The 48,011-nt window shown below is 71.0% G+C and carries 39 protein-coding genes; 16 read left to right on the top strand and 23 right to left on the bottom strand.

The genetic code is table 11. The features are described from left to right. Positions 1 to 68: 68 nt before the first annotated feature. From gcl to AB0M59_RS28045, 3 genes are read right to left on the bottom strand one after another with little or no spacing between them, the layout of a single operon-like run. Positions 69 to 1,766, bottom strand: coding sequence for a glyoxylate carboligase (gene gcl, locus AB0M59_RS28055; protein ID WP_364620610.1), 1,698 nt, complete (start codon positions 1,764 to 1,766; stop codon positions 69 to 71). A gap of 1 nt (position 1,767) precedes the next feature. Then, complete coding sequence (locus AB0M59_RS28050; RefSeq protein WP_364620607.1) at positions 1,768 to 2,655, bottom strand: 2-hydroxy-3-oxopropionate reductase; 888 nt, start codon at positions 2,653 to 2,655, stop codon at positions 1,768 to 1,770. Further along, entirely contained in the window at positions 2,652 to 3,464 is an 813-nt protein-coding gene (locus tag AB0M59_RS28045; RefSeq protein ID WP_364620605.1) for a TIM barrel protein, read from the bottom strand. The genes AB0M59_RS28050 and AB0M59_RS28045 overlap by 4 nt, the downstream gene beginning before the upstream one ends. A 203-nt stretch (positions 3,465 to 3,667) precedes the next feature. Here AB0M59_RS28045 and AB0M59_RS28040 point away from each other — a divergent pair, with 203 nt between their 5' ends. Beyond that, on the top strand, positions 3,668 to 7,948 hold the full coding sequence (locus AB0M59_RS28040) for a polymorphic toxin-type HINT domain-containing protein (RefSeq protein WP_364620602.1): 4,281 nt from the start codon (positions 3,668 to 3,670) through the stop codon (positions 7,946 to 7,948). A gap of 3 nt (positions 7,949 to 7,951) precedes the next feature. After that, entirely contained in the window at positions 7,952 to 8,242 is a 291-nt protein-coding gene (locus AB0M59_RS28035; RefSeq protein ID WP_364620599.1) for a barstar family protein, read from the top strand. A gap of 36 nt (positions 8,243 to 8,278) precedes the next feature. Here the strand turns inward: AB0M59_RS28035 and AB0M59_RS28030 are convergent, their stop codons facing one another. The 4 genes from AB0M59_RS28030 to AB0M59_RS28015 are packed head-to-tail and all read right to left on the bottom strand — an operon-like array spanning position 8,279 to position 13,846. Next, positions 8,279 to 9,136, bottom strand: a complete 858-nt coding sequence (locus AB0M59_RS28030; protein ID WP_364620597.1) for a 2Fe-2S iron-sulfur cluster-binding protein — start codon at positions 9,134 to 9,136, stop codon at positions 8,279 to 8,281. Between the two features lie 34 nt (positions 9,137 to 9,170). Then, complete coding sequence (locus AB0M59_RS28025) at positions 9,171 to 10,913, bottom strand: NAD(P)H-dependent oxidoreductase subunit E (RefSeq protein WP_364620594.1); 1,743 nt, start codon at positions 10,911 to 10,913, stop codon at positions 9,171 to 9,173. A gap of 1 nt (position 10,914) precedes the next feature. Further along, the gene (locus tag AB0M59_RS28020; protein ID WP_364620592.1) at positions 10,915 to 12,837 is read right to left on the bottom strand and encodes a molybdopterin-dependent oxidoreductase; all 1,923 of its coding nucleotides are present in this window, start codon (positions 12,835 to 12,837) and stop codon (positions 10,915 to 10,917) included. Between the two features lie 13 nt (positions 12,838 to 12,850). Further along, a complete protein-coding gene (locus AB0M59_RS28015) occupies positions 12,851 to 13,846 on the bottom strand; it encodes a 2-dehydropantoate 2-reductase (protein WP_364620589.1) in 996 nt (331 codons plus the stop codon). 185 nt (positions 13,847 to 14,031) lie between these two features. Between AB0M59_RS28015 and AB0M59_RS28010 the strand changes: the two genes are divergently transcribed. Continuing rightward, the gene (locus AB0M59_RS28010; RefSeq protein WP_364620586.1) at positions 14,032 to 14,829 is read left to right on the top strand and encodes a GntR family transcriptional regulator; all 798 of its coding nucleotides are present in this window, start codon (positions 14,032 to 14,034) and stop codon (positions 14,827 to 14,829) included. 13 nt (positions 14,830 to 14,842) lie between these two features. Here the strand turns inward: AB0M59_RS28010 and AB0M59_RS28005 are convergent, their stop codons facing one another. The 4 genes from AB0M59_RS28005 to AB0M59_RS27990 all read right to left on the bottom strand — a co-directional run bounded on the left by AB0M59_RS28005 (position 14,843) and on the right by AB0M59_RS27990 (position 21,429). Further along, positions 14,843 to 16,222 carry an OFA family MFS transporter gene (locus tag AB0M59_RS28005; RefSeq protein WP_364620583.1) on the bottom strand — a complete coding sequence of 460 codons (1,380 nt, stop codon included), beginning with the start codon at positions 16,220 to 16,222 and terminating at the stop codon, positions 14,843 to 14,845. Positions 16,223 to 16,324: 102 nt separating this feature from the next. Further along, positions 16,325 to 18,451, bottom strand: coding sequence for an acetate--CoA ligase family protein (locus AB0M59_RS28000; RefSeq protein WP_364620580.1), 2,127 nt, complete (start codon positions 18,449 to 18,451; stop codon positions 16,325 to 16,327). Then, positions 18,452 to 19,681: a formyl-CoA transferase gene (gene frc / locus AB0M59_RS27995; protein ID WP_364620577.1), complete on the bottom strand. Its 1,230-nt coding sequence runs from the start codon at positions 19,679 to 19,681 to the stop codon at positions 18,452 to 18,454. Between the two features lie 11 nt (positions 19,682 to 19,692). Then, positions 19,693 to 21,429: a thiamine pyrophosphate-binding protein gene (locus AB0M59_RS27990; protein WP_364620574.1), complete on the bottom strand. Its 1,737-nt coding sequence runs from the start codon at positions 21,427 to 21,429 to the stop codon at positions 19,693 to 19,695. Between the two features lie 285 nt (positions 21,430 to 21,714). Between AB0M59_RS27990 and sucC the strand changes: the two genes are divergently transcribed. From sucC to AB0M59_RS27970, 4 genes are read left to right on the top strand one after another with little or no spacing between them, the layout of a single operon-like run. Next, a complete protein-coding gene (sucC, locus tag AB0M59_RS27985; RefSeq protein WP_364620571.1) occupies positions 21,715 to 22,860 on the top strand; it encodes an ADP-forming succinate--CoA ligase subunit beta in 1,146 nt (381 codons plus the stop codon). 1 nt (position 22,861) lies between these two features. Further along, positions 22,862 to 23,743, top strand: a complete 882-nt coding sequence (gene sucD, locus AB0M59_RS27980) for a succinate--CoA ligase subunit alpha (RefSeq protein ID WP_364620568.1) — start codon at positions 22,862 to 22,864, stop codon at positions 23,741 to 23,743. Next, positions 23,743 to 24,168: a carbonic anhydrase gene (locus tag AB0M59_RS27975; protein WP_364620565.1), complete on the top strand. Its 426-nt coding sequence runs from the start codon at positions 23,743 to 23,745 to the stop codon at positions 24,166 to 24,168. The genes sucD and AB0M59_RS27975 overlap by 1 nt, the downstream gene beginning before the upstream one ends. Beyond that, a complete protein-coding gene (locus tag AB0M59_RS27970; RefSeq protein ID WP_364620562.1) occupies positions 24,168 to 25,265 on the top strand; it encodes a LysR family transcriptional regulator in 1,098 nt (365 codons plus the stop codon). Before AB0M59_RS27975 ends, AB0M59_RS27970 begins: the two co-directional genes overlap by 1 nt. On the opposite strand, the gene fdhD is transcribed toward AB0M59_RS27970, so the two are convergent. The 3 genes from fdhD to AB0M59_RS27955 all read right to left on the bottom strand — a co-directional run bounded on the left by fdhD (position 25,253) and on the right by AB0M59_RS27955 (position 28,633). Next, the gene (gene fdhD, locus AB0M59_RS27965) at positions 25,253 to 26,086 is read right to left on the bottom strand and encodes a formate dehydrogenase accessory sulfurtransferase FdhD (RefSeq protein WP_364620559.1); all 834 of its coding nucleotides are present in this window, start codon (positions 26,084 to 26,086) and stop codon (positions 25,253 to 25,255) included. The two genes, AB0M59_RS27970 and fdhD, sit on opposite strands and share 13 nt — an antisense overlap. Before the next feature lies 1 nt (position 26,087). Beyond that, the gene (locus AB0M59_RS27960; protein ID WP_364620557.1) at positions 26,088 to 27,401 is read right to left on the bottom strand and encodes an OFA family MFS transporter; all 1,314 of its coding nucleotides are present in this window, start codon (positions 27,399 to 27,401) and stop codon (positions 26,088 to 26,090) included. 821 nt (positions 27,402 to 28,222) lie between these two features. Continuing rightward, positions 28,223 to 28,633: an Lsr2 family protein gene (locus tag AB0M59_RS27955; protein WP_364620555.1), complete on the bottom strand. Its 411-nt coding sequence runs from the start codon at positions 28,631 to 28,633 to the stop codon at positions 28,223 to 28,225. Positions 28,634 to 28,851: 218 nt separating this feature from the next. Between AB0M59_RS27955 and AB0M59_RS27950 the strand changes: the two genes are divergently transcribed. Then, entirely contained in the window at positions 28,852 to 29,751 is a 900-nt protein-coding gene (locus tag AB0M59_RS27950) for a class I SAM-dependent methyltransferase (protein ID WP_364620552.1), read from the top strand. A gap of 14 nt (positions 29,752 to 29,765) precedes the next feature. On the opposite strand, the gene dinB is transcribed toward AB0M59_RS27950, so the two are convergent. Beyond that, complete coding sequence (dinB, locus tag AB0M59_RS27945; RefSeq protein ID WP_364620549.1) at positions 29,766 to 30,956, bottom strand: DNA polymerase IV; 1,191 nt, start codon at positions 30,954 to 30,956, stop codon at positions 29,766 to 29,768. A gap of 155 nt (positions 30,957 to 31,111) precedes the next feature. Between dinB and AB0M59_RS27940 the strand changes: the two genes are divergently transcribed. Both AB0M59_RS27940 and AB0M59_RS27935 read left to right on the top strand, forming a co-directional pair. Beyond that, entirely contained in the window at positions 31,112 to 31,531 is a 420-nt protein-coding gene (locus tag AB0M59_RS27940; protein WP_364620547.1) for a hypothetical protein, read from the top strand. Between the two features lie 16 nt (positions 31,532 to 31,547). After that, the gene (locus AB0M59_RS27935; protein ID WP_364620544.1) at positions 31,548 to 32,075 is read left to right on the top strand and encodes a 2'-5' RNA ligase family protein; all 528 of its coding nucleotides are present in this window, start codon (positions 31,548 to 31,550) and stop codon (positions 32,073 to 32,075) included. A 247-nt stretch (positions 32,076 to 32,322) separates the two neighbouring features. Here AB0M59_RS27935 and AB0M59_RS27930 read toward each other — a convergent pair whose 3' ends face one another. From AB0M59_RS27930 to AB0M59_RS27910, 5 genes are all read right to left on the bottom strand, one after another. Beyond that, positions 32,323 to 33,411 (bottom strand): hypothetical protein, encoded by a 1,089-nt coding sequence (locus tag AB0M59_RS27930; protein WP_364620541.1) that lies wholly within the window; start codon positions 33,409 to 33,411, stop codon positions 32,323 to 32,325. A 9-nt stretch (positions 33,412 to 33,420) separates the two neighbouring features. Then, complete coding sequence (locus AB0M59_RS27925; RefSeq protein WP_364620538.1) at positions 33,421 to 34,011, bottom strand: hypothetical protein; 591 nt, start codon at positions 34,009 to 34,011, stop codon at positions 33,421 to 33,423. A 19-nt stretch (positions 34,012 to 34,030) separates the two neighbouring features. Next, positions 34,031 to 34,462 (bottom strand): XRE family transcriptional regulator, encoded by a 432-nt coding sequence (locus AB0M59_RS27920; RefSeq protein ID WP_364620536.1) that lies wholly within the window; start codon positions 34,460 to 34,462, stop codon positions 34,031 to 34,033. A 216-nt stretch (positions 34,463 to 34,678) separates the two neighbouring features. Further along, positions 34,679 to 35,734 (bottom strand): hypothetical protein, encoded by a 1,056-nt coding sequence (locus tag AB0M59_RS27915; RefSeq protein WP_364620533.1) that lies wholly within the window; start codon positions 35,732 to 35,734, stop codon positions 34,679 to 34,681. A gap of 303 nt (positions 35,735 to 36,037) precedes the next feature. Further along, positions 36,038 to 36,877, bottom strand: a complete 840-nt coding sequence (locus tag AB0M59_RS27910; RefSeq protein WP_364620626.1) for a helix-turn-helix transcriptional regulator — start codon at positions 36,875 to 36,877, stop codon at positions 36,038 to 36,040. Between the two features lie 73 nt (positions 36,878 to 36,950). Between AB0M59_RS27910 and AB0M59_RS27905 the strand changes: the two genes are divergently transcribed. Next, a complete protein-coding gene (locus tag AB0M59_RS27905; protein WP_364620530.1) occupies positions 36,951 to 37,298 on the top strand; it encodes a VOC family protein in 348 nt (115 codons plus the stop codon). 1 nt (position 37,299) lies between these two features. Here AB0M59_RS27905 and AB0M59_RS27900 read toward each other — a convergent pair whose 3' ends face one another. Next, the gene (locus AB0M59_RS27900) at positions 37,300 to 39,432 is read right to left on the bottom strand and encodes a discoidin domain-containing protein (RefSeq protein ID WP_364620527.1); all 2,133 of its coding nucleotides are present in this window, start codon (positions 39,430 to 39,432) and stop codon (positions 37,300 to 37,302) included. Between the two features lie 214 nt (positions 39,433 to 39,646). Here AB0M59_RS27900 and AB0M59_RS27895 point away from each other — a divergent pair, with 214 nt between their 5' ends. Both AB0M59_RS27895 and AB0M59_RS27890 read left to right on the top strand, forming a co-directional pair. Then, positions 39,647 to 40,579 (top strand): DUF1996 domain-containing protein, encoded by a 933-nt coding sequence (locus tag AB0M59_RS27895; protein ID WP_364620525.1) that lies wholly within the window; start codon positions 39,647 to 39,649, stop codon positions 40,577 to 40,579. Further along, positions 40,576 to 41,112, top strand: coding sequence for a DUF305 domain-containing protein (locus tag AB0M59_RS27890; protein ID WP_364620522.1), 537 nt, complete (start codon positions 40,576 to 40,578; stop codon positions 41,110 to 41,112). Before AB0M59_RS27895 ends, AB0M59_RS27890 begins: the two co-directional genes overlap by 4 nt. Positions 41,113 to 41,337: 225 nt before the next feature. Here the strand turns inward: AB0M59_RS27890 and AB0M59_RS27885 are convergent, their stop codons facing one another. Both AB0M59_RS27885 and AB0M59_RS27880 read right to left on the bottom strand, forming a co-directional pair. Beyond that, positions 41,338 to 44,517 (bottom strand): TIM-barrel domain-containing protein, encoded by a 3,180-nt coding sequence (locus tag AB0M59_RS27885; protein ID WP_364620519.1) that lies wholly within the window; start codon positions 44,515 to 44,517, stop codon positions 41,338 to 41,340. A 199-nt stretch (positions 44,518 to 44,716) separates the two neighbouring features. Further along, a complete protein-coding gene (locus tag AB0M59_RS27880; RefSeq protein ID WP_364620516.1) occupies positions 44,717 to 45,760 on the bottom strand; it encodes a LacI family DNA-binding transcriptional regulator in 1,044 nt (347 codons plus the stop codon). A gap of 131 nt (positions 45,761 to 45,891) precedes the next feature. Between AB0M59_RS27880 and AB0M59_RS27875 the strand changes: the two genes are divergently transcribed. From AB0M59_RS27875 to AB0M59_RS27865, 3 genes are read left to right on the top strand one after another with little or no spacing between them, the layout of a single operon-like run. Beyond that, positions 45,892 to 46,284, top strand: coding sequence for a hypothetical protein (locus AB0M59_RS27875; RefSeq protein ID WP_364620514.1), 393 nt, complete (start codon positions 45,892 to 45,894; stop codon positions 46,282 to 46,284). Between the two features lie 10 nt (positions 46,285 to 46,294). Then, positions 46,295 to 47,371 carry a sensor histidine kinase gene (locus tag AB0M59_RS27870; RefSeq protein ID WP_364620511.1) on the top strand — a complete coding sequence of 359 codons (1,077 nt, stop codon included), beginning with the start codon at positions 46,295 to 46,297 and terminating at the stop codon, positions 47,369 to 47,371. Further along, complete coding sequence (locus tag AB0M59_RS27865; protein ID WP_364620508.1) at positions 47,368 to 47,976, top strand: response regulator transcription factor; 609 nt, start codon at positions 47,368 to 47,370, stop codon at positions 47,974 to 47,976. The genes AB0M59_RS27870 and AB0M59_RS27865 overlap by 4 nt, the downstream gene beginning before the upstream one ends. The last annotated feature ends 35 nt before the right edge of the window (positions 47,977 to 48,011 follow it).

Genomic DNA, 48,011 nt, shown 5'->3' with positions numbered 1-48,011 from the left:
AGTTCGTGAACAGCCTGAAGCTGTAGCCGGCGTCTTCGATCTCGTCGAAGTGCCGTGTTAGAACACTGTTACGCACTCACGACCGGTTCGAACTCGCGGACCGCGTCGAGGGCGGCACCCATAGCGGCGTTGCCCTCGCGTTCGATCATGATCTCCACCAGGACCGGCCGGCTGGTGCGTTCGGCCTCCTTGCGGGCCCACTCCAGCGACGTCCGGATCTCGGCCGGCTCGTGCACCCGGGTGCCCGAACAGCCGTAGGCCTCCATGATCTTCACGTTGTCCGTGCCGTTCGAGTCGTAGTGGATGTCGACCTCGAAGTTCATGTCGTACCCGGTCTCGGCCTGGCGGATCAGGCCGAGGTACTCGTTGTTGAGCATGATCAGGACGAACCCGACGTCGTACTGGGCCGCGACCGCCAGCTCCTCGACGAGGAACTGGAACGAGTAGTCGCCGACCACGCCGACGACTTCGGCTTCCGGACGTGCTTTCTTCACCCCGATCGCGGCGGGGATCTCCCAGCCGAGCGGGCCCGCCTGGCCACAGACCTGGTAGTGACGCGGCTTGTGCGCCTTCTGGAACTGGCCCGACCAGATCTGGTAGAGCCCGATCGCGGTGACGAAGTACGTGTCCTCACCGAAGGTTTCGTTGATCTCCTTGAAGACCCGGGGCGCCTTGATCGGCAGGGTGTCGAAGTCGTCGCGGCGGGGAAGCGCTTCCTTCAGCTCCGCGATCCGGCCGACCCACTCGCGGCGCGGCGCCACCTCGCGTGCATCCAACGCCGCCAGTAACGCGTCGAGGAACTCGCGCGTGTCCGAGACGATCCCGAGGTCGGGACCGAACACCTTGCCCAGCTGGGTGGGTTCGATGTCGACGTGGATGAACTTGCGGTCGCCCCGGTACACCGACAGCTCGCCGGTGTGCCGATCGCCGAACCGCGCGCCCAGCGCCAGCACCAGGTCAGACTCCAGGAAGGCGGCGTTCGCCCAGCGCTGCGACGTCTGGATGCCGGCCATCCCGGCGAACAGCTCGTGGTCCTCGGGGAAGCTGCCCTTGCCCATCAGCGTCACCTGGACCGGGACGTCGAGGCGTTCCGCGGCGGCGCGCAGCTGCTCGCCGGCCTCGCCGAGGATGACCCCGCCCCCGGCCAGGATGATCGGGCGTTCGGCGGCCAGCAGCAGGTCGAGAGCCCGCTCGACCCGCGCGGACGCGGGCTTCACGGCCGTGACCGGCAGCGGCGAGTCGATCGAGGAGTCCCATTCGATGTCCTGCTTCTGGACGTCGATCGGGAGGTCGATGAGGACCGGTCCGGGACGGCCCGAACGGGCGACCCGGAAGGCCTCGCGGAAGATCCACGGCAGCTGCGCGGCCTCCTTGACCTGCACCGCCCACTTCGTGACCGGCTTGGCGATCTCGACGATGTCGACGGCTTGGAAAGCTTCCTGGTGCAGCTTGGTCGTCGCTGCCTGGCCGGTGATGCAGATCATCGGGATCGAGTCCGCGTGCGCGGTGTAGAGCCCGGTGATCATGTTCGTCCCGGCCGGGCCGGACGTGCCGATCGCGACGCCGACGTTGCCGTTCGTCCGGGCCCAGCCGTCGGCCATGTGCGTCGCGCCCTCTTCGTGGCGGACGATCAGGTGCTCGATCGCCCGTCCTTGTAGGGCGTTATACAGCGGGAGGATGGCCGCGCCGGGGCAGCCGAAGACGGTGTCGACGCCTTCGCTCTCCAGGACGTCGACGACCGCTTGCATGGCGGGGATTCTGGGCATGTCACACCTCCGCCGGGACGCGGCCCGACAACTGTTCGACGACCTTCAGCAAGGCCGAGTGGTCCAGGGAGCCGTGGCCCATGGCGCGGCCGGCGGCGATGAGCTGGGCGACCAGCCCGGTGAGCGGGAGTGCGACGTCGGCCTGCCGGGCGGCGGCCAGCGCGATCCCCATGTCCTTGTGGTGCAGGTCGATCCGGAACCCGGGCGCGAACTGGCGCTCCACCATGGACTTGCGCTTGAGCTCGAGGATCCGGCTGCCCGCCAGGCCACCGGCGAGGACGTCGAGCCCCGTCAAAGCGTCCACTCCGGACGCTTCCAGGAGCACGATCGCCTCGGCGACCAGGCCGTAGATCCCGCCCACGACGAGCTGGTTCGCCGCCTTCACGACCTGGCCCGCGCCGTGCGGGCCGACGTGCACGACGGTCTTGCCGAGCGCGTCGAACACCGGCTTCGCCGCCTCGAAGTCTTCTTCGGATCCGCCGACCATGATCGACAGCGACGCCTGCTCGGCGCCGGCCTGACCGCCGGACACGGGCGCGTCGAGCACGCGGATCTTCTTGTCCCGCGCGGCTTCCGCGACCGCGATCGACGTCTCGGGCCGGATGGTGCTCATGTCGATCAGCAGCGTGCCGGGGTCGGCGGCCTCGAGGACTCCGCCCGCGGCCAGCACGACCTCCTCGACCTGCGGGTGGTTCGGCAGCATCGTGACCACGACGTCCGCCCCGGCCACGGCGTCCGCGACACCGGTTGCGGCCCGTCCGCCTGCGGCCTCGAGCTTCTCCCCCGCGGCGGGGGTGACGTCGTAGCCGCTGACCTCGTGCCCGGCCGCGACCAGGTGTGCGGCCATCGGGGCACCCATCACGCCCAGTCCGATGAATCCCAGTTTCATGCTCGTCCCCTTCGGGTTTTCGGCAGCCAGGCCAGCGACGTGAGCGTGTCGGGTTCCGGGACGTACTCGATCCCGACGAACCCGTCGTAACCCGCGTTCTGGAGCTTGGTGAGGTGGCCCTCGATGTCGAGGGACCCGGTGCCGGGCTGGTGGCGCCCGGGTGCGTCGGCGATCTGCACGTGCCCGATCCGGGAGATGTGCTGTGTCGCCAGTGCGTCCAGGTCGTCGCCGTTGACTGCCAGGTGGTACAGGTCGGCCAGCAGCCGCACGTTTTCGCGCCCGAGGTCGTCGAGCACGGCCACGGCGTCCGCGGCGGTCTTGAGCGGGTAGCGATCCGCACCGGAGAGCGGTTCGAGGACCAGCTGCGCGCCGATCTCCGCGGCGGCCTCCGCGGCCGTCGCGAGGTGGACCAGCGCCAGGTCGTCCTGCTTGGCCGGCTCTTCGCCGTCGAGCCGGTTGCCGTACAGCGCGTTGAAACTGCGGCAGCCGGTGCGTTCGGCGATGCCGAGCGCGACGACGAGGCTGTCGGCGAACTCTGCCTCGCGGCCGATCCACGACACCAGGCCCCGCTCCCCCGCGGCCATGTCACCGGCGAAGAAGTTCAGCCCGCGCAGCCGGACGCCGTCCAGGCTCCGCACGAAGGCGTCCACCTCCTCGCGCGCGGGGACCGCGGTGTCGAACGGCCACCAGTACTCGACGTCGGTGAACCCGGCCTCCCGCGCGGCGGCCGCGCGCTCGGGCAGCGGTACCTCCTTGAACAGGATCGACAGGTTGGCGGCGTACGGCAGGGAGTGCCCCTCTTCTGGCATCGCGACCTCAAATTTCACTATCCGGAATTTTTCTTTCGCATATCGAGAATAGCTGGCCGACCGGTCCGCGGTCAACGCCCTCGGTGGCGCCGTAGCCGCCAGGCCGACCGCCCGATACCGCCGAAAGGTCTGTACCTCTCGTGATCATCCCCACGGCCGCGAACCGGTAATACGGCCCGGAACCACGCGATATCCAGGCGGCGATGTCCGATTCCCGGACCGTGGCGAGTGGGGGGATTCCACTGAAGAGACAACGAAGACTGCTGCGTGGCGGCCTGATCCTGACGCTGGTGGCCGCACTGTCGATGCAGTCCGGGGTCGCATTGGCCGACCCCGATCCGGACGAGCCCACCGATGTGAGCCTGAGCCCGCGGGCGAAGGTGCTGATGATCTGGCGCAGCGCCGGGTCGCAGGTCAAGCTCGCCGCCGAACAGGCCTTGACCGGCACGGACGCCGACGTCGACGCCTTCCTCACGCAGAAGGTGAGCCGCCTGGCCGGGCTGGACGACCGGCTGGCGGTGAACCAGATCCTCGCCGCCGGCGGGCCGACCGTGCAGGCCGCCGCCCAGCGCGCGCTCGACGCGACCGACACCGGGTCGCTGCGGACGTTCCTCGACGGGGGCTGGATCTCCGCGTCGGACACCGACCTGCGGATCCGCGTCGACCAGATCATGGCCGCGGGCGGCCCGCAGGTCCGGCAGGCCGCGCAGAAGGCACTGGACGCCCAGACGCCGCAGGCGCTCAAGGACTTCCTCACCACCACGTCGGTGCGCGCTGAGGCGACCGACCTGCGGATGCGCGTCAACCAGATCATGGCCGCGGGCGGCCCCGAGGTGAGGACGGCCGCGCAGAACGCGCTCGACGCGGAGACCACCGAAGCGCTCCGGCTGTTCATCGCCCGCGAATGGGAGGTCGCCGAAGCCCGCGACCAGGAGACGTCGTCGGTCCAGCAGCTGGCCGACGCGGCCAAGATCGCCGGGCAGCAGGCCGCCGAAGAGACCCAGGCCGCCAAGGACTCCGCGGACACCGCGCTCAAGGAGGCCGACCTGGCGCGCCAGGCGAGCGAGCTCGCCGAGGCCGCCGCGGAAGCCGCCAAGGACAACGCCCAAGGTGCGGCGGACGCGGCCAACCGCGCCGCCGACGCCGCCAACCGCGCGGCGAGCGCCGCGGTGACGGCGATCGGCGCGGCCAACGCGGCGTCGTCGGCGGCGCGGGTCGCCGCGAGTGCCGCCACCCGGGCCGCCGCGGCCGCCGCCAAGGCGGGACGCGCGTCCAGCAGCGCGTGGGGCTTCGCCGCCGCGGCGCGTGTCGACCGCGGGAAGGCGGGCGACGCCGCGAAGGCCGCCATCGACGCGTCGACCGCGTCCAAGAGCGCGCAGGACGCCGTCACGGCCATCGACCTGGCCAAGACTTCGCTCGGCCACGCTCGGGACGCCATCAACGCGGCCGACTCGGCCGGCCAGAACGCCTCGAAGTCGGCGGACGCGGCCCAGCAGTCGGTGAACTGGGCCAAGGCCGCCGGTGTCGACGCGAGCAAGGCCGAAGCCGCCGCCGCGACGTCCCGGCGCCAGGCCAACCTCGCCAACCGCGCCGCCGCTTCGGCTCGCGCCTACGCCGACGAAGCCGCGGGCGCGGCCGACCAGGCCCGCTCGCTCGCGCAGCAGGCCGCGACCGACGCGGCGCTCGCCGCGGCGGCCGCGGACGACGCGGCCAAGCACGCGGTCGACTCCGCCCGGGCCGCCGAGCTCGCCACCCAGCACGCCAACTCGGCGAGCGCGGCGGCGAAGATCGCCGTCGATTCGGCGAACGCGGCGACCCGGATCTACACCGCCGCCCGCAAGGCCGACGCGGACCGCACGAGCCTGCAGGCCGACCAGGCCACCGAAGCGGCCCGTCAGGCCCTCGACGTCCAGGACCGGCTGGGCCTGACCCGCAAGTGGAACGCGGCGCAGGAAACCCAGCGCGACGCCGAGACCAACCGGCTGCTGGCCGAGGCGGCCGCCGCGGGGACCGACCCGGCACTCGCGGCCACCGACGGCCGCAAGGTCGCCCTGCGCCTGCTGACCACGGGCGGTCCGTGGACCCAGGCCGCCGCTCAGACCGCCCTCACCGGCGCCGATGCGGAAGCCCGTGAGTTCGCCAAGACCGGCGTCGTCCAAGCGGCCGCGCTGGACGACCGCGAGACCCTGCAGGAACAGATCGACAGCGCCGTCCCGGACAAGAAGGCCGCCGGCGAGCGGGCCTTGGCGGGCGGCGAGGCCGACGTCAAGCGGTTCCTGGCCTCCCCGGACTACCCGAGCGAGGGCAACGACCTGCGGCTGCAGGTCAACCAGGTCCAGGCCGCGGCCCGGACCTCGGGCGACGCGGTCGTCGCCGGCGACGCTCAGAAGGCCCTCGACGCGGGGACCGTGGCGGCGTACCGGCAGTTCCTCGACACCGGGCAGAACATCGCCCGGGAGAAGGACGACCGGATCGCGCTCGACCAGCTGATCGCCGCCCCGGCGACCGGGCCGGAAGCCCGGCTCCTCGCCCAGGCCGCGTTGGAGGGCTCGCCCGACATCATCCGGCAGTACCGGCAGAACGGGCAGTACGTCGCGGCCCGGCACGACCGGGAGTCGGCCGCGCACAACGCGGTCGTCGCCGGGATCGTCGCGCAGGCGACCTCGGTCGCGGCCAAGGCGTCGGAGAACGCGGCGACCGCGCAGTCCGTCGCGGCGACGGCCCGCAAGGCCGCGGCCGAAGCCGCCGACTACGCCAACCGCGCCAAGGGGTTCGCGACCGACGCGGGCACCTACGCGCAGCAGGCCAAGGACTCCGCGCAGCAGGCGCAGGACTCCGCCCGCGAAGCGGCCCACTCGGCCGACGTGGCGAAGCAGGCGGCGGCACGCGCGTCGCAGTCGGCGGTCCAGGCCACCCGATCCGCGACCGCGGCCCGGCACTCCGCCAACACGGCCAACGACTACGCGCAGAGCGCCATGGTCGCGGCGCACGAGGCGTACCAGGACGCCGTCGACGCCGGCAAGGACGCGCAGTCCGCCGTCGACGCCGCCAACAGCGCGCGGGACGCGGCGATCGCCAAGGCCAACCAGGAGATCGACGCCGCCAAGAAGAAGTTCTCCGACGACGTCAACAAGACCTGCGAGAGCGTGCCCGCCGGGCCGGACCACGACGACTGTGTCGCCCGGGCGCAGCGGATGGTCGCCGACCCGAAGGGCGAGTCCGAGCGCAACGTCGCGGTCTGCAACCAGCTCAAGCAGTACAGCGAGCAGGTCTTCAACGACTGCCTGAAGGGCGCCTACGACCCCAGCCTCACCTACAAGATCAATTCGGCGATCGCGGAGGCCAAGCAGAAGGCCGAGGACGAAGCCGACTCGGCACGCTGGTGGTCGATCGCGGGCACCATCGTGGCGGGCGCGGTGATCGTCGGCGCCGGCATCTTCTGCGCCGAGATTTGCACCGCTCCCCTGGTCGGCGCGCTCGTCGGCGCGGAGGCGGGGTTCCTCGCCGAAGCGGCCGGAGCGGGCATCGGGCTGACGATCGGCGCGGACTTCCTCGCCGGTGTCGCCGCGGACTCGTTCCTCGCGTCCCGGTTGGGCGCGCTGAGCGCCGAGGAGTTCCTGAGTTCGACGGCGATCCGCAACGGGCTCGCGAACCTGGAGCAGAAGGTCGCGAAGGAGCTGGCCGACTGCAACAGCTTCTTACCCGGCACCCAGGTCCTCATGGGCGACGGCTCGCGCCGGGCGATCGAGCACGTGGCCGTGGGCGAGACCGTCGTCGCGACCGACCCGGGCACCGGGACCACTCAGCCCGAGCCGGTGACCGACCTGATCTCCAGTGGCGGGATCAAGCACCTCGTCGACATCCGGGTACACGGGACGGTCCTGACCGCGACGGCGCACCACCCGTTCTGGGTCACCAACCGGCAGGCCTGGGTGAACGCCGACAACCTGGTCGACGGCGACCTGCTGCGGCAGCCGGACGGCGGCACGGTCACCGTGGACGGCACCTCGCAGCGCACCGAGCAGCAGCGGGTGCGCAACCTGACCGTCGACGAGCTGCACTCGTACTACGTCATCGTCGACGGCGTTCCGGTGCTGGTGCACAACTCCACGTGCATCGCGCTCGGCAGAGCCCTCGGTGTCGCCCAGCTGGCCAACCCGCTGATCGACAGCCTGCGGCTGACCGGGAAACTACCGCCGAACTACGTCACCAAGCAGGTCGCGAAGGACGCCGGCTGGGAACCGAACCGAGCGCTCGGCAACCACATCCCCGACGGCCAGATCGGTGGAGACATTTTCGAGAACCTCGACGGCCTGCTGCCGAACGCCACCGATCGGGTCTGGTACGAGGCGGATGTCGGCCTCATCAACACCATGCGGCGGTCGAAGCAGCCGGGCTACCGGCTCGTATGGTCCAACGACGGACTGGCCTATGTTACGTTCACCCACTACAAATCCTTCTACCAGCTGCCGAACTGGAAGTGAGCCGTGCGCGTCATCATCGACGGGAAGTCCGTCAAAACCCAGCAGGACGTGCACGACCAGCTCAAGGCCCAGCTCGATTTCGGGCCGTACTACGGGGACAACCTCAGCGCCCTGTGGGACCGGCTGTACCGCGATGTCGAACGCCCGGTGGAGCTGGTGTGGGAGGGCTCCGAGGCCAGCAAGGAAAATCTCGGCGCCGACCTCTACGGGAAGATCGCGAAGCTGCTGACGGATGTCATGGCGGATGACGCCGGAAATCCGCCGGAGCAGCAGTTCACCGTGCGGTTCGAGTGAAACGAGCCCCCGCCGACCGAGGTCGGCGGGGGCTCCTCACTTCTTCTCGACGTGCTGCCAGCCGAACCGGCCCTTGATGCACAGATTTCCATGCGTCACCGAGCTTTCGTGTGGCGAGGTCACCTTGACGATCTCGTTGTCCTGGACGTGCAGCGTCAGGTTGCAGCCGACCCCGCAGAACGTGCACACGGTCGTCGTCGCCGTCTGACGGGATTCGTCCCAGGAGCCGTCCGAACGCTTGTCGTACTCGCGCTTGAAGCTGAGCGCCCCGGTCGGGCAGACCTCGACGCAGTTGCCGCAGTACACGCACGCGCTGTCCGGCAACGGGTTCGAGAACTCCGTCGAGATCCGCGCGTCGAACCCGCGGCCGGCCACGCTGATGGCGAACGAGTTCTGCCACTGGTCGCCGCACGCGTCGACGCACTTGTAGCAGAGGATGCACTTCTCGTAGTCCCGGACGTACAGTTCGTTGTCCACGAGGGCCGGTTGCGCCACGGTCGCGGCGTCGGGGCCGAAGCGGTCCGGGTCGGCGCCGGTCTCCGCCATCCAGCGGTCGACGTCCGGGGTCGTCGAGAGGTCCGTCGCCGAACCGAGCAGCTCGAGGACGACTTTGCGGCTGGTCCGCGTCCGCTCGGAGTCGGTGTGCACCACCATCCCCGGCTCGGCCTTGCGCGAGCACGACGGCACCAGCGTCCGCGAGCCCTCGACCTCCACCATGCAGACGCGGCAGGCGTTCGCCGGTTCGAGCGTGTCGCCGTAGCAGAGGGTCGGGATCTCTTTCCCCGCCGCCGTGCACGCGTCGAGGATCGTCGAGCCTTCGGGCACACGGACGGTCGAACCGTCCACAGTGAACTCCACCAGCCGCCGCGGGATTCCGATGTCCACTGTGGTCATGGCTCCTCCACGGAGAAACGTGTGTCGTCGCTGGTCACTGCAGCGCTCCCAACCGGTCGATGGCGGATTCGATGGCGTTCCACGCGGTCTGGCCGAGCCCGCAGATCGACGAGTCCCGCATCACCTGCCCGACTTCACGCAGCAGCGGCCGCTCGTCCGACCCGGCCGACAGGACGCGCCGGATCGCCTCCTCCTGCCGCACGGTCCCGATCCGGCACGGGACGCACTGCCCGCACGACTCGTCGCGGAAGAACGACGCGATGCGCAGCAGGAACCCGCCGAGATCGGCCAGGTCGTCGAGCACCAGGACGACACCGGACCCCAGCGTCGTCTTCGCCGCCCGCGCGTCCTCGAACGTGAGCGGCAGGTCCAGCTCGTCCGGCCGGACGAACCCGCCCGCGGCACCACCCAGGAGGATCGCGCGCAGCGAACGGCCTTCGGGTACTCCCCCGGCCAGCTCGAGAAGCGAACGCAGCGTCGCGCCGAACGGCACCTCGTAGACGCCGGGCCGTTCGACGTTCCCGGACAGGCAGAACAGCTTCGGCCCGGCCGAGGCCTCGGTGCCGATCGCGCGGTACGCGGCCGCGCCCTCGGTGAGGATCAGCGGCACGTTGACCAGCGTCTCGACGTTGTTGACCACGGTCGGCTTGCCGAACAGCCCCTTCTCGACCGGGAACGGCGGTTTCGTGCGGGGTTCGCCGCGGAAGCCTTCGATCGAGTTGAAGATCGCGGTCTCCTCTCCGCAGATGTACGCGCCCGCGCCGCGCCGGATCTCGATGTCGAACGAGAACCCCTCGTGGCCCATGATGTCCACGCCGAGGAAGCCTCGTTCGCGGCAGACCGCCAGCGCGTTCCGCAGCAGCCGCAGCGCCCGCGGGTACTCGCCTCGGAGGTAGACGTACCCGTGCCGGGCGCCGATCGCGAACGCGGCGATCGTCATCGACTCCACCAGCGCGAACGGGTCGCCTTCGAGCAGCACCCGGTCCTTGAACGTGCCGGGCTCACTCTCGTCGGCGTTGCACACCAGGTAGTGCGGCCCGGCTGGCTGCGCGGCCGTCGCCGCCCATTTGCGCCCCGTCGGGAACGCGGCTCCACCGCGTCCGAGCAGGCCCGCGTCGGTGACCTCGCGGATCACCGCGGCCTCACCCATGCGCAGGGCGTTGCGCAGCGCCGCATAGCCACCGGCCGCCCGGTAGTCGTCCAAACTGGACGGATCGACCACGCCGACCCGGCGCAGCAGCCGCAGCCCGTCCTTCTGGTGGATCACCGGCGGCGAGCCTTCTCCCGCGGGCTCTCGCTGCGCGGCCAGCGCCGCCGACGCGCCGGTCGCCGGGGCGAGCAGCTCGGTGGTGGCCGGGTCGCCGGCCTGGAACGTCAGCGCCGCGGGGGCTCGTTCGCAGACGCCGAGGCACGGGCTGTGCAGCCACGTGACCCCGCCCCGCGCCTTCCCCGCGGCGCCGACGTGCTCGGTGAGGACGTCGCACACGGTGTCCGCGCCCTTGAGCCGGCAGGCCAGGTCGGTGCACACGTGCACCACCCGCTCCGGGCGTTCCTCCAGCGCGAACAGCGAGTAGAAGCTCGCCACGCCGTACGCGTCGGCGGGCGGCACGTGCAGCGCCTCGCAGATGAGGTTGAGCGCGCCCTGGCTGATCCAGCCGACCCGGTCGTTGACCGCGTGCAGGGCGGGCAGCAGCTGGTCGCGCCCGCCGCCGGCGAACCCGGCGACCGCCTCACGTTCCTCGCGGGTGGCGACGGCGTCGAGGAGTTTGAGATCCACCTCAGGCTCCCAGTTCCGACAGCTTGTCGACGCGGATCGCGGCGGCCTTGTACTCGGCGGTCCCGGCGATCGGGCACGTCGCCTCGATGGTGATGACGTTGACGTCGACCTCGTCCGGGAAGTGGAACGTCATGAACGCCAGCCCGGGCTTCAGTCCGGTGTCGAGCCGGACCGGGGCCACGATGGCGCCCCGGCGCGAGGAGATCTGCACCAGCTCGTCGGGCGCCACGCCGAGGGCGCGTGCGTCCTCCGGGCAGAGGTCGAGCGTCTCCCCCTGCCGCAGCGGCGAGGGGAACCCGCCGGATTGGACGCCGGTGTTGTACGAATCGAGCCGCCGCCCGGTGGTGAGCCGGATCGGGAACTCCTCGGTGAGCAGGTCGACCGGCGGGCTGTGCTCGATCACCGTGAACGGCGCCGGGCGGCCGCGTTCGGCCGGGTCGTCGGCCCACAGGCGGCCGTGCAGGAACGTCGGCTCGAGCGTGTCCTCGGTGTAGCACGGCCACTGGATGCCGCCGAGCTCTTCCAGGCGCGCGTAGGACATCCCGGCGTGCATCGGCGACAGCGAGCGCAGCTCGTCCCAGACCTCCTCGCCGCCGGTGTAGTGCCAGTCGTGGCCGAGCCGACGAGCCAGCTCCGCCAGCAGCTCGATGTCGTCGCGCGCGCCTTCCGGCGGTTCGAGGGCCTTGCGGACCCGCTGGACGCGACGTTCGGAGTTGGTGAACGTGCCGTCGCTCTCGCACCAGGCCGCCGACGCGGGCAGCACGACGTCGGCCAGCTGCGCGGTCTTGGTGAGGAAGATGTCCTGGACGACGAGGTGGTCGACGTTGGACAGCCGCTTGATCGTGTGCTCGCAGTCCGCTTCGGACTGGACCGGGTTCTCCCCGATGATGTACACGCAGGTGAGATCGCCGCGTTCCATCGCGTCGAGCATCTGCGTGAGGTTGAGGCCCTTGTGCGGCGGGATCGACGAGCCCCACGCGGCGTCGAACTTCGCGCGGACCTCGGCGTCGAGGATGTCCTGGAAGCCGGGCATCCGGTCCGGGATGGCGCCCATGTCGCCGCCGCCCTGGACGTTGTTCTGCCCGCGCAAGGGGTTCAGCCCGGCGCCGTAGCGGCCGACCTGCCCGGCCAGCAGCGAGAGGTTGATCAGCGCCAGGACGTTGTCGGTGCCGTTGTGGTGCTCGGTGATGCCGAGGGTCCACGACAGCTGCCCGCGGTCGGCGCGGGCGTAGGTGTGGGCGAGCTCGCGGATCAGCTCGGCCGGCACGCCGGTGGTCTTCTCCGCGACCTCCAGGGTCCACGGCTCGACCGACGCCGCGAACTCGGCGAACCCCTCGGTGGCGCGCTCGATGAACGTCGTGTTCGCGAGTCCGGAGTGGATGATCTCGCGCGCTATCGCGTGGGCCAGCGGGATGTCCGTGCCCACCTCGAGCTGCAGCTGCCGATGCGCCCAGCGCGCGGTGCTGGTCTGGCGCGGGTCGACGACGAAGAGCTTCGCTCCCTTGTGGACGGCCTTGAGCACGTGGTGGAAGAAGATCGGGTGCGCCTCGCGGGGGTTGCCGCCCCAGATGACAATGACGTCGGCGTCCTCGATCTCCTGGTAGGACGACGTCCCGCCGCCGCTGTCGAACACCCGGGCCAGCCCGGCGACGCTCGGCGCGTGGCAGGTGCGGTTGCACGAGTCGACGTTGTTCGTGCCGATCACCGCGCGGGTGAACTTCTGCGCGACGAAGTTCATCTCGTTGGTCGCGCGGGCGCACGAGAACATCCCGAACGCCTCGGGGCCCTTGCTCTCGATGGTCCGGCGGATCCCGGCGGCGGCCCGGTCCAGGGCCTCCTCCCAGGTCGCCGGCCGCAGCACGCCGGAGTCGCGCACCAGGGGCTGGGTGAGCCGGACGTACGGCTCGGTCTTCTTGCGCCTCACGGGCACCTCCGGTTCAGTGCGCCCCGACGGGGACGGGCGGGTTGCTGGTGTGGTCGAGCAGCGAGATGGCGGCGTGGACGTGCCGCAGTGCCGGCGCGGGCACGCCGGTGAGGCCGGCCAGCTCCACGACCGCGCCGATGATCGCGTCGATCTCCAGGGGCTTGCCCGCTTCGAGGTCCTGCAGCATCGACGTCTTGTGGTGGCCGACGCGCCAGGCGCCGTCGATGCGCTTTTCGACCGAGACGCCGGGGTCGCTGCCGGCCGCGCGGGCGATGGCGAGGGTCTCGGTCATCATCGTGGCCACGAGCGCGCGTGTGTCGTCGTGCTCGCACATCTGCGCCATGGTCGCCCGGGTCAGGGCCGAGAGGGGGTTGAAGGCGACGTTGCCCATCAGCTTGACCCAGATGTCGTTGCGCAGGTCGGGTTCGACGGGCGCCTTGAGTCCGCCGGCGATCATCGCCGCGCTGAGTACCTTGCACCGCGCGGAGATCTCGCCGTCCGGCTCGCCGAGGGAGAACCGGGTGCCTTCGAGGTGGCGGATCACGCCCGGTTCCTCGATGACCGTGGAGCAGTAGACGACGCAGCCGATCGCGCGTCTCAGCTCGAGCACGGCGGTCACCGACCCGCCCGGGTCGACGGTCTCGACGCGGTGCCCTTCGAGCGGGTGTCCGGTCAGGCCGTGGAAGTACCACCACGGGATGCCGTTCTGGGCGGCCACGAGCGCGGTGTCCGGGCCGAGCAGCGGGGCGAGCAGCGGTGCGCACGAGGCGTAGGAGTTGGCCTTCAGGCCGAGGAAGACGAAGTCGACCGGGCCGACATCGCGTGGGTCGTCCGTGACGTGCGGGTGCGCGGTGAAGTCGCCGCGCGGGCTGAGCACGCGGACGCCGTGCTCGCGCATCGCCGCGAGGTGGGCCCGCCTGGCGATCAGGTGCACCTCGGTCCCGCCGCGGTGCAGCGCGGCCCCGACGTAGGCGCCGATCGCCCCGGCTCCGAGAACTGCCACCTTCATGATGTGCCTCCCACTTCGGTCCAGCACGTGATTGCATACAGTATCCTGGATCCGCTTGCGAGACCAGGTTTTCGTGGTCGAGGACTGCGTGAAACTCCCGACAGGGTGAGATTCTGGGATTTTGCATACTAAAACCTGTATCCTGATCGAAGATCTTCGCGTTCCTCTCCCTATCGAGGTGTCCCGTGAGCCAGCCCGCTTCCCCGCTCCAAGACCGCGGTCCCAGCGGCCGCCGCACGGCCAAGGGCTCGCTCAGCTCGACCGCCGCCAAGCGCGTCGAACGGCCCGCCCCGCTGCGCCAGGTCGTCTACGAGGCCCTCGCCGAGCTGATCATCAACCGCACGCTCGAGCCCGGGCAGCACCTGGTCGAGGCCGATCTGGCCGAGTACCTCGGCGTCAGCCGGCAGCCCGTCCGCGAAGCGCTGCAGCGACTGCAGAGCGAAGGCTGGGTCGACCTCCGGCCCGCGCAGGGCGCGTTCGTGCACCTGCCGACCGACGAGGAGGCCGACCAGCTGCTGAGCGTCCGCAGCGTGCTGGAGACGCACTCCGCGAAGCTCGCCGCCGGCAACGCGACCACCGACGACGTCGACCGGCTCTGGGAACTGCAGAAAGCCGGGCTCACGGCGCTCAAGGCCGAGGACACCGAAGGCCTCGTCGCCGCCAACGCCGCCCTGCACGCGTTTATCACCCAGCTCTCGGGGAACGCCGTGCTGGCGGAGCTGATCGGCTTGGTCGACCGCCGGGTCCGCTGGTACTACACGCCGATCGCCCGACCCCGCGGCCAGGATGCCTGGCACGAGCACGAAGAGCTGATCACCGCGATCGCCATGGAGGACGGGGAGCTGGCCGAGAAGATCATGGGCAAGCACACCGAACGGACCCGCCAGGCCTACCACGAACGTCCGGCTGTGTCTTCTGGGGCCGAGCCCCAGACCCCGCCGGGGGCAAGCCCCCGGGCCCCCGGCGAGGTCAAGCGCCGCTGAAACCCCCGGTGGGTCAGCCGCCCGCCGCGGCGGAGGGGCGCGCCACCAGCTCGGTTTCGGCGAGCTGGTGGCGTGTCCGGCCGGGCTGGCGCAGGAACAGCGTCAGCACCGCCGAAAGGAGCGCGATGCACCCGGCGAGGATGTACGCGCCGGTGTAGCCCCACGCGCTGATGACCCCCGCGGCGAGCCCGCCGCCGCCGACGCCACCGATCAGTTTCGCGCTGTAGACCAGGCCGTAGTTCGACGCGTTGTTGTTCTCGCCGAAGTAGTCCGGCACGAGCGCGGCGAACAACGGGTAGAAGGCGCCGCCGCCGAACCCGGTCAGGAACGCGAACACCATGAACAGGAACAGGTTGTGCGTGTTCCCGGCGTACATCACGCCGAACTGCGCACCACCGGCGATCACCAGGACGATGGTGAGCGTCTGCCGCCGGCCGATCCGGTCCGAGACCCAGCCGACCACGGCGCGGCCGGTGCCGTTGACGATCGACAGCACACCGGCCGACGACGCCGCGACGAACGCCCCGAAACCGCTTTCCTTGGCGAAGGGCACCTGGAAGTTGATGCCGAACAGCGAAACCCCGCCGATGATCACCAGGCACACCCACATCAGCGGGAGCATGCCGGTCCGGATCGCCTCCATCGGGGAGAACTGCTTCACCGCGGGCGGGTTCTTGGCCAGGCCGCCCGTCTTCGACCGCCGGCTGGCCGCCCAGTTCTTCGGGTCGACCTCCTTCGGCCACCAGCTCTTCGGCGGGTCCTTGAACAGGAACCCGCACACCCCGACGACGATCAGCATGTAGACGCCGATGACGTCGAGGATCACCGAATAGTTGCTCGGGGTCAGGAAGGCCGCGAAGATGTAGATGAACGGGACGGCGCCGTAGGCGAACCCGCCGTTGACGAAGCCCGTCCTCGCCCCGCGCTTCTCGGGGTACCACTTCCCGACCATGTTGATGCAGGTGGCGTAGACCAGCCCGGCGCCGGTGCCGCCGAGCACGGAGTACCCGATGAACGCCACCGCCAGGCTGCCGCTGTGCGAGATGGTGAAGTAGCCGATGCCGCTGCACACCGCGCCGGCCAGCATGGCCGTCTTCGCCGAAACGATGTTCTTCTCCCGCAACCGCCCGGCCGGGAACGCCACCCCGGCCTGGAAGACGGCCCAGATGCTGGCCAGCCAGAACGCGTCCGACAACGACCAGCCGTACTTCTCTTCCAGGGTGCCTTCGACCGCACCCCAGCCGTACTCGAAGACGCTGACCGCCATCATGGCTATCCAGGGCAGCCAGACCATCCAGCTCCGCGAGCGCCCCATGATGTCCTGCGGGCTCTCGCCTACTCGGTATACCCGTCCGTTCTCGTCAACGATCTCCTGATAGGTCGCTGCGGTCATAAGAGTTCTCTTTCGTCACCGTTGACTCATGTCCCTCTGATTCCGACGTGCGGTGGATCTTCGTCCTTTCCGTCTCGATGGGCCAGCCCCTGTGGAGGACGTTCAGAGCAGCCCCGCGGCTCGCGTCCAGCGGTACTTCGCGCCGAGCACCGCCACGGGCTTTTCGGTCGTGTACGGATACGCGACGACCCCGTGGTCGTAGAGGTAGGTGCTCGCCTCTTCGACCTCGACGTCGCCCGACAGCGACGCGACGACGGGCTTGTGGATCCCCTTCGCGCGGTACTCCTCGACCACCTCGGAGACGAGCTCCGCGAACACCATCGGCGGGGTGACGATGGTGTGCCAGTAGCCCAGGATCAGGGCGTGGATGCGGTCGTCCTCGAGGCCCAGCGCGATCGTGTTGCGGTAGGTCGAGGGTGGCTCGCCGCCGGTGATGTCGACCGGGTTGCCGGCCGCGCCGAAGGGCGGGATGAACTCGCGGAACGCCGTGTCGAGGTCCGGTGGGATCTCCATGAGGTCCAGCCCGTTGTCGACGCAGGCGTCCGAAAGCAGCACGCCCGAGCCGCCGGCACCGGTGATGATGACGACGTTCTCACCCTTCGGCGTGGGCAGCAGCGGGATGCCGCGGGCGTACTCGAGCATGTCGTTCAGCCCGGGCGCCCGGATCACGCCGCTCTGGCGGAGGATGTCGTCGTACACCTTGTCGTCGCCGGCGAGCGCGCCAGTGTGCGAGCTGGCCGCCTTGGCGCCCTGCGACGTCCGGCCGGCCTTGAGCACGACGACCGGCTTGCGCTTCGACACCCGCTTCGCCGTCTCCGCGAACGACCGGCCGTCCTTGAGGTCTTCGAGGTGCATGGCGATGAGCTCGGTGTTGTCGTCCTGCTCGAAGAAGGTGAGCAGGTCGTCTTCGTCGATGTCGGCCTTGTTCCCCACCCCGACGATCGAGGACACGCCCATCTTCGCCGAGCGGCTGAACCCGAGGATCGCCATCCCGATCCCGCCGCTCTGCGACGACAGCGCGACGCCGCCCTTGACGTCGTACGGCGTGCAGAAGGTCGCCGACAGGTTCTCCGGCGTGTAGTAGTAGCCGTAGATGTTGGGCCCGAGGATGCGCATGCCGTGCTTGCGCGCGATCGCGACGACCTCGTCCTGCAGCTCGATGTTGCCGGTCTCGCCGAAGCCGGACGGGATGAGGATCGCGCCGGCCGCGCCCTTTTTGCCGACTTCTTCGAGTGCCGCGGGGACGAATTTCGCCGGGATGGCGAACACCGCCACGTCGACGTCACCGGGTACGTCGGTGATGCTGGCGTAGGCCTTGCGGTCGAGGATCTCGGTGGCCTTGGGGTTGATCGGGTGGATCTCCCCCGCGTAACCGCCGTTGACCAGGTTCTTCATCACCGAGTTGCCGATCTTGCCGGCTTCGGCCGATGCGCCGATCACCGCGATCGACGCCGGCTTCATGATCCGGTTCATCGAGGCGAGGATCTCTTCCTGGGTGAACCGGAACGGCTCCTTTGCCGCGTCCGGGTCGACCAGGATCCGGACGTCGACGGCGGTGGCACCGGTCGCCGTCGCGAGGACCGGGTTGAGGTCCACTTCGGAAAGCTGGGGGAAGTCGGCCACCAGCTGTCCGAGCCCGGTGATCACCGCGGCGAGCGCGTCACGGTCGACCGGATCCGATCCACGGACGCCCCGGAGGATTTCCGCCGCTTGGATACCGTCGATCATCGACAATGCTTCTTCGGTGCTCGTCGGCGCGAGCCGGAAGGTGACGTCCTTGAGCACCTCCACGAGGACACCGCCGAGGCCGAACGCGACGATCTTGCCGAACGTCTGGTCGGTGACCGAGCCGATGATCACCTCCTGGCCCTCGGTGAGCATCTGCTGCACCTGGACGCCGAGGATCCGCGCGTCGGCGTTGTACGCCTTCGCGTTGTCGAGGATCTTCGTGAAGCCCGCCTTCACCGCTTCGGCGTCCTTGAGGCCGACCAGCACGCCGCCGGCCTCGGTCTTGTGCAGGATGTCCGGCGAGACGATCTTGAGCACCACCGGCAGCCCGATGTCCTGGGCGTGGGCCACGGCTTCGTCGTCCGTGGCGGCCAGCCGCTCGGCCGGGGTCGGGATACCGTACGCCTCGCAGACCGCACGCCCCTCGGGCGCGGTCAGCGAGGACCGCCCTTCGGCGGCCGCCTGGTCGAGGATCTTCTCGACCGCCGCGCGATCCGCCACTCAGATCACCCCCGCCGCACGGAACTTGTCCAGCTCGGTTTCGCTGTAGCCGAGTTCGGCCAGCACTTCGTCGGTGTGCTCGCTCAGCAGCGGCGACCGCTCGATGTCGACCGGCGAGTCGGACAGCTTGAGCGGGCAGCCGACGGTCTTGAAGCTGCCGCGCTCCGGGTGCGCCACCTCGACGACCGAGCCGAGTTCGGCCAGGGTCTCGTCCTCGATCAGCTCCTTCGTGGACAGGATCGGGCCGCACGGGATGTTGCAGGCGTTGAGCTTCTCCAGCACTTCCCACTTGGTGTGCTTCTCGGTCCACTCCTCCACGAGCGCGAACATCTTGTCCAGTTTGGACAGCCGGACCTCGGGGGTGGCCCACGCCGGGTCCTCGGCCAGCTCCTCCTTGCCGATCAGCCGGGCGAGCGGGGCCCAGCCGGGTGGCTGGACGATCACGTAGATGTAGTCGTTCGGGCCGCCGGGCGCGCACTTGACCGCCCAGCCGGGCTGGCCGCCGCCGGAGGCGTTGCCCGAGCGCGGGACCTCGTCGCCGAACTGGTCGTTCGGGTACTCGCCGAGCGGCCCATGCGTGAGCCGCTGCTGGTCGCGCAGCTTGACTCGGCACAGGTTGAGCACGGCGTCCTGCATGGCGACCTGGACGCGCTGGCCGCGGCCGGTGGAGGTCCGCTGGAACAGCGCGGCGAGGATGGCGGCCACCAGGTGGATGCCGGTGCCGGAGTCGCCGATCTGCGCGCCGGTCGCGGTCGGCGGCCCGTCCTCGAAGCCGGTGGTGCTCATCGCGCCGCCCATGGCCTGCGCGATGACCTCGTAGGCCTTGAAGTCGGCGTAGCGGCCGGGGCCGAACCCCTTGATGGAGGCGTAGATCAGCCGCGGGTTGAGCGCGGAAAGCTTGTCCCAGGGGTAGCCGAACCGGTCGACGACGCCCGGGCCGAAGTTCTCGACCAGGATGTCCACCCCGGACACGAGCTTCTCGAAGACCTCTTTGCCTTCGGCGCTTTTCATGTTGAGCGTGATGCTGCGCTTGTTGGAGTTCAGCATCGTGAAGTAGAGGCTGTCGACGCCGGGCAGGTCGCGCAGCTGGCCGCGGGTGATGTCGCCCCGGCCGGGGGTTTCGAGCTTGATCACGTCCGCGCCGAGCCAGGCCAGCAGCTGCGTCGACGACGGTCCGGACTGCACGTGCGTCATGTCGAGGACGCGCACGCCCTCCAGTGCCTTACCCATGGTGCCTCCGCTCACTTGTACATGGTCTGGTTCATGGTTCCGGGGGCGTACACGTCGGGATCGACCCAGACGTTGATCAGCGACGGCTTGCCGGACTCGCGGGCCCGCTGCAGCGCCGGCGCGATGTCCGCCGGGTCGCGGACCTCTTCGCCGTATCCGCCCAGCATCCGCGCGAACTCGTCGTACCGGACGTCGCCGAGGGTGTTGCCGACGCGTTCACGCGGGAGGCCGTACTTCGCGGCCTGGCCGTAGCGGATCTGGTTCATCGAAGAGTTGTTGCCGACGATCCCGACGAACGGCAGGTCGAACCGCACGAGCGTCTCGAAGTCCCAGCCGGTGAGGCTGAACGCGCCGTCGCCGAAGAGCGCGACGACCTCCTTGTCCGGGCGGGCGTGCTTGGCGGCCAGCACGAACGGGATCCCGACGCCGAGTGTCCCGAGTGGACCCGGGTCCATCCAGTGACCGGGCGACTTGGGCTGCACGACCTGACCGGAGAAGGTGACGATGTCGCCGCCGTCGCCGATGTAGATCGAGTCCTCGGTGAGGAACTCGTTGATCTCGTGGACCAGCCGGTACGGGTGGATCGGGCTCGCGTCGGAGTGCTGCAGCGGCAGCCGCTTCTGCTTCGCCTTCTCCTCCACGGCCTGGAGTTCCTCCAGCCAGACCTTGCGGCCGACGGCGCCGTTGTCGCCGCGCCCCGACGCGGCCTGCGCGACGGCGGCCAGGACCTGCCCGGCGTCGCCGACGATGCCGAGGTCGACGTCGCGGTTCTTGCCGACCGTGCGGTAGTCGAGGTCGATCTGCACGACGGTGGCGTCCTTCGACAGCCGCTTGCCGTAGCCCATCCGGAAGTCGAACGGGGTGCCGACGATGATGATCACGTCGGCGTTGTCGAAGGCGTAGCGGCGCGAAAGCTGGAAGTGGTGCGGATCGCCCGGCGGCAGGGTGCCGCGGCCGGCCCCGTTCATGTACGCCGGGATGTTGAGCGTGCGCACCAGGTCGACCGCCGGCTCGGTGGCGCGCGTGGTCCAGACCTGGCTGCCGAGCAGGATCGCCGGCTTCTTGGCGTGCACCAGCAGGTCGGCGAGCTTCTCGATGTCGGCCGGGTCGCCCGCGTTCTTCGTCGACGCGCGATAGCGGCCGGCCTCGGGGATCCTCGCGTTCTCGAGCGGTACGCGCGCGTCGAGGACGTCGCGCGGGATCTCCAGGAACGACGGGCCGGGCGCGCCGGCGTAGGCCTCGCGGAACGCCATCGAGACGAGGTCGGCGACGCGCGCGGTGTGCGGCACGGTGGCGGCGAACTTGGTGATCGGCGTCATCATGTCCACGTGCGGGAGGTCCTGCAGGGACCCCATCTTGTGCTGGGTCAGGGCGCCTTGGCCGCCGATGAGCAGCATCGGGCTCTCCGCGCGCAGGGCGTTCGCGACCCCGGTGACGGCGTCGGTGGTGCCGGGGCCGGCGGTGACCACCGCGCAGCCGGGCTTGCCGGTGATCCGCGCGTAGCCGTCGGCCGCGTGCGCCGCGACCTGCTCGTGGCGGACGTCGATGACCTGGATGCCTTCGTCGACGCAGCCGTCGTAGATGTCGATGATGTGGCCGCCGCACAGGGTGAAGATCGTGTCGACCCCTTCGGCCTTCAGCGCTTTCGCCACCAGGTGGCCGCCGGATATCCCGGCCGGCGCGGGCTCGGCGCCGTTCGTCGCTCGGGCACTCTCCCCCGCGGTGGTGCCGGTCGTTGTCAGCGCCATTGCTCAACTCCTCTGGTCCGCCGCCGGATCTCTCTTGTCCGGCGCTCCGTACTCGGTCCGCTCGTCGCCGCTGCCGGCGTCCGTCGAGGTCAGCGGCCTCTTCGCGGCGAACTGTAGATTGCATACCGTATGGGGTAGGCATATAGTCACTCCTCAAGCAGCCCGTGTCCAGGGCTATCCGCAGGGTTTTTCCCGGACCTCGATCCGGGCCCCGCGGACCGTCACCGCACGCCCGGACACGGCGGACCTCCTTGCCCAGCCCCGCCGCGGAAAGGACGCCCCCGCATGGACCTCTTCGAACACGAAGCCCGAGACCTCTTCGAGAAACACGGCGTACCCGTCCCCCGCGGCCGGGTCGCCGCCGATCCCGCCGCGGCCCGTTCTCTTGCCACCGACCTGGGTGGACCGGTGGTGGTGAAGGCGCAGGTGAAGACCGGCGGCCGCGGCAAGGCTGGCGGTGTCCGCGTCGTGCATACAGCCGACGACGCCGAGCAGGCCGCCGACGACATCCTCGGCATGGACATCAAGGGCCACACCGTGCACCGGGTCCTGGTGACCGAGGCCAGCGAGATCGCCGACGAGTACTACCTCTCCTTCCTCCTCGACCGCGCCGGGAGGACGTTCCTCGCCATGGCCTCGACCGAAGGCGGGATGGAGATCGAGGAAGTCGCGGCGTCCCGGCCGGACGCCCTGGTCCGGGTCCCCGTCGACCCCCTCTCCGGCGTCGACTCGGCCGCGGTGGCCGCCGCGTTCCCCGCCGACGTCCGCGGCGAGATCGCCGGCGTCGTCGAGAAGCTGTGGGACGTGTTCGTCGCCGAGGACTGCACGCTCGTCGAGGTCAACCCCCTGGCCAGTACGTCGACCGGGATGGTCGCGCTCGACGGCAAGATCACCCTGGACGACAACGCTTCGTTCCGGCGGTCCGCTTCTTACGACGACCCGCTGGACGGCGACCCCCTGGAACGGGAAGCGCATTCCCACGGCCTCAACTACGTCAAGCTCGACGGCGACATCGGCGTGATCGGCAACGGCGCCGGCCTGGTCATGTCCACTTTGGACGTCGTGGCGGCGGCCGCGGCGGAGGCGGGCGCGCGCGGACCGGCGAACTTCCTCGACATCGGCGGCGGCGCCTCGGCCGAGGTGATGGTCAACGGACTGACCGTGATCCTGGGCGATCCGCAGGTGCGCAGCGTGTTCGTCAACGTCTTCGGCGGGATCACCGCGTGCGACGCCGTGGCGACCGGGATCGTGCGGTCGCTGGAGATCCTGGGTTCTCGCGCCACCAAGCCCCTGGTGGTCCGGCTCGACGGGAACAACGTCACCGAAGGCAGGCGGATCCTCGCCGAGGCCGCCCACCCCCTGGTCACCGTGGTGGCCACCATGGACGACGCCGCCCGCGAGGCGGCGAAGCTCGCGATCGCGGAGGTCTGACGTGGCCATCTTCCTGGACGAGACCAGCCGGATCGTCGTCTCCGGCATCACCGGCTCCGAAGGCGCCAAGCACACCCGGCGGATGCTGGCCGCCGGCACCAACGTCGTCGGCGGCGTGAACCCGCGCAAGGCCGGGCAGCACGTGGAGGTTTCGGGCCGTTCCTTGCCGGTCTTCGGCAGCGTCGCGGAGTCGATGGCGTCGGTCGACGCCGACGTCTGCGTGCTGTTCGTGCCGCCGCCGTTCGTCGAGGACGCCGTCATCGAGGCAGTGGACGCGGGCATCGGTCTCGCGGTGGTGATCACCGAAGGCGTCCCGGTGCACGACACGGCCCGCTTGTGGTCGCACGCCGTCGCGGCCGGTGGGCGGACCCGGATCATCGGGCCGAACTGCCCCGGCATCATCTCCCCCGGCAAGTCCAACGCCGGGATCATCCCCGCTGACATCACCGGGCCGGGCCGGATCGGCCTGGTGTCGAAGTCGGGCACGCTGACCTACCAGCTCATGCACGAGCTGCGCGACATCGGGTTCTCCACGTGTGTCGGGATCGGCGGCGACCCGATCATCGGGACAACGCACATCGACGCCGTCGAAGCGTTCGAAAAGGACCCGGAAACCGACCTGATCGTGCTGATCGGCGAGATCGGCGGCGACGCCGAGGAACGGGCCGCGGAGTTCGTGCGGGCCACCGTGTCCAAGCCGGTCGTCGGGTACGTCGCCGGGTTCACCGCACCGGAGGGCAAGACGATGGGCCACGCGGGCGCGATCGTCTCCGGCTCGGCCGGAACCGCGTCGGCGAAGAAGGAAGCGCTGGAGGCGGCCGGGATCCGCGTCGGGCGGACGCCGAGCGAGACGGCGGCACTGGTCCGCGAGGTGCTGGGCTGATGTTGGCGAAGCCGCGGCTGAAGCTGGCGGTGCTCGCGTGCATGGACGCGCGGTTCAGCGTCCACCGGCTGCTCGGCCTCGGTGAGGGCGACGCGCACGTGATCCGCAATGCGGGCGGCGCGGTGACCGACGACGCGATCCGCTCGCTGACGGTGAGCCAGCACCTGCTGGGCACGCGCGAGATCGTGCTGATCCACCACCGCGACTGCGGGATGCGGACGTTCACGGACACGGAGTTCGCGCGGCGGCTGGAGTCGTCGACGGGCATGCGGCCGGGCTGGGCGGCGGAGACGTTCACGGACCCGGTCCAGGACGTCCGCCAGTGCATCGCGCGGCTGCGGGCGTCGCCGTTCCTGCCCCACACCGACGTCGTCCGCGGCTACGTCCTCGACGAGCGGACCGGCGTGCTCGACGAGGTGTCGTGATGGAGCTGCGTCAGCTGGCGGTGGTGGTGGCGGTCGCCGAGGAGGGCGGCTTCACGGCGGCCGCGCAACGGCTCCGGACGGTCCAGTCGACAGTATCCACGGTGGTCCGGGCGTTGGAGCGCGACTTGGGGACGCCACTGTTCCACCGCACGACGCATCGGGTGGTCCTGACGCCCGCCGGCGAGGCATTCATGCCCGCCGCGCGGGCGGCCCTGGAGGCGGCGGCCCGCGCCCGGGCGGCGGTGTCACCGGTGTGCGGCCGGGTCCGGCTCGGGGTGTGCCCGGGGTTGCTGTCGGATTGGCACCGGGTATTGGCGGCGCTGCGGCAGGTGCACCCGGGGTTGGCGGTGGAGGTCCGGCAGGTTCGGGCCGGCGAGGCGGACCGGCTTCTGGCCGAGTCCACTGTGGACGTGGTGCTGGCGGTGGCCGGGAGCGGTGGTTCTGCGGCGGGTACTTTGGTTACCTCGGGTGCCAGCCGCGATTTGGCGGGTCTCAACGGTTTCGCGGCCGGATCAGCCACCCAGGACCTCGCGCCGGAGGTCTCCGCGACCGGTCCGACCGGCCAACCCACAACCGCCCCTGCGCACCGTCCTTCCGAGACCGATGTGGCCCCCGCGCAGGGCTCCTCCGCGGCCGGCTTGGCTGCCCCCGCACCCGGCGATCCCCCAACCGACCCGGCCGGCCCCGTCCACCACCCCACCCCCGCTGTCTCCGCACTTCTCGCTTCCCAGCTGGTCACCACTCTGCTCCCAAGCGAAGAACTCGTCCTCGCCACCGCACCCGGCGGCTCGCGGTCCGCGCCCGCCGATCTCTCCGAACTGTCCCTCGTGGACTTTCCCCGCGGCTGGGCCATCCGCGAAGCCGTCGACCGGGCCTTTCCCTGCCGGCGGCTCTCGCTGGAGGTCGATGATCTCGCCGTCGCCGCCGGGCTCGTGCGGGCCGGGCTGGCCGCCTGCGTCCTCCCCGCGTCGGCCGCCTCGCGGTTTCCCGATCTCACCGTCCGGCGGTTCGACCGGCCGCCGCCGTGGCAGCTCGGCGCCGTGCACCGGGGAGATCCCTCCCCCGCCGTCGCCGCTCTGCTCGCTCAGTTCGGCTGAAGTCCCAGCCGGTCGGGTCGCGTGTAGACGTTCATCGACGTGCCGCGCAGGAAACCGACCAGCGTCAGTCCCAGTTCCCCGGCCAGGTCCACCGCCAGCGATGACGGCGCGGAAACCGCCGCCAGCAACGGGATTCCGGCCATCGCCGCCTTCTGCACCAGCTCGAACGACGCCCGCCCACTCACCATCAGCGCCGTCCCGGACAGGGGCAGCCGGCCGTCGCGGGTCGCCCAGCCGACCACCTTGTCCACCGCGTTGTGCCGGCCGACGTCCTCGCGCAGGCACAGCAGCTTCCCGTCGGCGTCGAAGAGCCCCGCCGCGTGCAGCCCGCCCGTGCGGTCGAAGACCCGTTGCGCCGCACGGAGTTCGTCGGGCATCCGGGCGAGCGTCCCCGGGTCGGTGCCGAACGGGTCGTCCTCGATCGGCCACGTCACCGTCGTCCGGACGGCGTCCAGGCTCGCCTTTCCGCACAGCCCGCACGAGGACGTCGTGTAGAAGTTCCGCTCCACCGACGCGTCCGGCGGCGCGACGCCCGCCGCGAGCACGACGTCGAGCACGTTGTACGTGTTGCCGCCGTCGGCCGTGGCCCCGGCGCAGTAGCGGATCGAATGGAGGTCCGCGGCCGCCCGCACCACACCTTCGCCGACCAGGAACCCGGCGGCGAGGTCGAAGTCGTCGCCCGGGGTCCGCATCGTGATCGACAGCGCTTTCCCCGCCACCCGGATTTCCAGGGGTTCCTCGACGGTCAGCGTGTCCGGGCGCGCGGTCTGCACGCCGTCGCGGACGCGCAGCACCCGGCGACGGCTGGTCATCCGCCCCACGTCACGCCGCCGGCAACAGCGACTTGGGCCGGCCCGGCTGGGTCAGCCGCCCGGACAGCACCGCGCCCGCCAGGCTCAGCACCCCGGCCGCGGCGAACGCGCCGAGGAACCCGTGCGAAGTCACGACGAGCGCCGCGATCCCGATCCCGACCACCGCGCCGACGGCCTTGGCGGAATACAGTATTCCGAAGTTCTGGGCCGCCGATTCCTCGCCGAAGTACTCGCGCACCAGGCCGACCAGCAGCGTGTAGCAGCAGCCGTTCCCGAGGCCGGCGAGTGCGACGCCCAGCAGCAGGCCGACGGCGTGCCGGTGCTCGCCCGAGTAGAAGAGGACGAACTGGGCGACGCCGCCCGCGAGCAGCGCGAACCGCAGGATCCGGTGCCGGCCGAGCCGGTCGGCGAGCCGGCCGATGAGCACCCGGCCGCTGCCGGTCGCCGCGGCTAGCAGCGCCAACGCGGCCGAGGCGAGCCCGGGCCCGCTGCGCTCGGCGACGAAGGTCGCCAGGTAGGCGAGGTCGAACAGCAGCACGGCGGCCGCGAGCACGACGACGAGGTACAGCGCGAGAGTCGTCCCGCACCGGAACAGCTCCGCCGGCCGGTAGTGCCGGACGGCCGGCCGCCGGTTGTGCGTCCGGTCGAGCGCCCAGGCGCGCGGCTCGGGCGTCGCGGGCCACCAGTGCCGCGGCGGGTACCGCAGCAGTGCGCTGCACCCGGCGATCACGACGAGCACGACGCCCGCGGTGACGTCCAGGAGCACCGGCCGCGCGACCGGCAGAGCGGCAGCGAGCACGACGAAGGGCACGCTGCCGTAGGCGAACGCGCCGCTCACGACGCCAGCGCTGGACGCGGTCCGATCGGGGAACCACGCGAGCACCGCGCCGACGCAGGTCGCGTAGACCAAGCCGGTGCCGAGCCCGCCGAGCACGGAGTAGCCGAGGAAGACGGCGGGCAGGCTGGTCGCGTGGCCGAGCGTCACCAGCCCGGCGGCGCACAGCACCGCGCCCAGCGCCATCGCGACGGGCGCCGGAAGCACGCCGCGTTCGCGCAGCCACGCCGCCGGGAAAGCCATCCCGGCCTGGCAGATCGCCCACAAGGCGAACGAGAGCACGATCTCGCCGAAGGTCCAGCCGTGCGCCCGGCTCAGCGCGGGGACGATCGCGCCGAAGCCGTACTGCTGCACCCCGGCGGCCAGCATCGCCGCGGCGGCCAGCCAGGTGATCCACGCCCGCGGCCGGCCGAGCAGCTCCCGGTCGGACTCGCCGACGCGGTACCGCCGTCCATAGACGTCTCGGAGCTCGCGGACCTCGGCCATCATGACCGCCTCCCTCAGAATCCTCGACTGAAGATTGTATGCAGTATGGAGTAGTCTGAGTGTGCGCCTGTCCTGGTCGATTGTCTACCGGGATGTCCGATCGGACGGAAAGCGCTTCGCGAGCTAGGGGTCGTACCCGGAAAGGGCTTGCCACCGAAGGGGCGACATGAAGGCGGCCCGGTGGCCATCGAGGGAGGAGGCGGCCACCGGGCCGTGCTCCGGCGCGGTACCGGCCGCGTGGAGCACTGACAGTCTGGCCATCGGAGCCACCCTCCGACAAGCTTTACCGGCCGGGAAATGTCCGCCGGCCGCGCCTTTTTCGCGCCGCGGGAGATCCACACACGACGGAGGCAAGCGGCTCACCCCACGGCGAGCCGATCAGGACAGTCGCCGGCGAGCCGGACCGGGCGATCACCGCAGGCTCATCAAGACACGACACCGCGGGCGTGAACGAACGGGAACCCGGACCTACCAAGCGAAAAGTCCACGCGGGCGGGGTCGCCGGCAAATCCGGTCCACAAGCGAAAACACCACGAGCGGCGGCCGGACGAGAAACACGGCCCACCCAGTGGACGCGGCACGGTGAGAAACAAACAAACGCGACCCGGGGGCGCGACGGCCGCCTACGGCGACCGGCGACCGGCGACCGGCGACCGGCGACCGGCCGAGCGAGCCGGAAACCGGCCCCGCTCGCCGTCGTGCGTGTCGCGCGCCGGGATCTCCCTTGACCCCAGGCGCACGAAACACCGCCACCGGACATCGCCGCCGTCGTGATCACACAGCTCGGGCGCGCGAGGTTGCTTGTCCGGCAACCGGTTCCGGCGTCAGGCCTTTTTGCGCGCCGCGCGCCTGCGCGCCGGCTTGGCTTCGACCGGCTCGGCGGGCGCGGCCTGGTCGGCCTCGAAGCCCGCGATGATCTCGCTCGACAGGCGGCCGCGCTCCGCGACTTCGTAGCCGTTGGCCTGCGCCCATTCGCGGATCTGGCGGTTGCGCTCGCGGTCGGTGCCCGAGCTCGACGAGCCCGACAGCGACTGGCCGGTCGCGAGGCGCACCTTGCGGCCGCCGGTCCGCCGCGCGACGGCGACGAAGCGGGCGAGCTCGTCCCGAAGCGCGGACGCGTTGCCTTCGGACAGGTCGATCTCGTACGTCACCCCGTCGAGGCTGAAGGGGACGGTCTGCGAAGCCTCGCTCCCGTCGAGGTCGTCCACCATCTCGACGTGCACCCGTTGCGCCATGGTTCGTCGTTCCTCATCTTCTCCAGAACACGGTCGGACTGACCCTAACCTGTCGAATCCCGTCCGGCACGCGCGACACCCGTCAAGCGTCCACAATGGTCGCCCGGGCGACCGCGGTCGCCCTGTCCAGGGTGACCGCAATCGAGTCGAAATGGGTGCCGTCTTGTAAACTATTTGTTTTCGTGATATAGTCGAAATCGAATCGGTACCGTGTCCCTATGACCACCGCCGACTTTCCGGGTATTGCACCCCGCGTCAGCCGCACCGCGTTCACCGCGGCGGCCGCGCGGGCGGCACATTTGCTCGTCGATGCCGAGCCGATCGTCTTCTCCGACACCCTCGCCGCTGCCCTCCTCGGCGAGCACGCCGAGGAACTCCTGGCCTATCACCACCTCCACGGTACGCATCCCGTCCTGGCCGGCGCCCGCGCCCAAGCGGTGTGCCGCAGCCGGTTCGCCGAAGACCGTCTCCTCCGCGCCAATTCCGGTATAGACCAGTATGTGATTCTGGGCGCCGGACTCGATTCGTTCGCGTATCGGGACGCGTCCGCGCGATTCCGGGTGTTCGAGGTCGACCGGCCGTCGACCCAGGCCGCCAAACGAGAACTGCTCGAAGGCGCCGGCGTCGCCGTGCCCGCTTCCGTCACCTTCGTCCCGGTCGACTTCGAAGCCGACCCGCTCCGGGAACGGCTCGTCCAGAGTGGACTCGACCCGTTTCGTCCCGTGTTCGTCAGCTGGCTCGGTGTCACCATGTACCTGACGCGGAAGGCGATTCTCGCCACGTTGACGGATCTCGGCCGTTTCGCGCCCGGATCGGAAATCGTCACCGATCACCTGCTTCCTCCGGAACTGCGGGACGCGGCCGGAAACGGCTACGCCGAAGCCGTCGCGCCGGTCGCCGCGGAACAGGGTGAGCCGTGGCGCACCTTCCTCTCCCCCACGGCCATGGCCGGCCTGCTGCGCGAAGCCGGTTTCGAAGTCGTCGAACAGGCGGGACAGCGCAAGAGCGTCGGCGCGCGGCTGTGGAACCGCACCGACGCGCTACGGCCCGCCGCGCTTTCCGCGCTGGCGCACGCCCGTATTCCGGATCGGCCCGGAATGGCCGGCGACGAAAGCTGAAGCCTTTCCGGCCGTCAATCCGGCAGCAGGGGCACTTCGAGGTCGTCCGGGCGGCCGAGCAGGACCGCCCGGGTGACCGCCGCCCTGCCGAAGCGGTCCCGCACCGCGTCCAGCGCCGTGTCGAGCTGGGTCGCCCGCTGCCGCTCGAACGGCAGCGCCAGCTGGAACGGGTCTTCGTCGGCCAGGTTGGACAGCGCCGCGCCCAGCAGGGTGATCCCGCGGTCGGCGATCATCGGCAGCGCGGCCACGAGCAGTTCCCGGGCCGCGGCGAGCAGGGCGCCCGTGCCCGCCGTCGGTTCGTTCAGCGTGTGCGAGCGCGTGACCCGTGTGAAATCGGCGAAGCGCAGGCGGATCGTCACCGTCCGGCAGACGCGGCGAGCGGCACGCAGCCGGCGGGCGATCCGGTCGATCAGGGCCACCAGCACCACGTCGAGCTCGGCCGGGGTCCGCCGGCCGCGTCCGAGGGCCCGCTGGGCGCCGATCGACCGCCGCCGACGGCCGACCTCGACGCGGCGCGGGTCCCGGTTGTGCGCCAGGGCGTGCAGGTGCCCGCCGGCCGCCCGGCCGAGCATGCTCACCAGGTCCACCGGCTCGGACGCGGCCAGCTGACCCACCGTCGTGATCCCCCGCGCGCGCAGCTTCTCGGCGGTGACCTTGCCGACGCCCCAGAGCGCGCCGACCGGCAGCGGGTGCAGGAACTCCAGCTCCGCGTCGTGCGGGACGACCAGCAGTCCGTCCGGCTTCGCCACGCGGCTGGCCACCTTCGCGAGGAACTTCGTCCGCGCCACCCCTACCGTGATCGGCAGCCCGGCGCGCTCGGCGACGGCGGCGCGCAGCCGTTCGGCGATGTGGCTGGGCCGTCCGCCGATCCTCGTCAACCCCCCGACGTCGAGGAAGGCTTCGTCGATCGAGAGGCCTTCCACCCACGGAGTGGTGTCGTGGAAGACCTCGAAGACCACCTTGCTCGCGGCCGAATACGCCGACATCCGCGGCGGTACGACGACCGCGTGCGGGCACAGCCGCCGGGCCTGCGCGCCGCCCATCGCCGTGCGCACGCCATAGGCCTTGGCCTCGTAACTCGCGGCCAGGACGACCCCGCCGCCGACGATCACGGGGCGTCCTTTCAGCGCCGGATCGTCGCGCTGCTCCACCGACGCGTAGAACGAGTCGAGGTCGGCGTGCAGGATGGGCCCCTCGTCGGTCATAGAACATATGTTCGCATACGCGGGCGCCGAAGTCCGCCCATCCGCCCGCCGCGGAACCCCTGCCGCTGGTCGAAACTGAGCGTTTTCCCGGTTGTCCACCGTCTGTTGCCACGGTCACACTCGACGGAGCGAACCACCCGACCACTGGGGGCGACATGTCCGAGAAGTGCCGATGCGGCGACCACCACGCGTGGGCCAGCCCGAACCCGCAGGACCGGCCCGCCGCGGCGCGGCTGCCCCTGCTGGCTTCGACGCTGGCCGGCGAGGACCACGCCGAGGACGACGGCCGGCTCGACCCGACCGACCGCGTCACCTGCCGCACGCACCGCCGCTGGCTGCACGACTGCGTTTCGTCCCCGGTGCACACGAACCCGGCGATCGGCTACCGCTGGTGCCGCCGGTGCGACCACCAGGCGCTGGTCGCGGTGGACGAGCTGACCGGCGAGGTGGCGATCCACTGCGGGCTCTGCGGCCGCAGCCCCCGCAGCCGCGCGAACCTGGAACTCGTGGAGCTGTGCCGGCGCAGCCTCGCTTTGGCCCGCGAGGGACGGTTCCCGGAGAGCGCCGCCGCCTGACTGCGATGATGCGGGGGTGCCCGAACCCGGAACCACCGCGCTGGTGATCCTGCTGGCCGCCGCCGAACCCGCGCTGGCCGCGGCCCGGCGGGTCGACCCTGCTCTGGTCCGCCCCGGGCTGGCTGCGCACGTGACTGCGTTGTACCCGTTTTTGCCGGACACCTTGCTGACCGCCTCGGTGTTGGCCGCGGTTCGGTCGCTCGCTTCGGGTGTTTCGCCGACCGAGGTGCGGCTCGGCGAGTTCTTGGCCGCGCCCGGTTTTGCGGCGCTTCCGGCTCCGTCGCTTCAGCCGATCACCGATGCGGTGTGCGCTCGCTGGCCGGAGGTTGCGCCCTACGGTGGACGGTTCGGGCCCCGGCCGCCGGCGCACGTCACCGTCGCCATGGGTGGCGACGAGGAAACCCTTTCGCGGGTGGGTGCCGAAGTGCGACCCCTGTTGCCGCTGACCGCTCACGCAACCGCGTTGCAGCTCGTGGCACTCACCGAACGCGGCTGGGAGCCTCGGCTGGAAGCACCATTCGCCGGTGAATCGCCCCTGCAGTGACTTCAGTCGCGTACTGAGTGCACCTATGCAGTGACTACGATCGCGGAATCAGTCCATATGCATAGTGACTTCACTTCTGTAGTCATTACATGTTTGAAGCGCATGCGTCTCTGGCGTGAGTCCGCCTTCGCGGTCAGTGCAGCCGCGGAGTGAGTGCACTGATGTAGTCGATACACCTTTGCAGTCGGTGCGTCTTTGAAGTCAGTAGATGTCCGGGGTAGTTGCGGCGACGCCCGCAGCCACGAAGTCACCGGACCGGGCTGGCGACCTCGTCCGCTGCCTCACCGTCCACCTTCCGGTACGCACGCGCGATCGCCCGCAGCCGCACGACGTCCGCGGCGAACGGCTCCGCCTGTGCGACCGGCGGCGGCTCCTCCTCCCCCGGCTCGTCCGGGAGGTCCCGCACCAGCCGAGCCGCCGCAGGTGCCGCCAGCTCCGGCGTCACCCCGGCCAGAATCAGCCCGTCGTTCGTCTCGCTCATCGCCGTCAGCAACCGTTCGCGGCGGGACGGCCCGCCCGGGTCGATGCGGACGATCTCCGGGAACCGCCGAGTCAGGTGCTCGCGCAGGGGCCGAAGCAGGCGGAGCGTCTTCGCGTCGCGGCGCCCGGCGGCCAGCCCCGGGATCGACGGGATCGTCAGCCCCACCACGATCAGCAGCACCGAGACCGCCGGGAAACCGACGTCGAGCGTGCACGGCAGCGTCGAGAACGGACCGCGGCACAGCGCCTTCGCCGGGTGGTCGTCCTGCAGCGCCCGGATCGTCGCGACGATCTTCCCCCCGAGGTAGGCGACCGCGAACGCCGACGCCAGCAGCAACAGCGCGAGTCCCGCGCGCAACGCGCCGCCGCTCGCGCGGACCGTCACGGCCGCCACCACGCCGATGTCCAGCACCGCGAACCCGAGGTAGACCGTGTAGACGAAGACGTAGACGACCAACGTCGGGTGCGTGCCGTACAGCGCGTCGAACACGCCGACGCCGCGCGGCAGGTCCCGCGTACTGAAGAACATGACGGTCAACAGGACCAGCGCCACGCCCAGCGCGACGAGCCGCGTGCGCCGGCCGCGGTCGCGCGTGCCGCTGATCTCCGCGACCGTCAGCCCGATCCCGTAGGCCGCGACCATCGTCGCGAGGTTCGACAGCAGCCGGCCGAGGCTCGGGTAGATCTCGCTCTCGAAGACTTGTGCACGGTTGGAGAGGAAGCAGAACGCCGCCCCGAGCGCGATGAGCGAGACGGCCAGGCCCGCACCCGCGCCGGTGCGCCGCGCGCGGACCGCCCGCCAGATCCCGATGGCCGATGCGAAGAGCCCGACCCCGACGAACAGAATGTCGATCACGAGACGCGACTATCCCAGGAGAGCCGCCAGCCGCCTAGCCTGATCCGCCGCCCGGCCGGACGCGCCCGGCTGAACGGCGGGCGGCTCGCTCGTCGCCGCGCTCATCAGCAGCACGGCGATCAGCTCGGCCTCGTACTCGTCGGTGCTGGACGTCACGCGGGTCAGCAGGTGCGACAACGCCTGGGGCGCCAGGTCCGGGGCGAGCTGCGCGGCGTCGGACTCCGACATCTGGCAGCTCCCGGTGTGCGCGCACAGCATGTGGGCGAGCTCGTGGGCGATGATGTGGTCCTGGTGCAGCGCCGACGTGTGCTCGACGTAGGCGATCAGGTCGTAGTCCGGGCGGGCCTGCCACGCGCCGGACGGCCGACCGGGCCGGTATTCGACTGGTACGAGGTCGATCTCGCGGCCGCGCCAGGCCTCGAGGCCGTCGACCCAGGCGTTCATCGACCACGGGCGGGGCATCGGGACGGCGGCGAGCACGGTCCGCACCCGCTGCCGGGCGCCGGCTCGGAGGTCCGTCAGGCCGCGCTCGTCGATGGGTCCTCCCCGGTCACCGGGCGCCAGCCGGGTGCACCGGGGCGCCAGCACGGACGAGGTCATCGTAGCCGACCGCCCGCCGTCACTCCGGCTTCCGCCGCCGGCCGCGGCTCCGGGTTTCGTCGTAGCCGGCCAGCTGGTCGAGCAACGCCGTCACCGTTTCGCGGTCTCGCGGGGAAAGCTGCATGGCTCGCTGCGCCAGGTTCCGCGCTTCGGTGTCGCGCCACGCGACGACGTCCTCGACCTGGCGATCGACCTGCCCGGCGACCTCGTCGTCGAAGAAGTACGTCACCGGCACGCCGAAGAACTGGGCGAGGGCCTGGATGTGCGAGCGCTTGGGATCCTTGCGCGCGCCGACGGCGAGCTGCTGGACGTGGGTCGCCGACATCGTCACGCCGGTCTGTTCGGCGACGCCGTGGGCGATCTCCCGGTAGGAGTACGGCTTGCGGTCCGGCGGGTGCACGGTCGCGATCAAGTGCGCCAGTCGTTCGGCGAAACTGCGTTCATCGCTCACCACACACCGCCTTCAGTCAGGGAAACAGGACAACCGTCAGCGTAGCTGTTCCGAAAACTTGACACATCCTGTCCCGGAAAGACTACGATACTCCCGTTCGGTGTTTCGAAAACAGGACATCGAACCCCGGGGTGGCGCAGCGGCCGCGGGGCGAAGTCACGTGGCCGCTGGGGGTGGCCACGCGCCCAGCCCGCGTTCCCGCCGCGCCGCCCCACCTCAGCGCACTCCCAGCGCCGCGGCCAGCTTCGTGAGGTCGTCGCGCAGGCCCGGCGCCGCGTCGTCGGTGACGCAGCCGGTGGAGAACTCGATGTAGAGGTCGTCGTCCTCGGGGATGTCGACCTCGAAGTCGACGTCGTCCGGGCCGAGCCGCTCGAGGTACTGGTCCGAGTCCATCCCCGCCGCCTGGCGAAGCCGCGCTTCGACGGCGCCGGCCTGTTCTGTCCGGCCTTCGAGCTTCAGATGCAGGTCGGCGGCGCCGGGGTCCGGGCCGAGGATGAGGTCGTTCGTGCGGTCGCACGGCCACTCGGTGAAGTCGCGGGCGATACCCGGCAGCGGTGCGAAGCCGGACAGGCCCGTGGTCAGCTCGGTGATCGCGGCCGACGTCGGCCCGGGCGGGAAGGGGCCGCGGTCGAGGGACTGGTCGAGCAGCTGCAGCCCGAACCAGCCGCCGAAGAACAGCCAGAGCCCGAGCCCGAAGGCGAGGAACCCGCCGCCGACGCCCAGCCGGGGCGAGTGGTCCCGCGCGTAGGTGCCGGAGTCGACGCCGTAACGGACCTCGAGGTCGGACCGTTTGTCGTGAAGTGCGGCGAGGAAAGCCTCGGCGGCCCGGTAGTCGCGCCAGCGCGTGCGCACCCGCTGGCCGCGATCGGTGCCCAGCTCGACGACCTCGCGGTCGAAGTCGCCGGCCGGCCGGAGCGCGACGATCAGCCCGCCCAGCAGCGAGGTCGGCAGCCAGAAGGCGAGCCAGAACGGCTTGGCCGACACGGCGCCGCGCCGGACTTCGGTGATCGCGGCGTACGGGATTTTCGTCTGATCCAGGGCGATGTCCTCGGGACCGAAGCGCGCGACGGGCGGCCAGGCGCGGCCGAGCAGCCACCCGACGACGCCGACGAGCACGTCGAACGCCACCCCGATCCAGAAGAAGGGCCGCTCCGGCGCGACGGTGATGCCGTAGACGTGCCACGCGGCGAAGCCGAGCGCGACGGCGATCAGGAGCCAGGTCCACCGGCGGGCGCGCGAGAGCGGGACCACGCGTGTCGGGGTGTCCACCATGGGTGGGAGCGTAGGGCGTTTGGTGACGGGTCTGGTCCGGCAAAAGTACCGTCCTGGCAAGGGATTCGGCCGCCTGACTGATCCGCGCGGGGCGGTTGATGCGTGGCCGAGGGGCGTCGCGTGATTGGCGAGGCATCTCACGTGATCACGCGGGCATCTCGCGTGATCAGCGGGGCATCACGCGTGACTGAGCGGGCATCGCGCGTAGCTGCGCGGGCATCGCGCCGGGCTGTGTGGGCGGTGCGCAGGCTCGGGTGGGCACCTCACGTGATCACGCGGGCATCTCGCGTGATTGGCTGGGCATCACGCTCGTCGAGGACTTTCCCTCCGCTCTCCTGCCAGCAACCCGCGTAGTACCGCGGGTGTTGAGCCTGTGTGCTCGCGGACTGTGCGGGTCAGGTGGGCCTGGTCCGCGAAACCCAGCTCCGCCGCCAACGTCGCCAATTGGTGCTCCCCCGCCTCCAGGCGGTCGAGCGCCCGGCCCACCCGGACCCGGTTGCGGTACCGCGTCAGCGAAACCCCCAGCTCGCGCGGAAAAGCCCGGCTCAGCCGGTACGGCGAAACCCCCAGCCGATCCGCCAGTGGAAAGAGCCCGGCCGCACCCGGGTCGTCCGCGACGATCGCCTCGCGGGCGCGCGACACCAACGCGCGATCGCCGGACACGGGAGCCGGCGTGGAGGCCGCCTGGGTAATCGCAGCGCCCACCAGCGCCAGCAGCTCCTCCGCCAACGCGTAGTCCGGGTCGGCGACCGACGCGACCGCTCGGCGGTGGGCCAGGTCGAGCCGGCCGTCGACGTACACCGTCGGGCGGACCGGCCGGGCGGCCGCGAGCTGATGCCAGCGCGCTTCGCCGAACGTCACCGATGTGCACACGTCCCCGCCCGCCGGGTGCGCGAAGCTCTCCTCCTCCCCCGGAGTGGCCACATAGGCCAACGAGGGGTCGGCGTCCGCGACCGTCCCGCGGGCACGGCGGCGGAACCGGCCGCGGCGGACGAGCACCATCCGGTGGCCGGCCGCCACCTCGGGTGGCGACCAGCCGGGGTGGTCGTCCGCGCACCGCACCACGCTCACCGCATACCCCGGGCGGGCGGCGACTTCGACTGTTTCGAGCACGAGCCGCACGCTACGCCGGGGGTCCGACAGTTTCCGCAAGGATCTTCAAGACCGCGACCCGGCACCACGGGCAGGGTGACGACCGAACGAAAGGAGTCGGGAAATGCCCGCGGAACTCACCACGATCGTCCTCGACTGCGCCGACCCGGCCGCGCTCGCCGCCTTCTACGCCAAGGCACTCGGACTGGAGGTGACCTATCAGGACGACGACACCGTCCAGCTCGGCGGCCCGGTCGGGCTCGGCTTCCAGCGCGTCGCCGGCTACCGGGGCCCGTCCTGGCCGGACGACGCCAAGCACGCCCACCTCGACCTCCGCGTCGGCGACCTCGAAAGCGCTGTCACGGAGTTCGAGGCGCTCGGCGCCACCAAGCCGGACTTCCAGCCCGGTGGCGCCGACTGGGTCGTGCTCGCCGACCCCGAAGGTCACCTCTTCTGCCTGATCCCAGGCTGATTCACCGGCGGTAGACGCCGAACTCGTACAGCGAATAGCCGTACGCGCTGCCGCGCTGGGTGGCGGACATCCGCACGTACCGGGCGGTGGCCGAGACGGCGAGATCATCAGCACCGCCGTCGCCCGATGTCGTCGTGTACACCGTCCGCCAGTTCGCCGCGTCGTCGCTGACCTGGATCTCGTAGGCCTTCCCGAAGGCCGCCTCCCAGATCAGCTGGACGTGGTCGAACGCCTGCCGGCTGCCGAGATCCACCTGCAGCCACTGCGGATCGGCCCACGCGCTCGCCCAGCGCGTGGCGGAGTCGCCGTCCGTCGCGGCCTGCGGCGGGTAGGGCGCGCCGGGCCCGTCGGCCTGGTAGGTCGACGCCGTGGTCGCCGCGCCGCGGGCCAGGTTCGTGCCCGGCACCGGCGGGGCGACCACGCGCAGCGAACGCGTCTCGATGCCGACGTTGCCGTGGCCGTCCCGGGCGTAGAGGTAGATCTTCCAGACGCCCAGCTGCTGCGGCGCGGTGACGGTGAACGTCCCGTTCCCGGTGAACTGCGCCGGGATCAGCCCGGCCGCGTTGTTGATGTACTTGCTGTTGTAGCCCATGGTGTAGGTGATCGGGTCACCGTCCGGATCGGACACTGCGGCCGTCAGGGTGAACGTGGCGCCCGCCGGGACGTCGGTGCTGCGGCTGAGGTTCATCGACGAGATCACCGGCGGCGTGTTGCCGCCCGTCTGTCCACTGTAGATCCTGCGGACGGCGTACCAGGAAAGCCGCTTCTCGTTGCCGGTGGTGATGTTGAACCAGACGCCGCCGAAGTCGCCCTCGGTGCCGTAGTGGAAGAGCGTCGCGCCCAGCGCCACACCGGGGTGGGCCAGGACGCAGTTCCACGCGTTGACGTAGCCGTCGCGCTTCTGCTGGTCGGTCGGCTCGGCCGGGACGCCGTTCGCGTCGTTCGGCACTTCCCACTCGCCGGCCGGGCCGGTCTCGGTGATGATGTACGGCTTCGTGTAGCCGCCGTTGATCCAGTCCTGCTTGACCTGACAGACCTGGGCGTAGGAGTTGACGGAGTAGAGGTCGAGGTTCGGCGCGTACGCCTTGTAGTACGGCCACGCGCCGGTCCAGGCGTCGGTGGAGGTCACCGGGTGGTTCGCGTCGAGGGCGTGGATCGCCTGCGCGGCCTGGTCGACGAAGCGCGTGTAAGCGATCCGGTTCTGCTCCAGCTGCGTCCCGGAGTAGCAGTTCTGCATGCCGAGGATCGACTCGTTGCCCACGTTCCACATCAGCACGCCGGGGTTTGCTTTGTATGCGGTAACCCACTTCTGGATCTCGGCGAGCATCGTGTTCTTGTACGCGGTATCCGTGGTGTAGTCGACACACCCGCCGCTGCCCGGGCCGCCGCCGGGTTGCAGCCAGAATCCGCTGACGACCTTGATCCCGTTGGCCGCGGCGGCGTCGAGCAGGGGCTGGGTCGTGCCGTCGGTGCCCCAGGTGCGGACGGTGTTGACGCCGATCGCGTGCAACTCGGGCATCCGCGTGGCCGCTTCGCCGACCGGCGGTCCCCAGGTCAGGCCCTTGACTGTCCACGGTATCCCGTCGACCGTCAGCTGCCAGTTCCCCTGGGTGCCGGTCACCCGCGTGACGCCGGGGCCGTCCTGGGTCGGGGTGCCCGGGGTGCCGCTGACCTGGAACTCCCAGAGTGAGTAGCCGTAGCCGCCGACGCGGTGAGTCCCGTAGAAGCGGACATAACGGCCGTGCCCGGTGACGGCGAGATTCTGGATACCGCCGACCGCGGTCGTCGTACTGTATACAGTCTGCCAGGACGCGGCATTGTCCGAGACTTGGATTTCGTATGCGGTCGCGTAAGCGGCTTCCCAGTTCAGGGTGACCTGGCTGATGTCCGCGGGCGCGCCGAGGTCGACCTGCAGCCATTGCGGGTCGCTCCAGGCGCTCGCCCAGCGGGTGCCCGCGTCGCCGTCGACGGCTGCCGACGCCGCGGTTCCCGCGCCTTCGCTGCTCGACGCCGTCGCGGGTCTTCCTTGGGAAAGCAGCGTGGCGGCGTGCGCCGGGGACGGGCCGGCGAGCAGCCCCAGCACCAGCAGGGCCACCAGCGCCGGGACGGCACGGAGGAACGACGGTCGGTCCACGATGACTCCCGTACGACAGGGGACGGAGATTGGAGAGCGCTCTCCAGCGCGTCCGATGGTTCGGCACCGCGCCCCGCCTTGTCAAGATTCCGGGCGGGAATCGGACAATGGCTGTCTCGCGGCGGATCCCGGTGGTTCTTGACACGGCGGCGGCCCGGTGCGCATGCTGTGGGAGAGCGCTCTCCCATCCTTGGCACCTCACCGTGGAGGACCCTTGGCAACGAAAGCCGCGCTCCTCGCCTGCACCGCCGCCACCGTGCTGGCAGGCGCCTTCCTGACCGCGGCCACCTGGTCGCCCGCCGGAGCCGACGACCTGGTGACCCACCACGAGTTCCAGGTCAACTGCTCCCCCAGCCACCACCAGCCGGACGACCCGATCGTCTTCCCCGGGCTGCCCGGCGCGTCGCACGACCACACGTTCCTCGGCAACAAGACCACCAACGCGACCACGACCCTGCAGTCGCTGCAGAACGCGGGCGTCGGCAACACCACGTGCCTGGCACCGGACGACCTGTCCGCGTACTGGTTCCCGACCGTCTACAACGGCAACCAGGTGGTGCTGCCGAACTTCGCGCAGGTCGTCTACTACAAGTCCGGCATCCTCGACTACACGAAGGTCGTGCCGTTCCCGCCCGGCCTGCGCTACGTCGCCGGGAGCGTCACGGCGACGCAGGACGAGTTCCAGCACGCGCCCGGCGCGATCGAAGGCTGGGAGTGCGGGGACAGCTTCCACAACTGGGACGTCCCGGTGCACTGCACCGAGGGCAGCCAGCTCAACATCCGCTACCAGGCGCCGAGCTGCTGGGACGGCGTCCACCTCGACTCGGCCGATCACAAGAGTCACATGGCGTATCCGGACCGGGCGACGCTCACGTGCCCGGGCGACCACCCGGTGCCCGTACCGATGCTCGAGTTCAAGATGGCGTTCCCGGTGAGCGGCGACATGTCCGGGGTGCACCTGGCCAGCGGACGCGGCTACTCGTGGCACTACGACTTCTTCAACGCGTGGGACCCGCCGACCCTGGCGGCGCTCGTGACGCACTGCATCAACGGCGGCCTGCAGTGCGACCCGCGCGGGTTCGACCTGTACAAGCCGGACCGCGGCGTGGTGCTCGGGCCGAACTACCGGTTGCCCGGCCGTCCGTGAGACGGCGGGTTCTGGGGGCGGCGGTGGTGGCGCTGACCATGGGCGGGTGCGCCACCACCGGCCCCGCCCCCACCGCCGGCCCCGCTTCGCCCTTCAACCCGACGGACGTGGCGTGGCTGCAGCTGGTGGTGCCGATGACGGAGAACGCGCTGTCGGCGGCCCGGCTGGCTCCTTCCCACGCGGCGAGCCCGGCGGTCCGGGCGGCCGCCGACGCGGTCGCGACACCGGCGGAGCGGTTGCTGACGCAGTTGAAGTCGATCCGCGACCGGGCCGGTCTTCCGGCATCCGATGTCCACAGTGGACATCGGATGCCGGGGATGATCACCGAGGCGGACCTGGTGGCGTTGCGCACCGGAGGCGGCGCCGAGTTCGACCGGCGGCTGGTCGCGCTGCTGCGGGCCCATGCGGCGCAGGTCGTCGTGCTGGCCCGCGGTGAGCAGACCTCAGGTGCGGACGCCGAGACGAAGCGGCTCGCCGGCGAGGTCGGAGCGGACGGAACGCGACAGGAGCAAGTGCTGGCGAAGACCGCCTGAGCCGATCGACAGCGACGTTCGGCAAAGTCCGCGCGGACGGCGGTGGTCAGCAGCCGCCCAGGCCCAGCCAGACCCGAAGCCCCACGAGCAACGGCCCGAGCCGAGCGTCAACGGATCGGGTCGTGGAGGCCACCGACCCCACAAGGTGGCCGAGCCGGGCGCCGTCGAGGCCACCACCCCACGTGGTGGCCTCGACGGCCATACCGGCTCCGCCCGCCGGCAGTCTCAGTACGTCACGGTCACCGGCCCGCGTCCGCCGTGGGCCGTCACCGTCAGCGTCTGCGTCGCCGCGTCCCACTTCCAGCTCCGCGACGGCGCCCAGCCCTCGCCGACCCGCACCCGGGAAGGTGCCGACGGCACGCCGAGGAACTTGACCGTCCACTCCCGCGAAGGGACCTGCGACCGGCCCCGGGTCGGCTCGACGGTCACCGTGTGGGCTCCTCGCCGCTCGGTGTAGGAAATCCGCGTCGTCGCGCTGTGCGCCGACGAAGTCCCGTTGTCCTCGTACAGCGAGAACGAACCCGACGCGCCCGGCGCCACCGTCACCGTCGCCTGGTTCAACGGGCTCTGGACGTCGTTGGGGACGTCCGCCGTCCGGGTCACCGCGATGCCGCCCGCCCGCAGGAACACCGGCATCGTGCCGAGGTCCGACGTGACCTGCTGCGTCGTGCCACCGGCGTACGACTTGCCCGTGAAGTAGTCCGTCCACTGCCCCGGCGGGAACCAGACCGACGTCGTCGCCGAGGTCCCGGGCGAGGTCACCGGCGCCACCAGCATGTCCGGCCCGTAGAAGTACTCGCTTTGCGCCGCCGCGTACGCCGCCGGCTCGTCCGGGTACTCCACGTACGTCGGCCGGACCACGGGCACGCCCGTCGTCGCCGCCTGCTGCGCCAGCGTGTAGGTGTAGGGCACCAGGTTCTCGCGCAGGTTGAGGAACTTCGTCGCCGACGCCTTCGCCGCGTCGCCGTACTGCCACGGCAGCCGGTCGCTGTGGTTGCTGTGCAGCCGGTCGATCGGCTGGAACGCGCCGAGCTGGACCCACCGCGCGTACAGGTCGTCGGGCAGCTTGACCGTCCGGTGCTGCTGCCCGCCCGAGGTGTAGGTCTCGCTGCCGGGCAGGCCGGTCGTGTCGTTGTGCCCGCCGATGTCGTGGCTGATCGGGGACAGGCCGGTCGCGGCCGACTCCGCCGGGGTGATCCCGACCTCCATCCGCAGCGTGCCCCACGTCGACGACGTGTCGCCGGTGAAGTGGACGGTGCTGCGCTTGTCGGCCCACGGTCCCGTCGGGAGCCCGACCGGGCCGCCGTACCCGCCGGCCTGCAGCGAGCCGTACGCCCGTGACGTCACGAAGCCCCGCTCGACCGCCGGCGCGGCCAGGTCGGCGTACTTCTGGTTGATCCACGAGTCCGGCGTGACGCCCGGCAGGCTCGACTTCGACGAGTCACAGCACCAGTCGAGCCACCAGAAGTCGTTGCCCTGCTTCATCATGTCGCCGTGCAGGTCGAGGTACGCCTTGAGCTGGTCGGGGTCGCCCCAGTCGAAGACGTAGCAGTCGCTCCCGCACCCGGACTTCGCCAGCTTGCCCTTCGCCGTCGCCTGCGCGCGGGCGAACTGCGGGTCCGAGCCCATGATGCTCGGGTGGATGTTCAGCGTGTTGTGCAGGCCCTGCGACTGCGACCAGGCGAAGAAGCCCGCCGGGTCCGGGAACTTGTTCTTGTCGAACTGCCAGCCGTTCCACGTGTCCGGCGCCTTGAAGTCGGTGTCGGTCACCAGGACGTCCAGCGGCACGCCCTCGCTGCGGAACTTCGGCAGGATGTTGTCGCGGTAGTCGGCCGCGGTGCGGTCGAAGTACTCCGAGTACCAGACGCCGTACACCCACCGCGGGAGCAACTCCGACGGCCCGGTCAGGGTCGCCAGGTCCCGCAGGCCCGCCTTGTAGTCGTGGCCGAAGGTGAAGACGTAGCCGTCCTGGTAGGGGTTCCCGCCGTGCGACGGCCGCTGCGTGACCTTGCCGGCGGAGGTGTCGTACAGGGCCGACGGTGTGTCGTCGAGCAGGTACCAGCCGTCCTGGTGCAGGAGGCCTTCGGTCAGCGACGGCGTGCCGTTGTCGCCGTTGACCCCGTCGAGACCGCGCCGGTAGCCGCCGAGCGTGAGGTGCGGCGCCGGGGCCGCGGCACCGGTGCGGGTGACCGCGATGGTGTCGACGTTGACGTGGCAGCTGGTGTCGTCCGGGCAGCCGAGGACGACGTCGTTCGTGCCGGCCTTGAGGTCGACCGGGACCGACGCGGTCCCCCAGCTGTTCCAGTCCGCGGTGGCGGGCAGCGAAAGCGTCCGGGTCACGCCGGACGCCGCGACCGTCGCGGTCCGGGTCGCGTGCACGCCGTCGCCGCCGGTGCCGTTGGCGTAGCGGACGTCCAACTGGTACGTGCCGGCGGTCGGTACGGCCACGACGCGGTGGGTCAGCGACGAGCCGCGGTTGAGCTCGGCGACGAACCCGCGTCCGGCGTACCCGGTGTGGTCGGTGGCGACCACGGCCGAGCCTGAGCGCAGGCCGGATTCGGCCTCGCAGCTGACGTCCAGGGCGCAGCCGGTGAACGCGCGGGCCGACGCCGGCGGGAAGGCCGCCCCGGCGGACAGCACCGCGAGGGCGTCGACGTTGACGTTCCCCGAGTCGGTCGCGGTCCGCTCGAGGCGGAGGTTGTGGCGGCCGGCGCCGAGGGAAACCGGCACCGACGCGGTGGTCCAGCTGTTCCAGTCGGCCGTCGTCGGCAGGGTGAGCTTCTGCGGCGCGCCGCCGTCGACGGACACGCTCAGGGTGCGCGTGACGTGCTGGCCGTCCCCGCCCTGGCCGTTGGCGAACCGGGCGGTGACGTTGTACGTCCCGGCCGTGGCGGCGACGACGTCGGCGGTGGCCGAGGTGCCGGCGCTTTCGAACCCGGCCAGGAAACCCTCCCCGGTGTAGCCCGGGTGGTCGGTGGCGACGCCCAGCCCGTCGGCCGTCAGGTCTTCGGCCTCGCAGAGCGCGCCGACCGCGCAGGTCAGGTGGCGCCACGGCGCCGCGGTCACCGGCGCCGCGCCGGCGTTCGCGCGGATCTGGAGGTTCCCGGAGTCGAACGGCCCGGAGTCCAGCTTGTAGGTCAGGGTCGTCGCGCTCGTGCGGATCGTCAGCACGCCGTTCGACGTCGTGGACGTGAACGGCGGCGGCGTGAACGAGCCGCGGCCGACGGCGTTGAAGGTGGCGGCGTCGGTGAAGCGGCCGTCACCGGCGTACTCCGTGCGGATCAGCGTCGGGGAAAGGACTTGGAAGCGCGCGTTCCCGGCGGTCACGGTCCGGTGCGCCGCCGGTCCGGCGCCGGCCGGGGTCGCGACGGTCAAGACGGCCGCGGCGACGGCCAGGGCGCTCACTAGGTGGACGGTTTTCGGTGCTCTCGTCCGCACGGCGGAACTCCGTTCCGGTCAGGGGGACCCAGACAGTTTTACAACGTTGGAAAAGCCGGTTCGATCTGAGCACAGCCACCGGGCGGATGTCCAGACCACGAAGCGGAACTGTCCGGACAGGCCGGGCTCTCTGCCCGGCAGGCCACGCGCGCGGAGCACCGGCCGCTCAGGCCGAGTCGCGGACCACCAGTTCGGGGTCGAAGATCACCGACTCCGCGCGCCCGGCCGGGTCGGCCATCCGGTCGAGGACCATCCGGGCCATCGCGGCACCCATCTCCTCCACCGGCTGGCGGACGGTGGTGAGGCGGGGACGGCAGCTCAGCGCCACCCGGCTGTCGTCGAAGCCGATCACCGCGACGTCGTCGGGGACCCTTCGGCCCGCTTCGCGCAGCACGGTCAACGCGCCGTACGCCATCAGGTCGTTCGCCACGAACAGCCCGTCCAGCGCGGGTTCCTCGGCCAGGAGCCGCTCCATCGCGCGTTCGCCGCCGTGCTCGGTGAAGTCGCCCTCGGCGACCGCCACGTACGCGTGGCCGTGGCGGGCCATCGCGTCGCGGAACCCCGCCAGCCGGTCCTGGCCCGCCGGAGTGCCCGCCGGGCCCGCGATCGTCGCGACCCGGTGGCACCCGCGCTCGACCAGCCGATCGGCCGCGAGCCGGGCGCCGTCCTGGTGGGCGACGTCGACGTAGCTCACCGGCGCCGGCCGGCCGGGCCGCGCGAACAGCGCCGTCGGGACACCCGCGTCGGTCAGCATCTTCGGCAGCGGGTCCTCCGCCGGGTGCAGCGAGATCAGCAATACCCCGCTCACCTGCTCCTGCCGCAGTTTCGCGACGAGCTTCTCCCGTTCTTCGTCGCTGTCGACGAGCATCAGCAGCGGGTGCAGCCCCTGCGGGCGCAGGTGCGCGACCACGCCCTCGACCACGCGGCCGAAGAACGGGTCGCCGAACACGCCGCCGGTGAACGCTTCGACGTGCCGCTCCGGCTCCGACACCACCAAGGCCACCCCGCCGGTGCGGCGCGTGACCAGCGACCGGGCCGCGCGGTTCGGCACGTAGCCGGTGGCGGCGATGGCGCGTTCGACGGTCTCCCGCAGCTTCGGGTCGACGTTGCGCACGCTGTTGACCACGCGGGAGACCGTGGCCCGCGAGACGCCGGCGACCCGCGCGACGTCCTCCAGGGTCGGCGGCGCCGAGGGCGGGTGCGTCGTCACCCGTTCTTTGTAGCACGCTGTGAGAGCGCTCTCCCAGCTCTCCGCCCAGGACATGCCGATGACAAATGTCATGGGCGGCCGCTGAGGGACGGCACTGCCGCCCGGACACCCGCGCGACGACCATTTCCGGCATGACCACCACGACTCGAACCGAAACCGCCGGCTTCCGGCCCGTGCTGCTGCTGACCGGCGGCTATGCCGCGCTCTCCGTGCTCACGGTGATCGCGATCGTCCTCTTCCGGAACGACCACGCCATGGTGACCGACGCGGTCTGGGTGCGCGCCACCCTCGTCGTCGCCAGTTCGCTGCTGACGTTCGCCTTCGCCCGCAGCGCGGCCCGCGGGTCGAAGAAGGGGCTGCTGAGGTTGCGGATCGTCTCGGCGGTGATGCTCGTGGCGATCGTCGTCATCGTCGCCCTGCCCGGGTTGTTCCCGATGTGGCTGCGGATCGAGCAGGCCGTCTGCGGGCTGCTCCTGCTCGGCGTCGCGGTGCTCGTCAACGGCCGGCGGGCGCGGGCCCGGTAGCGTGCCGGTGATGGACAGGACGGAGCCGGCCGATGTGCAGCGCTGGGTGCGCGGCTGGCGGGTGATGGTGCTCGACGCGGGCATGCTCGTCTACCCGGCGGTGACGGTGCCCGGCGTGCTGCAGCACTCGGCGGGCCACGCCGCGGTCGCGGGCTGTGTGATCGTCGCCGTCTTCGTCGGCTGCTACGTCCTCGCGGCGCGTGCCGCGGCGCAGCGCGCGCCGCGCCGGTTCTGGCCACTCCTGGGGGTGCTGGCCGTCCTGTTCGCCGCCGCACTCCCCTTCGCCCACGCCGAGGCGTTCTTCCTCGCCACCGTCGTCGTGTCCCTCGCCGTGCCCCGGCTGCCGCGTCACTCCGGCGCGCTCGTGGCCGTCGTCGCGCTCGCGGCGCTGGTGGTCCCGTGGGTGGTGTGGGACACCGCGGGGTGGACGCAGGCGGTCGCGCTCGTGTTCACCGTGCTGGTCGTCTACGCCTTCGCCGAGGCGGTCCGGGCCAACGCCGCGCTCGTCGAGGCCCGCGCCGAGGTCGCGCGGCTGGCATCCGAGGCCGAGCGGACGCGGATCGCCCGCGACCTGCACGACCTGCTCGGCCACTCGCTGACCGCGATCACCGTCAAGAGCACCCTGGCCCGCCGGCTCGTCGATGCCGACAGCGCTCGCGCCGGCGAGGAGATGACCGAGGTCGAGACACTCGCCCGCCAGGCACTGACCGACGTGCGCGCGGCGGTGTCGGGCTACCGCGACGTCACGCTCGCCGGCGAGCTCGCTCGCGGCCGCGAGCTGCTGCGCGCGTGCGGTGTCACCGCCGACCTGCCGACGGCGGCCGACGTCGTGGACCCGGTGCGGCAGGAGCTGTTCGGGTGGGTCGTCCGCGAAGGGCTCACCAACGTGGCCCGGCACGCGCGCGCGACGCGGTGCGCGGTCACGATCTCGGAGTCCACTGTGGAGGTTGTCGATGACGGCGTGGGCGGGACCCCCGAGGAGGGCTCCGGGCTGGCCGGGCTCCGCGAACGGGTCAAGGCCGCCGGCGGGCAGTTCCGCGCCGGGCCGGTCCGGCCGCGCGGCTGGCGGCTGCGGGTGACGCTGTGACCATCCGCCTGCTGCTCGCCGACGACCAGGCGCTGGTCCGCCAGGCGCTGTGCGCGCTGCTCGCGCTGGAAGACGACTTCGAGGTGGTCGCGTCCGTCGGCCGCGGCGACGAGGTCGTCGCGGCGGCGCGTGAACACCGTCCCGACGTCGCGTTGCTGGACATCGAGATGCCCGGGCTCGACGGACTCGCGGCTGCGGCGGTGCTGGCCGCGCAGGTGCCGGACTGCCGCGTCGTCATGCTCACGACGTTCGGGCGCGCCGGGTACCTGCGCCGCGCGATGGACGCGGGCGCGGCCGGGTTCGTCGTGAAGGACGCACCCGCCGACGTCCTGGCCGACGCGATCCGCCGGGTGCGGACCGGCGAGCGCGTGGTGGACCCGGCGCTGGCCGTGGCCACGCTCGCCGCGGGCGAATCACCGCTCACCGCGCGGGAACGGGACGTGCTCATCACCGCCCGGACCGGCGCCACGGTCGCCGAGATCGCGTCGCGGCTCTACCTGTCCGAAGGCACGGTCCGCAACTACGTCTCCGCGGCGATCACCAAGACGGGCGCACGCAACCGCGTCGAGGCGGTGCGGATCGCGGACGAGCGCGGCTGGCTCTGATTGGCCCGGTCCGTGGCGGTGGAATTGGATCTTCT

Source organism: Amycolatopsis sp. NPDC051371, assembly GCF_040682155.1.
In the GTDB taxonomy this organism is placed as follows: domain Bacteria; phylum Actinomycetota; class Actinomycetes; order Mycobacteriales; family Pseudonocardiaceae; genus Amycolatopsis.
Note: the sequence above shows the minus strand (reverse complement) of the source record. Positions and strands in the feature narration are given on the sequence as shown.

Coding starts and splice junctions, on each gene's coding strand:
- gcl (WP_364620610.1), bottom strand. CDS start 1,766: ATGCCCAGAATCCCCGCCATGCAAGCGGTCGTCGACGTCCTGGAGAGC.
- AB0M59_RS28050 (WP_364620607.1), bottom strand. CDS start 2,655: ATGAAACTGGGATTCATCGGACTGGGCGTGATGGGTGCCCCGATGGCC.
- AB0M59_RS28045 (WP_364620605.1), bottom strand. CDS start 3,464: ATGCCAGAAGAGGGGCACTCCCTGCCGTACGCCGCCAACCTGTCGATC.
- AB0M59_RS28040 (WP_364620602.1), top strand. CDS start 3,668: ATGTCCGATTCCCGGACCGTGGCGAGTGGGGGGATTCCACTGAAGAGA.
- AB0M59_RS28030 (WP_364620597.1), bottom strand. CDS start 9,136: ATGACCACAGTGGACATCGGAATCCCGCGGCGGCTGGTGGAGTTCACT.
- AB0M59_RS28015 (WP_364620589.1), bottom strand. CDS start 13,846: ATGAAGGTGGCAGTTCTCGGAGCCGGGGCGATCGGCGCCTACGTCGGG.
- AB0M59_RS28005 (WP_364620583.1), bottom strand. CDS start 16,222: ATGACCGCAGCGACCTATCAGGAGATCGTTGACGAGAACGGACGGGTA.
- frc (WP_364620577.1), bottom strand. CDS start 19,681: ATGGGTAAGGCACTGGAGGGCGTGCGCGTCCTCGACATGACGCACGTG.
- AB0M59_RS27990 (WP_364620574.1), bottom strand. CDS start 21,429: ATGGCGCTGACAACGACCGGCACCACCGCGGGGGAGAGTGCCCGAGCG.
- sucC (WP_364620571.1), top strand. CDS start 21,715: ATGGACCTCTTCGAACACGAAGCCCGAGACCTCTTCGAGAAACACGGC.
- AB0M59_RS27975 (WP_364620565.1), top strand. CDS start 23,743: ATGTTGGCGAAGCCGCGGCTGAAGCTGGCGGTGCTCGCGTGCATGGAC.
- AB0M59_RS27970 (WP_364620562.1), top strand. CDS start 24,168: ATGGAGCTGCGTCAGCTGGCGGTGGTGGTGGCGGTCGCCGAGGAGGGC.
- AB0M59_RS27960 (WP_364620557.1), bottom strand. CDS start 27,401: ATGATGGCCGAGGTCCGCGAGCTCCGAGACGTCTATGGACGGCGGTAC.
- AB0M59_RS27955 (WP_364620555.1), bottom strand. CDS start 28,633: ATGGCGCAACGGGTGCACGTCGAGATGGTGGACGACCTCGACGGGAGC.
- AB0M59_RS27950 (WP_364620552.1), top strand. CDS start 28,852: ATGACCACCGCCGACTTTCCGGGTATTGCACCCCGCGTCAGCCGCACC.
- dinB (WP_364620549.1), bottom strand. CDS start 30,956: ATGACCGACGAGGGGCCCATCCTGCACGCCGACCTCGACTCGTTCTAC.
- AB0M59_RS27940 (WP_364620547.1), top strand. CDS start 31,112: ATGTCCGAGAAGTGCCGATGCGGCGACCACCACGCGTGGGCCAGCCCG.
- AB0M59_RS27925 (WP_364620538.1), bottom strand. CDS start 34,011: ATGACCTCGTCCGTGCTGGCGCCCCGGTGCACCCGGCTGGCGCCCGGT.
- AB0M59_RS27915 (WP_364620533.1), bottom strand. CDS start 35,734: ATGGTGGACACCCCGACACGCGTGGTCCCGCTCTCGCGCGCCCGCCGG.
- AB0M59_RS27905 (WP_364620530.1), top strand. CDS start 36,951: ATGCCCGCGGAACTCACCACGATCGTCCTCGACTGCGCCGACCCGGCC.
- AB0M59_RS27875 (WP_364620514.1), top strand. CDS start 45,892: ATGACCACCACGACTCGAACCGAAACCGCCGGCTTCCGGCCCGTGCTG.
- AB0M59_RS27870 (WP_364620511.1), top strand. CDS start 46,295: ATGGACAGGACGGAGCCGGCCGATGTGCAGCGCTGGGTGCGCGGCTGG.